Source organism: Aequorivita sp. CRS11 (assembly GCF_059693805.1).
The window spans coordinates 1-56,825 of sequence record NZ_JCATIG010000007.1 but is presented as its reverse complement, the minus strand read 5'-3'; the positions used below and the strand labels follow the sequence as shown (position 1 = coordinate 56,825).

Annotated in this window: 60 protein-coding genes, 1 tRNA gene and 1 pseudogene (1 of these 62 running past the window's edge); 10 read left to right on the top strand and 52 right to left on the bottom strand. The window is 38.1% G+C overall.

The genetic code is table 11. The features are described 5' to 3' along the window. The 14 genes from AC58DT_RS13160 to AC58DT_RS13095 all read right to left on the bottom strand — a co-directional run. Positions 1-47, bottom strand: the 5' end (the start) of a protein-coding gene (locus AC58DT_RS13160) for a purine-nucleoside phosphorylase (RefSeq protein ID WP_497217265.1). 772 nt of this gene lie to the left of the window's left edge; 47 of the gene's 819 nt are visible here — the first part of the coding sequence; it begins with the start codon at positions 45-47; its stop codon lies off the left edge, out of view. Positions 48-50: 3 nt separating this feature from the next. Beyond that, complete coding sequence (locus AC58DT_RS13155) at positions 51-746, bottom strand: TIGR04282 family arsenosugar biosynthesis glycosyltransferase (RefSeq protein WP_497217264.1); 696 nt, start codon at positions 744-746, stop codon at positions 51-53. Between the two features lie 24 nt (positions 747-770). Continuing rightward, positions 771-1,271: a rhodanese-like domain-containing protein gene (locus AC58DT_RS13150; RefSeq protein ID WP_497217263.1), complete on the bottom strand. Its 501-nt coding sequence runs from the start codon at positions 1,269-1,271 to the stop codon at positions 771-773. 29 nt (positions 1,272-1,300) lie between these two features. Beyond that, positions 1,301-2,377: an arsenosugar biosynthesis radical SAM (seleno)protein ArsS gene (gene arsS / locus AC58DT_RS13145; protein WP_497217262.1), complete on the bottom strand. Its 1,077-nt coding sequence runs from the start codon at positions 2,375-2,377 to the stop codon at positions 1,301-1,303. Positions 2,378-2,437: 60 nt separating this feature from the next. Beyond that, positions 2,438-2,776 (bottom strand): arsenosugar biosynthesis-associated peroxidase-like protein, encoded by a 339-nt coding sequence (locus tag AC58DT_RS13140; RefSeq protein WP_497217261.1) that lies wholly within the window; start codon positions 2,774-2,776, stop codon positions 2,438-2,440. A gap of 110 nt (positions 2,777-2,886) precedes the next feature. Then, positions 2,887-3,639, bottom strand: coding sequence for a DUF481 domain-containing protein (locus tag AC58DT_RS13135; protein WP_497217260.1), 753 nt, complete (start codon positions 3,637-3,639; stop codon positions 2,887-2,889). 62 nt (positions 3,640-3,701) lie between these two features. Beyond that, on the bottom strand, positions 3,702-4,049 hold the full coding sequence (locus tag AC58DT_RS13130; protein WP_497217258.1) for a DUF488 domain-containing protein: 348 nt from the start codon (positions 4,047-4,049) through the stop codon (positions 3,702-3,704). Positions 4,050-4,070: 21 nt separating this feature from the next. Next, positions 4,071-4,976: a tryptophan 2,3-dioxygenase family protein gene (locus tag AC58DT_RS13125; protein ID WP_497217257.1), complete on the bottom strand. Its 906-nt coding sequence runs from the start codon at positions 4,974-4,976 to the stop codon at positions 4,071-4,073. Positions 4,977-5,110: 134 nt separating this feature from the next. Further along, complete coding sequence (locus tag AC58DT_RS13120) at positions 5,111-7,222, bottom strand: peptidylprolyl isomerase (RefSeq protein ID WP_497217256.1); 2,112 nt, start codon at positions 7,220-7,222, stop codon at positions 5,111-5,113. Between the two features lie 192 nt (positions 7,223-7,414). Beyond that, positions 7,415-8,668 carry a hemolysin family protein gene (locus tag AC58DT_RS13115; protein WP_497217255.1) on the bottom strand — a complete coding sequence of 418 codons (1,254 nt, stop codon included), beginning with the start codon at positions 8,666-8,668 and terminating at the stop codon, positions 7,415-7,417. A gap of 239 nt (positions 8,669-8,907) precedes the next feature. Then, entirely contained in the window at positions 8,908-9,486 is a 579-nt protein-coding gene (gene lptC / locus AC58DT_RS13110; protein ID WP_497217254.1) for an LPS export ABC transporter periplasmic protein LptC, read from the bottom strand. Positions 9,487-9,488: 2 nt separating this feature from the next. Next, positions 9,489-10,853 carry a tetratricopeptide repeat protein gene (locus tag AC58DT_RS13105; protein ID WP_497217253.1) on the bottom strand — a complete coding sequence of 455 codons (1,365 nt, stop codon included), beginning with the start codon at positions 10,851-10,853 and terminating at the stop codon, positions 9,489-9,491. 19 nt (positions 10,854-10,872) lie between these two features. Then, positions 10,873-12,111 carry a BamG family beta-barrel-assembly machinery protein gene (bamG, locus tag AC58DT_RS13100; RefSeq protein ID WP_497217252.1) on the bottom strand — a complete coding sequence of 413 codons (1,239 nt, stop codon included), beginning with the start codon at positions 12,109-12,111 and terminating at the stop codon, positions 10,873-10,875. Next, positions 12,111-12,839, bottom strand: coding sequence for a type III pantothenate kinase (locus tag AC58DT_RS13095; protein WP_497217251.1), 729 nt, complete (start codon positions 12,837-12,839; stop codon positions 12,111-12,113). The genes bamG and AC58DT_RS13095 overlap by 1 nt, the downstream gene beginning before the upstream one ends. Before the next feature lie 145 nt (positions 12,840-12,984). Between AC58DT_RS13095 and AC58DT_RS13090 the strand changes: the two genes are divergently transcribed. Next, a tRNA-Phe gene (locus AC58DT_RS13090) sits at positions 12,985-13,057 on the top strand. 63 nt (positions 13,058-13,120) lie between these two features. Here AC58DT_RS13090 and AC58DT_RS13085 read toward each other — a convergent pair. From AC58DT_RS13085 to AC58DT_RS13035, 11 genes are all read right to left on the bottom strand, one after another. Next, entirely contained in the window at positions 13,121-14,032 is a 912-nt protein-coding gene (locus tag AC58DT_RS13085) for a GYDIA family GHMP kinase (RefSeq protein WP_497217250.1), read from the bottom strand. A 2-nt stretch (positions 14,033-14,034) separates the two neighbouring features. Further along, on the bottom strand, positions 14,035-15,348 hold the full coding sequence (locus tag AC58DT_RS13080; RefSeq protein WP_497217249.1) for a hydroxymethylglutaryl-CoA reductase, degradative: 1,314 nt from the start codon (positions 15,346-15,348) through the stop codon (positions 14,035-14,037). A gap of 171 nt (positions 15,349-15,519) precedes the next feature. Next, positions 15,520-15,651: a 30S ribosomal protein THX gene (locus AC58DT_RS13075; RefSeq protein WP_076692428.1), complete on the bottom strand. Its 132-nt coding sequence runs from the start codon at positions 15,649-15,651 to the stop codon at positions 15,520-15,522. Beyond that, entirely contained in the window at positions 15,651-15,779 is a 129-nt protein-coding gene (locus AC58DT_RS13070) for a hypothetical protein (RefSeq protein WP_262987129.1), read from the bottom strand. Before AC58DT_RS13070 ends, AC58DT_RS13075 begins: the two co-directional genes overlap by 1 nt. Before the next feature lie 86 nt (positions 15,780-15,865). Beyond that, complete coding sequence (gene trpA / locus AC58DT_RS13065; RefSeq protein WP_497217248.1) at positions 15,866-16,633, bottom strand: tryptophan synthase subunit alpha; 768 nt, start codon at positions 16,631-16,633, stop codon at positions 15,866-15,868. Positions 16,634-16,730: 97 nt separating this feature from the next. Further along, on the bottom strand, positions 16,731-17,945 hold the full coding sequence (trpB, locus tag AC58DT_RS13060) for a tryptophan synthase subunit beta (RefSeq protein ID WP_497217247.1): 1,215 nt from the start codon (positions 17,943-17,945) through the stop codon (positions 16,731-16,733). After that, positions 17,942-18,571 (bottom strand): phosphoribosylanthranilate isomerase, encoded by a 630-nt coding sequence (locus AC58DT_RS13055; RefSeq protein ID WP_497217246.1) that lies wholly within the window; start codon positions 18,569-18,571, stop codon positions 17,942-17,944. The genes trpB and AC58DT_RS13055 overlap by 4 nt, the downstream gene beginning before the upstream one ends. A gap of 62 nt (positions 18,572-18,633) precedes the next feature. Next, on the bottom strand, positions 18,634-19,416 hold the full coding sequence (gene trpC, locus AC58DT_RS13050; protein ID WP_497217245.1) for an indole-3-glycerol phosphate synthase TrpC: 783 nt from the start codon (positions 19,414-19,416) through the stop codon (positions 18,634-18,636). Positions 19,417-19,506: 90 nt separating this feature from the next. Beyond that, positions 19,507-20,496: an anthranilate phosphoribosyltransferase gene (trpD, locus tag AC58DT_RS13045; RefSeq protein ID WP_497217244.1), complete on the bottom strand. Its 990-nt coding sequence runs from the start codon at positions 20,494-20,496 to the stop codon at positions 19,507-19,509. Position 20,497: 1 nt separating this feature from the next. Continuing rightward, positions 20,498-21,133, bottom strand: a complete 636-nt coding sequence (locus AC58DT_RS13040) for an anthranilate synthase component II (protein ID WP_497217243.1) — start codon at positions 21,131-21,133, stop codon at positions 20,498-20,500. Positions 21,134-21,165: 32 nt separating this feature from the next. After that, positions 21,166-22,569 (bottom strand): anthranilate synthase component I family protein, encoded by a 1,404-nt coding sequence (locus AC58DT_RS13035; protein ID WP_497217242.1) that lies wholly within the window; start codon positions 22,567-22,569, stop codon positions 21,166-21,168. A 297-nt stretch (positions 22,570-22,866) separates the two neighbouring features. On the opposite strand from AC58DT_RS13035, the gene AC58DT_RS13030 reads away from it, so the two are divergent. The 5 genes from AC58DT_RS13030 to AC58DT_RS13010 all read left to right on the top strand — a co-directional run bounded on the left by AC58DT_RS13030 (position 22,867) and on the right by AC58DT_RS13010 (position 25,439). Beyond that, complete coding sequence (locus AC58DT_RS13030) at positions 22,867-23,409, top strand: TlpA disulfide reductase family protein (RefSeq protein WP_497217241.1); 543 nt, start codon at positions 22,867-22,869, stop codon at positions 23,407-23,409. 11 nt (positions 23,410-23,420) lie between these two features. Further along, positions 23,421-24,110 (top strand): thioredoxin family protein, encoded by a 690-nt coding sequence (locus AC58DT_RS13025; RefSeq protein ID WP_497217240.1) that lies wholly within the window; start codon positions 23,421-23,423, stop codon positions 24,108-24,110. 97 nt (positions 24,111-24,207) lie between these two features. Next, the gene (locus AC58DT_RS13020; RefSeq protein WP_497217239.1) at positions 24,208-24,519 is read left to right on the top strand and encodes a rhodanese-like domain-containing protein; all 312 of its coding nucleotides are present in this window, start codon (positions 24,208-24,210) and stop codon (positions 24,517-24,519) included. Positions 24,520-24,532: 13 nt separating this feature from the next. Next, positions 24,533-24,931, top strand: a complete 399-nt coding sequence (locus AC58DT_RS13015) for a rhodanese-like domain-containing protein (RefSeq protein WP_497217238.1) — start codon at positions 24,533-24,535, stop codon at positions 24,929-24,931. A gap of 130 nt (positions 24,932-25,061) precedes the next feature. Beyond that, positions 25,062-25,439: a hypothetical protein gene (locus tag AC58DT_RS13010; RefSeq protein WP_497217237.1), complete on the top strand. Its 378-nt coding sequence runs from the start codon at positions 25,062-25,064 to the stop codon at positions 25,437-25,439. Position 25,440: 1 nt separating this feature from the next. On the opposite strand, the gene AC58DT_RS13005 is transcribed toward AC58DT_RS13010, so the two are convergent. From AC58DT_RS13005 to AC58DT_RS12985, 5 genes are all read right to left on the bottom strand, one after another. Then, positions 25,441-26,676: a DUF3570 domain-containing protein gene (locus AC58DT_RS13005; protein WP_497217236.1), complete on the bottom strand. Its 1,236-nt coding sequence runs from the start codon at positions 26,674-26,676 to the stop codon at positions 25,441-25,443. A 6-nt stretch (positions 26,677-26,682) separates the two neighbouring features. Further along, entirely contained in the window at positions 26,683-26,895 is a 213-nt protein-coding gene (locus AC58DT_RS13000; RefSeq protein ID WP_497217302.1) for a DUF4266 domain-containing protein, read from the bottom strand. Between the two features lie 29 nt (positions 26,896-26,924). After that, a complete protein-coding gene (locus tag AC58DT_RS12995; protein ID WP_497217301.1) occupies positions 26,925-27,827 on the bottom strand; it encodes an FAD:protein FMN transferase in 903 nt (300 codons plus the stop codon). An 88-nt stretch (positions 27,828-27,915) separates the two neighbouring features. Continuing rightward, complete coding sequence (locus tag AC58DT_RS12990; RefSeq protein ID WP_497217235.1) at positions 27,916-28,353, bottom strand: thioredoxin family protein; 438 nt, start codon at positions 28,351-28,353, stop codon at positions 27,916-27,918. An 81-nt stretch (positions 28,354-28,434) separates the two neighbouring features. Then, positions 28,435-30,003, bottom strand: coding sequence for a T9SS type A sorting domain-containing protein (locus AC58DT_RS12985; protein ID WP_497217234.1), 1,569 nt, complete (start codon positions 30,001-30,003; stop codon positions 28,435-28,437). A 125-nt stretch (positions 30,004-30,128) separates the two neighbouring features. Here AC58DT_RS12985 and ctlX point away from each other — a divergent pair, with 125 nt between their 5' ends. Next, on the top strand, positions 30,129-31,031 hold the full coding sequence (gene ctlX, locus AC58DT_RS12980; protein ID WP_497217300.1) for a citrulline utilization hydrolase CtlX: 903 nt from the start codon (positions 30,129-30,131) through the stop codon (positions 31,029-31,031). Here the strand turns inward: ctlX and AC58DT_RS12975 are convergent, their stop codons facing one another. Further along, on the bottom strand, positions 31,032-32,465 hold the full coding sequence (locus tag AC58DT_RS12975; RefSeq protein ID WP_497217233.1) for an SDR family oxidoreductase: 1,434 nt from the start codon (positions 32,463-32,465) through the stop codon (positions 31,032-31,034). A 126-nt stretch (positions 32,466-32,591) separates the two neighbouring features. Between AC58DT_RS12975 and AC58DT_RS12970 the strand changes: the two genes are divergently transcribed. Further along, positions 32,592-32,798: a hypothetical protein gene (locus tag AC58DT_RS12970; protein WP_497217232.1), complete on the top strand. Its 207-nt coding sequence runs from the start codon at positions 32,592-32,594 to the stop codon at positions 32,796-32,798. A gap of 3 nt (positions 32,799-32,801) precedes the next feature. Here the strand turns inward: AC58DT_RS12970 and AC58DT_RS12965 are convergent, their stop codons facing one another. Continuing rightward, entirely contained in the window at positions 32,802-33,434 is a 633-nt protein-coding gene (locus tag AC58DT_RS12965; protein ID WP_497217231.1) for a MarC family NAAT transporter, read from the bottom strand. A 202-nt stretch (positions 33,435-33,636) separates the two neighbouring features. Here AC58DT_RS12965 and argS point away from each other — a divergent pair, with 202 nt between their 5' ends. Then, positions 33,637-35,415, top strand: a complete 1,779-nt coding sequence (gene argS / locus AC58DT_RS12960; RefSeq protein WP_497217230.1) for an arginine--tRNA ligase — start codon at positions 33,637-33,639, stop codon at positions 35,413-35,415. Between the two features lie 12 nt (positions 35,416-35,427). On the opposite strand, the gene AC58DT_RS12955 is transcribed toward argS, so the two are convergent. The 18 genes and pseudogenes from AC58DT_RS12955 to AC58DT_RS12870 form a co-directional block, all read right to left on the bottom strand. Continuing rightward, positions 35,428-36,054: a carbonic anhydrase gene (locus tag AC58DT_RS12955; protein WP_497217229.1), complete on the bottom strand. Its 627-nt coding sequence runs from the start codon at positions 36,052-36,054 to the stop codon at positions 35,428-35,430. A gap of 106 nt (positions 36,055-36,160) precedes the next feature. Continuing rightward, positions 36,161-37,681, bottom strand: coding sequence for a hypothetical protein (locus AC58DT_RS12950; protein WP_497217228.1), 1,521 nt, complete (start codon positions 37,679-37,681; stop codon positions 36,161-36,163). Between the two features lie 99 nt (positions 37,682-37,780). Then, positions 37,781-39,085 (bottom strand): APC family permease, encoded by a 1,305-nt coding sequence (locus AC58DT_RS12945; protein ID WP_497217227.1) that lies wholly within the window; start codon positions 39,083-39,085, stop codon positions 37,781-37,783. 8 nt (positions 39,086-39,093) lie between these two features. After that, positions 39,094-40,142 (bottom strand): annotated as a pseudogene (locus AC58DT_RS12940) (proline iminopeptidase-family hydrolase). Between the two features lie 40 nt (positions 40,143-40,182). Continuing rightward, positions 40,183-40,989: a DUF3472 domain-containing protein gene (locus AC58DT_RS12935; RefSeq protein WP_497217226.1), complete on the bottom strand. Its 807-nt coding sequence runs from the start codon at positions 40,987-40,989 to the stop codon at positions 40,183-40,185. 81 nt (positions 40,990-41,070) lie between these two features. Further along, positions 41,071-42,435 carry an MFS transporter gene (locus AC58DT_RS12930; protein ID WP_497217225.1) on the bottom strand — a complete coding sequence of 455 codons (1,365 nt, stop codon included), beginning with the start codon at positions 42,433-42,435 and terminating at the stop codon, positions 41,071-41,073. A gap of 98 nt (positions 42,436-42,533) precedes the next feature. Beyond that, a complete protein-coding gene (locus tag AC58DT_RS12925; protein ID WP_497217224.1) occupies positions 42,534-42,806 on the bottom strand; it encodes a hypothetical protein in 273 nt (90 codons plus the stop codon). A gap of 63 nt (positions 42,807-42,869) precedes the next feature. Continuing rightward, a complete protein-coding gene (locus AC58DT_RS12920) occupies positions 42,870-43,727 on the bottom strand; it encodes a nuclear transport factor 2 family protein (protein WP_497217223.1) in 858 nt (285 codons plus the stop codon). A gap of 11 nt (positions 43,728-43,738) precedes the next feature. Continuing rightward, positions 43,739-44,260 carry a RidA family protein gene (locus AC58DT_RS12915; RefSeq protein ID WP_497217222.1) on the bottom strand — a complete coding sequence of 174 codons (522 nt, stop codon included), beginning with the start codon at positions 44,258-44,260 and terminating at the stop codon, positions 43,739-43,741. Positions 44,261-44,297: 37 nt separating this feature from the next. Then, positions 44,298-45,293, bottom strand: coding sequence for an ester cyclase (locus AC58DT_RS12910; protein ID WP_497217221.1), 996 nt, complete (start codon positions 45,291-45,293; stop codon positions 44,298-44,300). A 97-nt stretch (positions 45,294-45,390) separates the two neighbouring features. Next, positions 45,391-46,161, bottom strand: a complete 771-nt coding sequence (locus tag AC58DT_RS12905; protein WP_497217220.1) for a hypothetical protein — start codon at positions 46,159-46,161, stop codon at positions 45,391-45,393. Between the two features lie 84 nt (positions 46,162-46,245). After that, complete coding sequence (locus tag AC58DT_RS12900) at positions 46,246-47,178, bottom strand: nuclear transport factor 2-like protein (protein WP_497217219.1); 933 nt, start codon at positions 47,176-47,178, stop codon at positions 46,246-46,248. A 34-nt stretch (positions 47,179-47,212) separates the two neighbouring features. After that, positions 47,213-48,151: an NAD-dependent epimerase/dehydratase family protein gene (locus tag AC58DT_RS12895; protein WP_497217218.1), complete on the bottom strand. Its 939-nt coding sequence runs from the start codon at positions 48,149-48,151 to the stop codon at positions 47,213-47,215. Positions 48,152-48,284: 133 nt separating this feature from the next. Continuing rightward, a complete protein-coding gene (gene ahr, locus AC58DT_RS12890; RefSeq protein ID WP_497217217.1) occupies positions 48,285-49,292 on the bottom strand; it encodes an NADPH-dependent aldehyde reductase Ahr in 1,008 nt (335 codons plus the stop codon). Between the two features lie 16 nt (positions 49,293-49,308). After that, entirely contained in the window at positions 49,309-49,833 is a 525-nt protein-coding gene (locus AC58DT_RS12885; protein ID WP_497217216.1) for a nuclear transport factor 2 family protein, read from the bottom strand. A 145-nt stretch (positions 49,834-49,978) separates the two neighbouring features. Next, the gene (locus AC58DT_RS12880; RefSeq protein ID WP_497217215.1) at positions 49,979-50,743 is read right to left on the bottom strand and encodes a LytR/AlgR family response regulator transcription factor; all 765 of its coding nucleotides are present in this window, start codon (positions 50,741-50,743) and stop codon (positions 49,979-49,981) included. Beyond that, entirely contained in the window at positions 50,743-52,620 is a 1,878-nt protein-coding gene (locus AC58DT_RS12875; protein ID WP_497217214.1) for a tetratricopeptide repeat-containing sensor histidine kinase, read from the bottom strand. Before AC58DT_RS12875 ends, AC58DT_RS12880 begins: the two co-directional genes overlap by 1 nt. 64 nt (positions 52,621-52,684) lie before the next feature. Beyond that, positions 52,685-53,491 carry a tetratricopeptide repeat protein gene (locus AC58DT_RS12870; protein WP_497217213.1) on the bottom strand — a complete coding sequence of 269 codons (807 nt, stop codon included), beginning with the start codon at positions 53,489-53,491 and terminating at the stop codon, positions 52,685-52,687. A 105-nt stretch (positions 53,492-53,596) separates the two neighbouring features. Between AC58DT_RS12870 and AC58DT_RS12865 the strand changes: the two genes are divergently transcribed. Beyond that, positions 53,597-54,877 carry a DEAD/DEAH box helicase gene (locus AC58DT_RS12865; protein WP_497217212.1) on the top strand — a complete coding sequence of 427 codons (1,281 nt, stop codon included), beginning with the start codon at positions 53,597-53,599 and terminating at the stop codon, positions 54,875-54,877. Between the two features lie 35 nt (positions 54,878-54,912). Here the strand turns inward: AC58DT_RS12865 and AC58DT_RS12860 are convergent, their stop codons facing one another. Beyond that, the gene (locus AC58DT_RS12860; protein WP_296199035.1) at positions 54,913-55,677 is read right to left on the bottom strand and encodes a DUF6090 family protein; all 765 of its coding nucleotides are present in this window, start codon (positions 55,675-55,677) and stop codon (positions 54,913-54,915) included. A 2-nt stretch (positions 55,678-55,679) separates the two neighbouring features. Beyond that, positions 55,680-56,309: a DUF4386 domain-containing protein gene (locus AC58DT_RS12855; protein ID WP_296199033.1), complete on the bottom strand. Its 630-nt coding sequence runs from the start codon at positions 56,307-56,309 to the stop codon at positions 55,680-55,682. Positions 56,310-56,825 lie beyond the last annotated feature (516 nt).

Here is a 56,825-nt window from a genome sequence, read left to right as displayed (position 1 = left end):
TGCTGAAGATAAGCTGCAGCTTCTTCAATGTATTTTAAAATACTCATATGCTATAAAAAGTTTTTGTCTAAATAAGGTGGTAAAAATTGCTGAAAAGCGTCAATTTCTTTGATGTCATCAAAATAATCCACATCATTGCGCGCTTCGAGAAAAATGTATTTTTCAGTTTTTAAATTTTCCAAAGTTGCTTCCAAAACGGTATTGCCGCCCCAGTTTTTATTTTGAAATATTTCAGAATTGGGCTCCTTCATTCCCAAAAGATAATAACCGCCATCGGTTGCGGGGCCAATTACAAATTGGTTGGTTTGCAATGCGTCAAAAGCGATTTCCAGATCGTTTTGGGATAAATCAAACATATCGCTGCCAATGATGATTGCTTTTTCATAACCCATCCCGAAAATTTCAGAAAATGCATTATTCATCCGTTCGCCCAAATCATTTCCTGTTTGTAATTTTTTTCTGAAATTACCCTCATTCCAAATATCGTCACGGTAAATGTTTTCTGAATAGAAAACAAATTTGTCAACGTTGAGATTTTCGGAAATTTCCACAGTATGCTTCAACAGAAATTTATAGATTTCCAAAGCACTGTCATTGCCAACAGTTTTTGCCAACCGGGTTTTTACTTTCCCAAGTTCAGGATTCCGCGTGAAAATGATCAGCGCTTTTTTTGATGAAGGAAAATGAAAATCGGAAGCTGTTTGATTATCGTCGTCATTTGTGTGTTTGGAGGAAAGTATGCCCATATTTTAGAAATAAGGTTTCGAGATTCAGTAAACAGGGTTGCCGGCAGTTAAATATTTGCTCCAATACTTGGAAAAAGCATGCACATTTTCGGTTTGTTTTCCTTTGGAATCAATAACCGGATAACCTTTGTTTTTCCATTCAAAGATACCGCCGTAAAGATTTTTTACGCTAACAAAACCAGCATTTTTTAATTTTTCGGCTATTTTTTCGGAACGAATTCCAACCGAGCAATAGACAATTACGGGAATGTTTTTATCTAGTTTTTGAAGTTGTTTTTCTTCTAATGTGAAGTCATTAAAACCCACGTTTATCGCACTTTTTATATGGCTTATTTTAAATTCCTCTGGTTCCCGCGCATCCAGAATTGTAACGGTATCATTCATCTGGAACATGCGCAATTCATCTACAGAAATATACGGGACACTGTGCCTGTTGTATTGTTCCAACAATGCATCGACCGGCTTTTGGGCCATCATTGCAATTGAAAAAAGCAAACAAACTAAGATTGATAAAAATATTTTCATGGAATTGGTTAAACCAAAATAGTCACAATTTATTTTGCCGTCGCGCCTTGACAGCTGCTACCAGCTCCGGCAGTACATCCATAACAATGTTGGCTGATTATTATTTTTCGGTCATTGAGGATATCTTCGTTGTATTCTGAAATGTGTTGGATTTTGCTCGCCACCTTCAATTCCAGCATTTGGTTGAAATCGCAATCGTATAAATACCCGTCCCAACTCACCGAGATGGTATTGCGACACATCACGTTTGCAACAGCTGCGGGGTTGTATGCATCCACTAAGGAATACATATAATCCTCGTAATTTTCCGAAGCAATCAAATAATCCAAAAACCGGGAAATTGGCAGGTTCGTAATAGCAAAAAGGTTGTGGAAATGTATCCCGAAATCCTCCAATAGTGCTTTTTTGAAATCTTTTTCCATACTGGCTTGATCGCCCGGTAAAAAAGCGCCGCTTGGGTTGTAGACCAAATCAAGACGCAGGTCGTTGTCCGGCATTCCGTAGCCTACAGCATTTAATTCCTGTAATGCTTTAATTGACTGATCAAAAACGCCTTCGCCTCTTTGTTTATCAGTTTTACCACGGGTCCAGTGGGGCATGCTGCTCACCACATGCACGTTGTGGTTTTTGAAGAACTCAGGTAAATTGTAATATTTTTTGTTGGCACGAATAATCGTCAGGTTGCTTCGCACAATAAAATCCTTAATGCCGGCTTTGCTTGCTTCATCAACAAACCAACGAAAATCTGGGTTCATTTCGGGAGCGCCGCCTGTAAGGTCTAATGTATGGGCGCCTGTGTTGCGAATCACTTCCAAACACTGCATCATCGTTTCGCGGGTCATAATTTCTTTTCGATCCGGCCCTGCATCTACGTGGCAATGTTCACAAACCTGGTTGCACATATAGCCGACGTTAATTTGAAGAATTTCAAGTTTATTGGGTCGAAGGGGAAATTGTTCTGTTTCCTTAATTTTTTCAGAAAAAAGGGGAAGTTCTCCACTGGCAAAAATACCGTTGGAAAGTTTTTCGAGTTGTTTGTTCGCCATCGCAAGCTCGCTGTGGCGTTTATGAAGGGATTGTTGTTGTTTCTTTTTTTCTTTTAGCATAGAAAATTTTTCTGAATTCTATTTTAATGATTTATTGGAAGTGCGCGATTAATGGTACGCCTACATTTCCAATTTATTCACCTTGTTCATCATCATCACCCCGTGTACCAAGCTGGCGCCGCTTTTGATAGCTGCGCCTACGTGAACGGCTTCCATCATTTCTTCTTTGGTAATGCCACGTTGCAAACCATCCTGTGAGTAGGCATCAATGCAATAGGGGCACATTTCGGTATGTGCCACTGCAAGAGCTATGAGTGATTTTTCACGGGCAGAGAGGGCGCCCTCTTCAAAGACTTTTCCGTAGTATTCAAAAAACTTTTCACCGAGCTCTTTGCTCCATTGTGTAATATTTCCAAATTTTTTTAAATCTGCAGGGTCATAATAATTCTGTGAGGCCATAGGAGTGCTTTATTTATAAGTACGAAATTTTAGGGATTTTGGTTTTCAATAAAGGTAAATATAGGCAAGTAGTCTTTGATAAAGGAGCATGCTTACGAAAGTTTAACAATTTAATCGAAAGAATAAACAAAGCCACTTTCCAGATTATACTGTGAGTTTGGGATACCAATTGCGGGGGTTTCATCATAAATAAATGTATAGGTAGTTTTAAACGCAAAATTCTTGAATAAATCAATAAGCAATGAACTTTGGTTTGATAAACGGTAATCACTAAAGTTTTTAAGTTTAGGTTGGTAGTAGGTAGTGCTTACAAGGCTTATGGTTTCTGTTGGGTATAAACTAAAGGAAAGATAGGAGGTGCTTCGAAAATCACGTTGAAGTGGAGTTACACCATCGCTGAGCTCCTCTTGTTCATACATTATATGGGTTCCCAAATAGAACTTATACTTTTCTGAAGTTGTCAATTTAAAGCGTGGTCCTATTCCAACCAGACCTCTAAAATCTATTTTTGAAACTTTGTTATACTGTGCTTGTGCAAAAACCTCCCAAGCTATTCGGGGATGAAATCTATAATTATATCGAAGATGGGTTATTCCCGCATTCTCAAATTTGTTGCCTTCAATGTTTTTTAACTCAATATCGTTCTTCAACAATACCAAATGTTTGTTCATTTTGTATTGTAGGTGTGTACTGCTGCTGAAGGCGAAATAATCATTTACGTCACGTTTCAACGAAAAACCAAGACTTACAGAACCTGAAAAACCAGAGGTGTCGGTTACTTTCCGAAGCGATTCGGCATTGAGTATTTGTGATTTTGCAGTAAATGAAAAGCATATGAAGAAAAGCGCAACTAAATATTTCATGCTAATTTTCAATAATTGGTTAGTAACCTTAAAAATAATCAAAAGGTTTAAATAAGATGAATTTACTGGTTTTCCAGATAGTTTTTTAGGACTATGGCTTGGTTATGTTTTTCATCTTTCGCTCCGTAGAGAAGTGTTAAACGTTTTTCTTTTGCTTTGTCCAACAGTTGTTGCACCAGTCCTGAATGGTCTTCCAGTTCTTTTTTATATTTTTTTGAGAAATCATCAAAACGTTCTTCTTTGTGGTCAAACCATTTTCGAAGTTCTGTAGAAGGGGCAATTTCCTTCATCCATTCGTCCAGTTTTGCGTCTTCCTTGCTTACGCCCCGTGGCCAAACGCGATCAACCAAAATCCTAGTACCATCACGGTTGGCTGGTTTTTCGTATATACGCTTTGTTTGTATGTCCATAATTTCACATATTCCAAATGGTTATTCGCCCCAATTGGCAATTTCTTCATCGGTCCAAAGAGTAGGGAAAAATTTACGTTGCTGGTATTTTGGGTGGAGGTATTTTTTCCATTCCGAACCGCCCGTAGCGGTTTTACTTTCCCCTTTGCTATTTAAATAATGCTGTGCGGTATCTAAATGTACCATCGGCCAAGCCACGTTGTAAAAATGGTCAAATTGTTGTAGTTTTTCTTTTAGTTCTTCGGAAGGGTTTTCCATTTGGCCCACTCGTTCTTCCAGGGTTTTTCCTTTTACATTTTCAGCCAGCGCTTTGAAATCTGCTTCATATTTTTCAATGAAAAGACTTAGTGTAAGCGTCATTTTACCAGTTTTTCTGTTTAATCCGGCGTCTTTCCAATAAATATGTTTAAAGTAATCATCAAGTGTGGGGTTTTGCGGCAATCTTTCTCTTCCTTCGGAATTGATTAAATTTTCAAGCCGGGTACTGTAAAGTTCCAATATTCTGAACTGTGCGCTCTGAAAACCGCTTGCAGGGGTCAGGGTGGAGCGGAAGGTATTGTAATCATCATAGCTCATTCCGTCTTTCATAATATCAAAAGAAGTGATGAGCATTCGGGTGTATCTTTTTAGTCTATCCAGTTTTATTAGCCAGATTTCCTCTGAAAGATTTTCACCCTCGGAAAGTTGTTTTATTTCGTGGATCATCATTTTTAAGGTAAGTTCCGTTACCTGATGGTACATCACGAATATTTCTTCATCCTTAAAATCAGTTCTTGTTTTTTGGAGTGAAAGCAAGGTGTCCACTTGAATATAATCCCAATAGGTTATGGGTTTTGCCTGTAAAAGCCCCTTGAGGTAGGTTTCGGGATTTTCGCCCAGATTTTTATACTTTTCCTCGAGTGCTTTTATAATTTCTGAATTGTCCATTTTGTGTGTTTCGTAAAAATCCCTTAAAAATAAAGGTTATTTTCGGTTTTTCTAAAGGATTGATGAATCTGTTTTAAAGAAAAAGCCCTGTCACAAAGTGTGCAACAGGGCTTGTTAACTATTTGTGCGTTCTATTAATAAAAAGTAGCACGATTGTCTTCAATATCGGCTTTCTTCTTAAGTGCATTATAAACTGCGCCTTGAGATGCTGGAGCAGCCTTAGAACTCAATTGATTTGCATAGTTTACATATGATTCCAACTTGGGCGCTGGGTTAAATGCAGTGGTTCTTATTTTATAAACTCCATTTTTACCATCAATCAAACCTGTAGACTCCCCTGGTTTTGTGCCAAAAGCCGTGCCCACAACTTTTGGTTCATTATTGGCGCCAACCATAGGATTAGCCATTGTAACACCCGTGCCATTCTGAACACTCACGCCTTGGTTTTTGGCAATATCTTCAATTGTGTTTCCAGTGATGGACTCACGTATTTTTTGAGCTTTTTTCTCGTTTATAAGTATAGGCTTTACAGTGGCAGTAGCTTGAGCAACGCTCATTAAGCCTTTTTCATTTTTACGGGTAAGTTGAGCAATTATATATCCTTCAGGAACACTGAAACGTTTTATGTCTCCAACTTTAGTGTCTTCATCAAACGCCCAGTTGACAATAGGACGATTGGCGCCAATACCAGGAATGTTAGAATCCATTTTTCCAAGATTGTTTACTGGCTTCACTTCAAGACTCTGTACTTGTGCCAATTCTGTAAAATCGCCATCTTTTAAAGCCACCTCAAACTTTGATGCTTTAAAAAACACATCGTCAGTTGTTTTTTTGGAAGGCTCAATGTTCTTTACAACAGTTGCAAGCTTAACAGCTTTTTTAGGTTCAGACTGTTTTCCTACTTCTACAATGTGAAAACCAAAATCAGTTTCTACCAAACCAATAGTTCCGGTTGAATTATTAAAAATAAATTTATCGAAGGGTGGTACCATTCTACCTGGTGTAGAGCTTCCAAGATCTCCCCCGTTTTGGCTAGAGCTGTCATCTGAAAATTCCGCTGCAAGCTCTGCAAACTTGGATTTGTCTTTTTTCACAACACTCAAAAGACTATCGGCCAATTTTTGCGCTTCTTCTTTTGTTCTAGTAATAGTTTCAGGTGCACGCATTGTGCCCACGTAGCGAATCAAAATATGTTTTGACTCTGCAGAATCAGGCATTTTCTTGGTTTCTAAAACTTTAGAAAGATAGAAAGAGTTGTCTACTTTATAAGGGCCATAAATGTCGCCATCATTCAGGTTGATGAGAGTGTCTGCAACAGTAGCCGGTAATTGACTTTTAAACATCCAACTGTCGTAATAAGGTACATCAGAATTTGCATTTACATATTCTTCGTAATCTTTTGTATTTCTAAAACCAGGAATTGTATCGTTGATTTTTGTGTCTTGGTTGAATTCTACATTGTTATTCAACAAGGCAGCTGTTTCAGTTTTAGCTTCTGCAATATCAGCTTCCGATGGTTCTTCAGAAAAGAAAACATACTGAATGTCTGCCTGTGCATCAACTTCATAATCGCTTGGGTGCGCGGCAACGTATTTTTTTATTTCATCGTCTGAAACATTTACATCCTCATCGGCAATTTTGCTGTATGGGATCATTACATAACTGAAATTCAAATTGTCATTCTGAAAATGGTATTCTTGCTCACCTTCAGCAACTGTGGTACGCAAGCCTCCTTTTATCATATTGAAATAAGTACGCTGAAGTACACCTTCTGCCGTGTTTTGTTCAAAATCTAACCACTGCTGGTACATTGCTGGTGATGAAGCTTTGATGCTTGCAATGTATTCCTGAATTTTACCATCATCAACCTGTCCAGCTTCGTTAAGAAAAGTGGGATTGTTTGCCAAAGAAGTTTTAAGAGCATCGTCTAATTGTGCCTTTTCAACAGAAAGACCTGCTTTTTCATACTGTTCTTCCAAAATAACACGGCGAAGTTCTCTGTCCCAAACCATATTCACAGCCTGCGAAGTGTTTGAGTTTGGGCCCATGTTGCGCTGGGTGGCATCTACCTCTTCCATAAAACTTTGCCTGGAAATGTCAGTGCCATTTATGGTGGCAATTGTATCCTGAACCTTTGTGCCGCCACCTTTGGTTAATACATCACTTAAAATAAAGGCGAAAAGCGCCAATGCAATAATAAGGATAAGAAATATCCCTCTTTTTCTAATACTGTTTAAGATTGCCATTTGATGTTCGTAATTTATATTGCTTCACTTTCGCATTTGCGTAGGAAGGGTTTGGTTGTGATTTTCTTCTAGTTCCTAATAAATAACAAGGTTCTTAAAGAATTGTTTTTTTAATTATTTAGTGGGCGAAAATACCATTTTCCTACCATTAATAAAAAAGTAAATTGAAAAAAGTGTGGAATAATTGAAAATCTAATCCTCGGAAAGGTTTTTTACTTCTACCAGTTCAATTTTGGTGCTCGAAACTTCAAGAATGGTGAATATATAATCTTCAATTTCAACAGTTTCGCCTTGTTCTGGTATTTCTTCGGTGAAGTTTACTATAAGGCCTCCCAAGGTTTCGTAGTTTTCACTTTCCTCCAAATTCAGCTTATAGGTTTCATTTAGGTAATCTACTTCCAAACGTGCCGAGAATTTGTAATGGCCATCGCCCAATTCTTCTTCAATAAGAGCAATGCTGTCGTGTTCGTCTTCAATATCGCCAAAAAGTTCTTCAATAATATCTTCTACGGTAATAATACCGCTGGTTCCGCCGTATTCGTCTATTACTACAGCAATGCTTTTTCTCTTTTTGCTAAGGATGCCCAATACGTCTTTAACCAGCATCGTTTCGGGAACAAAAACTACTGGCATCAATACCTTTTTAATACTGGCTGGTTTTTTAAAAAGCTCAAACGAATGCACATAGCCCAAAATATCATCAATATTTTCTTTGTAGACCAATATTTTTGAAAGCCCTGTTTCTGTGAAAATTTTAGCGAGTTCTTTAGGCGTAGTGTTGATATCTACGGCTACCACTTCCGTTCTCGGGATCATGGCCTCGCGCGATTTAACTTCGGAAAAGTCAAGCGCGTTTTGAAATATCTGTATTTCCGAATCCATTTCTTCTTTGGTTTCGGCAATCTCCATCTGTTCCGAAATATAATTTCCAAGTTCCAGTTTACTGAAGGTCAACTGCACAGTGTCTCCTTCAGATTTAAAAATTAATTTCAGTACCAAATCTGAAATCCAAATAATGAATTCTGAAATAAGTGAAAAAAGGAAGTAAAAGAAATATGCGGGTACTGCAAAAATTTTAACTAAGCTGTTTGCGTAAATTTGAAAGAAAACCTTTGGCAAAAATTCTGCGGTAAGCAAAATGATAATTGTGGAAATTATGGTCTGAATAAGTAATCCCGTGAACCCTGCAATAGGAATGTACTCCATTAAAAGATCACCCATAAAAAAACCGTAAATAACTAGGGCAATGTTGTTGCCCACAAGCATAGTTGCTATAAATTTTGAGGGGCGTTTGGTTATTTTTTTAAGAACACCTGCCAGAAATGTGTTTTGTTTCTTTTCAATTTCAATATGAATTTTATTTGAAGAAACATAAGCAATCTCCATACCCGAAAAGAAAGCGGATAGAAGTAGCATTGTTATTATAATTAGGATGCTGTAATCCATTTAAAATTTTAAATGTTCAATTGTTACCATCCAAGTGTGGTTGGAATCCTGAAAGCTATTTGTTTCTTTCCTCCATTTTTTTCCGAAAATTTCTTTTGAAAAAAAACATGAATATTGCAAGAACTACAAAGAATAAAAACAGGTAGGCGCGGTAGGGCTGGCTTTCCCAATTATTTATAGCTTCATAGGTAAAAAATGCTGCGATAATAAGATAGGCATATTCAAAAAAACGGTAAACTTTATTTAACATCTTCGGTTTTGGTTTTGTCCACTAATTGTACTCCTTGGTTTTTTCTGGATAGAAAGGTAGTGAAATCTTCACTGCTGTCAAACCCAACGGCACCATCATTATAGGAGCCGTCCTTAAATTTTATTTGATAGGGCTGGTCTGTGAAGACCCATTTATTTTTTTGGTCCCAATAAAGCTGGTTGGCTTTTAAAACTACACTGTCTGCGGTAATAACCACTACATTGCTTCGCAGGTCAACCAATCCGGTTCCGTCAAACTGTATGGCATAGTCTGCGGTTACAGTGTTTTTTTTGCCGTTTTCATCCCAAAATCGCACTTCAATTCCGTTAGGAAATTCTTTATAGGGAAATTCAAGGTTTGAGTAATCCAGTAATTTTTTGGCCAACAGGTTGGTCACCAATTTCCCTGAGTCTGTGTATTTAAAATTGATGTCTTTACCTTCGGCAATGGGAGCCCCATCAGAAAGCCCCATTTTTTTTACATTTTGGTAATTACTTTCACATGCAAAAAGCGTGATGGCCAATACCAGGACCATCACGCTTTTAAACATATTTATAGTGGTGTACATTCTTATAAGTTAGGAACTCTTACGCTTCCTCCAACCCAACAGTTAAATTTAACGGTTTTTCCAGCCATACCTTCAGAAAAAATATCACTTGCCTGAGGGGCACGAGCTCTATAAGAACTTGCAGCTGCTTTTGCATTACCAGCAATCGTTCCGTCTACACGGGCTGCTTTATCCATCATATCTGCCGCTAACCAGTACATTGCTCTTTTTTCAAATACCGTAGTTCCACAGTTGTTTGCGCTATCGGCATACATAGAGCCAATTTTATAATATGCCATACCAGCAGATGGTTTTACTTCAAGCATTTTGTTATAATAGTTTCTTGCAGTTCCATAGCTTCCTTTTTTGCGGTAGTTTTCTGCTATACTATAATAAATTGAAGCTTTTTTTCCTTTATCTGTCTGCAAGTCTGCTGCTTGATTAAAATAATCCAATGCAGTGCTAGCTTTGCCGTCTTTTTCTGCAAGTTTCCCAAGATAATAGGCAGATTCTGCTGAAGGCTCCAGCTTGTGCAATTCCTGAACCAATTTAAAGAACAACGGATCATCACAATCTTTAGCACTTAAACGGCCAGCTGCATTTTTAAGCCAGTTTACATCGGTTTTCTTATTTTCAAAATCTTTATTGTACAATGGAATTAGATTAGGGCAGTCTGCCAATTGGCCTAACTTTCCATTTACACTTCCTTCAACGGTTGCATATACTCCAAGATTGTTTTCATAAACATCTTTTGCGCGCTGCTCTTTATCGGTAAGTGCCGTTCCAGCTTCTTCTTTATCCATTAAAGGAGTAAGCTTAGACGCAAGACTGTTCTTTTCAGTATCAATTTTATCGATTACAACATCGTAAAGATTAAAAATATCCTGAAGATCTTTTTGACCCTCGTTATGTAAATCTACAGCCAATGAGAAATAAGCGTATAGGCTTTTTCCACTTGTGAAATTTTCTGGGTCTTTTTTAAATGCTTCGTCAAATGCCTTAAACTGCTCAGCTTTTGAGCCTATGTTATTGTCATACTTAATTTGAGCAATTGTTGAAAGTACATCACCTTCTTTGGTTTGATCAGGGAAGTTTTGCAACCTCAGTTCCCAAGCTTGGATAAGATCGTTCACTTTGCTTTTGTCGCCTTTTTCTTCAACAAAATATTCAAACATTTTTACTCCATACTGATAGATGGCAATATGGTATCCTGGGCATTCCTTAATTAGTTTTTCATAATGTGGAAGAGCGGCTTCATAATTTTTTATTTTAGCCGGTTCTGTAAAATAAGAAAGGGATATTGCACAATCATCGGGAGCTTGAGCAAAAGAACTTCCAGAGAAGGAAAGCAGAAGGATGGTAAATAGTAAAATAAATTTTGTTTTCATGGTATTAGAATTATTGGTATTAATCATATAATCTTTTTTCGAACCAACGGTCATTTAGTGAGAAACTCAAGAATGTATTAAAAAAGTTTTCCTGTATCAAACCAAAGTCGGTGGTTCCGCGTCTTCCGATTTCAAAACCTACATTTGCGTTTGAGAATAATCGGCCTACGGGCAAACCTAGTCCAAAAGATATGCCAAACTCGTTTATGTCTTGTCCATTCACGTTTAAGCCTGTTTGTTCATATCTAGCTCCTGCGCGGTAAACGACTCTTTTAAAGTAATTTCCGAAAGAATTATAATTTGGAATATAATATCCTCCTAATCGGAATTTAGAAGCATTTTCATAGGTTATGTTGTCAATGGTGAACGACCTATTTGTAAAGTTACTTGTTTTTTGATTAGTATATTCCGCACCTAATGCCCAATGTTTTGGCTCACCAATGGCAGCTCCGATTGTAAATTGGGAAGGAAAGGTAAAATCTGTATCTGAAACGGTGATTTCTCTTTCATCAACCGTAAAAATACCAGCAGGAACAATAGATACCGTACCAATTCTTCTGTAATTTTCTGAAGTAAAACTGGTTCCCGGTGTAAATGTTACAGAACCTGTAAATTCCAGTTTTTCGGTAACCATTCTCTTATACATTGCCCCAAAATTGAAGCTAAATCCCAGAATGTCCGATCTGTTATAGGTACGAGTGCCATATTGAAGACTATCCTTTTGGGTGATGGCCGTATTTTCTATTTTCCCAAAGTTGTAATTTGCATCTATACCTAAGCTCAATTGGGGTGTCACTTGATAGCCAAGTGAAAGATAAGCTCTGTTTAAGCCGCCGCTGCCTTCATATTGTGTAAGGCCATCAGGTAATTCGGAATAGAAATCATAGCCCACTGAAGTATAAGGAATAACTCCAAAACCCATTCCGAATTTTCCCATAGGAATGCCCATAGCGATATAATCTAGAGTGGTTGTGGAAACATTTTGGCTGTCTGTTTCATTTTTTTGTGTCGAAGCTTTATGGCTTCCACCTACAGAAAAGTTAACCAATCGCAAACTTGAATAGGAGGCTGGATTTTGAAGATTAAGGTGGATGCTGTCCGAGAAAACCCCCAGTCCTCCCATAGTCCTGTTTTCAACCGTTCCACGGAATTTTAAGGTACCAATACCATAATAGGAATATGGAGATGTGGTTCCTTCCTGGGCCACTGTTACACCTGCAATAAGTATAAATAAACCGACTATTATTTGTCTAAACATCAATGTTTGTTATATTCTAAAATATGGTTCAAGCCCTCCAATAAAAAATTTGAGTTGGCAAAGATGTCATTTTTTATGGTATCTCGCAAAAAATGTGCGTCTCCTCCTGTTAAAATAACTGTTAAATTCTCGTAATTATTTTTATAAGCTTCAATAAAGCCATCTATTTCGTACAAAACCCCGTTCACAACTCCAGCGTGTATAGATGTTGCGGTGCTGTTTCCGATTAATAATTTTGAATTATTTGCTTCCAATAACGGTAGTTTATCCGTAAATGTATGTAAAGATTTATATCGCAACGATATACCGGGTGAAATTGCACCACCTAAATATTCATTTTCTGAGTTTATAAAATCATAGGTTATACACGTTCCTGCATCGATTACCAATACATTTTTATTTATATATAAATGTACTGCTGCACTCGCTAATGCGATGCGATCGATACCCAAGGTTTTTGGGGTCCCATATTTATTAATGAATGGAACTGTGGTCGTGTGGTCCAACAGTAAAACATTACAAAGCTTTTCCAGTTTTGAAATTTGCTGTTCAGAAAAGTGGGCAACCGAGGAAACAATGCTATTATCTATAGAAGGGAAATTTTCAAAAAACTCTCCCAGCGTAGCCAAAAAGTCTGTTTTTACACAAGTTTTTTTATGTTTTAAAATTCCAGAATCAAACACGGCAAGCTTTACAAGTGTGTTCCCAACATCAATTACGAGGTTCATTTTTTTAAATAAGGCAATAAAAATACAACTACGTTAACGAAGTAATTGTTAAGGCTCTATTAAATTGAGCAAAGATTATCTGTTTATTTTTTTAATTATTGTTTTGCAAAAACGAAAATAGCTTTATATTTGCCGTCTCAATAATGGTGCCTTAGCTCAGTTGGTAGAGCAACGGACTGAAAATCCGTGTGTCCCTAGTTCGATTCTTGGAGGCACCACATAGAAAAATCGCAATCGTCTTATTATAAAGATATTGCGATTTTCTTGTTTTATAAAGGTGTTTAAAAGTGTGTCTTTTTAATCATTTCATCAAAAGGAACGATAGTCACAAACCCTCTTTTTCTGAAATATTCCATATCCGAAACATCTCCTGTAACCAAAACAAAATCCCCACCCCAAGCGCCCAAGCTCTTAATAGTATTAGGGTAATCGCTAAAAAGTTGCTCTTTTATAGTTGGAAGGTTGATGGTTTCTGAAATAATTGTTTCGTGTGCATTCATCAATTTTTCGAAATCTGAAAGCGTATAGCACAACAATAATTTATTGCTAATGGCTGAAATCCGTTGAAGGGTTTTTTTACTCACAGAAGCATTTTTATATCTCGAAATTCCTTCTTTACTATCCTGCTTTTCATTCAAATGCACAAAAAATAAGGAATCTGTAAAATCCCAGGAAAGGTGTGCTTTTCTAAATTCAGGAACTCCTTTTTTAATTTCATATAAAATAGGAGCATCATTCTGCGCTGCTGCAATATCGTACCCGCTTCCGCCAAAGCTGTTGGCGAGCAAAGCAAAACCATCTACTTCTGCCCATTGCGCAATGTTGTTTATTAAAGTGGAAGAAGAACCCAAACCCCAATTCCGCGGGAAATCCAGTGTCGTTTTAACTTGAATTCCTTCATATTTGGAAAGAAAATCGGGATTCAACTTTTGCGCTTCGCGAAGTATTTTTGATACAGTTTTTGAAATTTCACTTTTCTTATTTTGGCTTTCAAAATTCTTTAAATCGAAGAAATCCTCAAACCAAACCGTCCCTTTTTCATCAAAGCTTTTCCAATGAATTCCTCCTTTTTTTGAAGCAGAAACTTCCAAAGATTGCCTATATTTTGTGGGAATGGCTAAGGCAGTCGCACCACCAAGAACCACATATTCGCCGGTGAGTAATAATTTTCCGTTGCTATGGAATTTCTGCATAACTACATTCTAAAGTTTTCCAAAAAAGAAACAACTGCGCTATGTGAAACTGCATTCTCTTTAAAATAATTTAAAGCCTCATTTTTTTCTTCTTTTGTAGCATGCAACTGGTTCAAAATATTCATCAGGTGCATTTTCATATGTCCTTTTTGAATGCCCGTGGTAACCAAGGACCGGACGGCTGCAAAGTTTTGAGCAAGCCCGGCAACGGCCATAATCTTCATCAACTCCTTGGCATTTGGTTTCTGGAGGATTTCAAAAGCCAGTTTTGTCAATGGGTGGAGTGATGTCAATCCGCCAACAGTTCCAACGGCTAATGGCAATTCAATCCAAAAAGTGAAAACATCATCCTCAATTTTCGCGTGTGTCAAACTACCGTAATAGCTGTTTCGGGCGGCGTAAGCATGTACTCCGGCTTCCACGGCACGAAAATCATTTCCCGTTGCCAAAACAACTGCATCCACGCCGTTCATAATTCCTTTATTATGGGTTACGGCACGTCGCGATTCGGTTTTGGCAATTTCAATGGCGCGTACAAACTTTTCTGCAAATTGTTTTCCGTCGAAATGTTTTGTGGTGAGTTCTTCTACTTTGCAACTCACTTTGGCACGGACCAAACATTCGGGAACGTAATTGGAAAGAATGCTCATGACCACTTCCGGATAGGTATCATCTTTTTGGAAGGTTTCAAAGTTTTTGGCTTCTTCCTCAAAAGTATTTGCCATTTGCTCCAAACAACTATTGATGAAATTAGCGCCCATGGCATCCAAGGTTTCAAAAGTGGCATGAAGGTAATAATAGCCATTCAAAATATGCGATTTGTCAACCAGTGAAAGTTCCAAAATTCCACCGCCACGGGCTTTCATGTTTTTTTCGATAGCTTGGATACTTCCGAGAAGTTTCGGTTTTACCACTTCAAAAAATGCTTCAATGCTTTTTTCACTTCCGTAGAAATTGAAATGAATTTGCCCGTTTTTTTCCGTTGAAATCACTTCCGCTTTAAACCCGCCTCTTTCCAGCCAAAATTTTGCTGCATTACTTGCCGCGGCAACGACTGAACTTTCCTCAGTCACCATTGGCAGGGCAAATAATTTTCCGTTAATCAAAAAGTTTGGGGCAATACCGAAAGGCAAGTAATAATTGGAAAGTGTATTCTCAATAAAATCGTCGTGAAGCTGCTGTAGTTGCGCATCTTCATTCCAGTATTTTTTAAGAATTTGCACGGAATCAGGATTGTTTTGCAGGTAATTTTCTGCAAGCCAATTAATTTTTTCCTGCTTTGATTTTTTTGAAAATCCAGAAACGGGTTGATTCATTTAAATAAATATCATTTAGTTGCAAAGATAGTGAAGCCCCCTAGCCCCCGAAGGGGGAATTCCTAAAAAAATTGTTTTATTGACGATTATTGGCATTAAAAAAGGTTTTTAAGAACTAAAATCTGTTCTCAAAAACCTTTTTATTCAACTTAAAACGAAAATCAATCTATTTTAAGTTTCTTTAATTTGGGCGTCCTTGGTTGGTTTTGGGCGCACGTTAAACTTTTTTCGTTTAGGCCGTAATTTGCCGAAACTGCCAATGCTAATCTTGCCCCGTTTTGTTTTTTTGTCACCTTTGCCCATTACTTCTTGTTTTGTTGTTTTTTGATGGTTTTCTCATCTATGTCAAACTCATTGGTTTGCTTATTTGTCTTTCCCGTTGGGTTTGTGGGATGTTTTTGTTCTGTCTTTCTTTCAAATTTCTTCTCCATAATATTGTCTTTTTCTCGTTAATAATTGAATTCCTAAAATAGAAAATGCAAATCACAAATTCCCTTAAACCATTGCTAAAGAATGGTTAAACCTTCCGAATGGAACGTGAAAATGCAGAAATTCCGGCTATTCCTTTTTCCGAAAGCATTTTTATAAAGGCACTGCCAATAATTGCCCCTTTGGAATGTTTTGTTGCTTGCTGAAATGTTTCGGAATTGTTTATTCCGAACCCAATAATCTGTGGATTTTTAAGTGAAAGCGAAGCTATCCTTTTAAAATAATTTTCCTGTTCCAACCCAAACCCTGAAGAGCTTCCAGTAACACTCGCGCTGCTCACCATATAAATAAAGCCTTCGGAAGCTGCGTCAATCTGCCGGATACGTTCTTCGGAAGTCTGGGGCGTTATCAAAAAAATATTTATAAGGTTGTATTTTCTGAAAATTTCGGCATAATGTTCCTCATATTCCGCCAAGGGAAGATCGGGTAGAATCAGGCCATCAATACCCACTTCAGCACATTTTTTACAGAAATTTTCCACTCCAAATTGAAGCACAGGATTAAAATACCCCATAAGTAGCAACGGAATTGAAACCGTTTTTCGAATGTCTTTTAATTGCTGAAAAAGCAAATCGGTAGTCATTCCATTTTTTAAAGCCACTTGCGAACTCGCCTGAATAATGGGCCCATCGGCCAAAGGATCGCTAAATGGCAAACCGATTTCTACCATATCCACGCCGTTTTCTTCCAATTGCTGAATTATTTCAACTGTATCACCCAGTTTTGGATAACCTGCGGTGAAATAGATTGAAAGTAATTTTTTATTTTCAGAAAGTTTTTGATTGATTCGATTCATTTTAAATATTGTTTTATATCCGTTAGAACGCAGTCGAGAACTAAAACCCTCTTCTTCAAAGAGGTCGCGACTGCGCTCGTCCAAGACAACGATTTTACTAATTAAAATGTTTAATATATGTATCCAAATCCTTATCGCCCCGCCCGCTTAAATTCAAAACCACTATATCATTCTTTTTAAATTTCCGGGATTCAAAAATGGCGAGGGCGTGACTACTTTCAATGGCGGGAATTATTCCTTCCAGCTTACAAAGTTGCATTCCGGCATCCATAGCTTCCTCATCGGTTATCGAAATAAATTCGCCGCGACCACTCGCAAAAAGATTGGCGTGCATTGGCCCAACGCCGGGATAATCCAAGCCAGCCGAAATAGAGTAGGGTTCCGTAATTTGTCCGTCCGGTGTTTGCATCAATAGTGTTTTGCTGCCGTGGATAATCCCCACCTTCCCTAAAGCGGAAGTTGCGGCACTTTCGCCACTGTCAATTCCCTTTCCGGCGGCTTCCACAGCGATAATTCCCACTTCCATCTTGTCCAAATAATGATAAAAAGCACCCGCTGCATTGCTGCCGCCGCCCACACAAGCAATCACAAAATCTGGGTTTTCCCGACCTTCCTTTTCGTTAAGTTGCTTTTTTATTTCTTCCGAAATTACACTCTGAAATCGAGCTACCATATCGGGGTACGGATGTGGGCCCACCGCGCTGCCTATAATATAATGTGTGTCCAACGGATTATTGATCCAATCGCGAATGGCTTCATTTGTGGCATCTTTCAAGGTTTTACTGCCACTGGTTGCGGGAACCACTTTTGCGCCCAGCATTTTCATCCGGGCTACGTTGGGTGCTTGACGTTTTATATCAATTTCACCCATAAAAACAATACATTCCAAACCCATCAATGCACAAACGGTAGCGGTGGCAACGCCGTGTTGTCCAGCGCCAGTTTCGGCAATAATTCGGGTTTTGCCCAATCGTTTTGCCATTAAAATCTGGCCAATGGTGTTGTTCACTTTATGTGCTCCCGTATGGCAAAGATCTTCGCGTTTTAAATAGATTTTGGTGTTGTATTTTTCCGAAAGGCGTTTTGCAAAATACAGTGGTGTTGGCCGTCCTACATAGTCTTTCAGCAATTGGTGGAATTCTTTTTGAAAAGATTCCTCGGCCATTACTTTCAAATAATTCTGCCGCAGTTCCTCCACATTCGGGTAGAGCATTTCAGGGATATACGCGCCGCCAAACTCGCCGTAGTAGCCTTTTTCGTTTACGTTATAATTCGGAGGCGCAGCCGAAGGAATTTGTTTGTTTAATTTCATAAGATTCTATTTATACCTACAAGGTTCTGGAAACCTTGCAGGAGTTTAATATCCTTTCTCCCGGGTTCAGTTTCAAACCTACTATTCACATCAATTGCATAAATTGGAAGATCTGTTTTAAGTAACTTTTTTAATGCTTCAACTTCTTCCAGACCAATGCCTCCGCTTAAAATAAAGGGTTTTTTTGAAGGATATTTTTTTAGAATTTTCCAATTGAAAGTATAGCCGTTTCCACCCTTTTCCTTTCCTTTTGTGTCGAATAGGAATTTATCTACCACAATTTCAAAATGTCTTAAAATTTCAAAATCGAACTCCTCTTTGATTGAAAAAACTTTCCATATTTCAACTACTGCAGAATTGTCTGGTCGAGCGCAGTCGAGACCTTTATTTAAGCGAATACAAAAATCTGCCGTTTCTTCTCCGTGCAATTGAATTACATCAAGTTTGAATTGTTTTGTTTTTTCTAAAATTTCATCCAAGGAAGCATCCACAAAAACGCCAACTTTCTTTATTCCAAGCGGTAGCGAAGGAATCTCACCTTCAAAAAACCTCGGACTTTTTTCATAAAAAATAAAGCCCAAATAATCTGGTTGAAGTGTTACAACTTCGGCGATGTTAAGTTTCATTCCGCAGATTTTCAGCCCCACTCCAGTCCGCCACGGCGGAGAGGGAGTTTGTTCATTTTTTTTCATCTCAGTTTTTCAATAAATTGTTTTGCGGTTTGGCCGGGATTTTCGGTTTTCATAAAATTTTCGCCAATCAAAAATCCTTCAAAACCGTAGGTTCTCAAATCTTTTATGGTTTCAACGTCGCTGATTCCGCTTTCGGAAATTTTAACAAAATCCTTCGGAATTTCTTCGGAAAGTTTTTTACTGATGTCTATATCTACTTTGAAATTTTTCAAGTTTCTGTTGTTTACACCAATCATATCCACATTCGGTAAAAGAGATTTTTGAAGTTCTTCGAGATTGTGGACTTCCAATAAAACATCGAGTTTTAAGCTTTTCGCCAAAAATGAAAACTGTTTCAGTTCTTCTACTGAAAGACAAGCTGCGATCAATAAAATTGTATCGGCGCCGTATGCTTTCGATTCGTAAATTTGATAGGGGTCAATTATAAATTCCTTCCGAAGAATGGGAACTGAAACCGTCTTTTCGGCAACCAATAAATCGTCCAGCGATCCGCCGAAAAAATTGGAATCGGTTAATACTGAAATTCCCTTTGCACCTGCATTCTCATAACCGGAAACCACTTCAGGTAACAAAACCTTGTCATTTATCACCGATTTGCTGGGCGAACGGCGTTTGTGTTCTGCAATAATTCCCGTGGTTGAAATGCGCAAAGCTTCTGCCAACGATTTGGTTTCTTTGGCAAAAAGTGGAAACTTTTCAAGCAAACGGGTTGGGATAGCTTCTTTTTTTGCAGCAACTTCCTTGCGTTTGTAAGTGGTTATGGTATCTAAAATGTTCATTCTTCGTTAATCGTTAATCGTTAATCGTTAATCGTTAATTCGTTAGCTGGGGAATCAGTATTTTGAAAGGCTCGCGATAAATCGGTGCGCCTACGATATTTGTTGTAATTTCTTCAATGATTGCAACGCTTTGCCAGCTTGCAAAGATTCTTTCGCTTTTTCAAATCCTTCATTTATCGTGCAACTTTCAACTACTGAAATCGCCATTCCGGCATTGGCGCAGACCACGTTATTTTGGGCTTTGGTACCTTTTCCGTTGAGGATATTCAGAAAAATTTCAGCTGAATCTTTTACAGATTCACCTCCAAATATTTCAGATTCCGCAATCTGTTTCACTCCAAAATCCTCGGCAGTTAAAATATTCTCAGAATTTTTTGAAATCACTTTAATGGGACCTGTCAGTGAAATTTCATCATAACCATCCATCGCGTGAAGCACGGCGTAATTTTTCTCGCTTTTTTGATAGAGATAGCCGTACATTCGGGCCAATTCCAAATTAAAAACCCCAACCAATTGGTTCTTCGGAAATGCAGGATTTACCATAGGTCCGAGCATATTGAAAAATGTTTTCACGCCTAATTCCTGTCTAATCGGCGCCACATTTTTCATGGCAGGGTGGAAGAGGGGCGCGTGCAAAACACAGATTCCGGCTTCGTCCAAACAACGCGTTAAAAAATCTTTTTCATTGCTGAATTTTATACCCAAAGCTTCCATTACATTGCTGCTTCCGCTAACAGAAGAAACGCCATAATTGCCGTGTTTGGTAACATTTACTCCAGCACCCGCCGTTACAAATGATGCCAAGGTTGAAATATTAAACGTGTTTTTACCATCGCCGCCCGTGCCGCATAAATCTATGGTGTTGTATTCGCTGAAATCTACCGACAGGCACAGGTCTAACAGGGCATCGCGGAAGCCTTCCAATTCTTCCAAACTTACGTTTCGCATCATATAAACCGTTAAAAAAGCGGCGATCTGGCTTTGATTGTATTTACCTTCGGAAATATTTACCAAAACTGTTCGTGCTTCTTCTTTGTTGAGTTGCTCGTGGTTTATTAATCTGTTTAAAATCTGTTTCATTCTAACTCTCAATCCAATTTTTAATAATCTTTTTTCCCACTGGCGTTAGCACACTTTCAGGGTGAAATTGTACGCCACAAACGTCGTAAAATTTGTGACGGACGGACATAATCTGCCCATTTTCATCTACAGAGGTAATTTCCAAGACCTCCGGAAAATCTTCTTTTGAAATCACCCAACTATGGTAACGACCTATTTCGAACTCTTTATCGATTCCTTTAAAAAGCGGCTCGTTTTCTGAAATAACGGTTGCAGTTGTGGCAACGCCGTGAAAGACTTTGCTCAGGTTTTCCAATTTCCCGCCAAAAACTTCCCCAATTGCCTGCTGGCCCAAACACACGCCCAAAATTGGTTTTGAAGTTGCATATTTTTGAATTACTTCCTTAAGCAAACCCGCTTCATCGGGAATGCCCGGACCCGGTGAAAGTAGAACTTTATCGTAGTTTTCTACTTCTTCCAAATAAAATTTATCGTTTCGTTTTACGGTTACCTTGCAATCTAATTCCTCTAAATAGTGAACCAGATTGTACACAAAACTGTCGTAATTGTCTATTACTAAAATTCTAAGCCCCACTCCAACCCTTCCCGAAGGGGAGGGAGTATTTTTCGGGTTTTTATTTATTTTTTTGTTTTTCATTATAAATTGAGTTTAAATTCCCCCTTCGGGGGCTAGGGGGCCATTGTTTCAGCTAATTCCAACGCTTTTGTTAATGCGCCGAGTTTGTTATAAACTTCCTGTAATTCGTTTTCCTCATTGCTTTCCGAAACCACGCCAGCGCCAGCTTGATAGTGTAATGTGTGGTTTTTGCTTACAAAGGAACGGATGATTATGGCGTGATTAAAATTACCGCTGAAATCCATAAAACCAATGGCACCACCGTAAAATTCGCGACTTGTGTTTTCGTATTTTTCCAATAATTGCAAGGCTTTATGTTTTGGTGCGCCGCTCAAAGTCCCTGCAGGAAAAGTATCGGCAACAATCTGCATTGTTGACGTTTTTGCATTTTTGGTAGCAGTAACTTTACTCACCAAATGGATTACGTGCGAAAAAAATTGAACCTCGCGATACGTTTCCACTTTTACATTCGTGCCGTGGCGGCTTAAATCGTTTCGCGCCAAATCGACCAACATTACGTGTTCACTGTTTTCCTTTTTGTCCTCTGAAAGTTTTTTGGCGAGCTCGGCATCCTGCTCGTCGTTGCCGGTGCGTTTGAAGGTTCCCGCAATTGGGTGGATTTCTGCTGTATTTCCGTTTACGACCAACTGCGCTTCGGGCGAACTTCCAAATATTTTAAAGTTTCCGTAGTCGAAATAGAAAAGATAAGGTGAAGGATTCACGCTTCGCAAGGCCCTGTAAACATTAAATTCATCGCCTGTAAATTGTTGTGAAAAGCGTTTGCTCGGCACAATTTGGAACACGTCGCCGCGCTGGCAATGTTCCTTACATTTTCGCACCAACGCCTTAAAACCTTCATCATCCAAATTTGTACTGTAATTGCCCTTTCTTTCAAACGGGTATTCTGCAAAACTTTTCGACTTTAAAATCTGTTCAATCTGTGGAATATTATTTTCAGAATCAAAACAATGCGCAAAAATATAAGCTTCGTTATTGAAATGGTTTATCGCGATGATATTTTGATAAACTGCATAATATAGATCGGGCATTCCGAGGTTTTCTTCCTTTTTTGAAAGCTCAATATCTTCAAAATAACGCACCGCATCAAAAGCCATAAAGCCGAAAAGTCCGTTGTTAATGAATTTAAATTTACTTTCTTCCGAAGAAAAAGAGGAGGAAAATTCGTCTAAAATAGTTGGAACATTCGTGTTTTCAGAAATTTCAATTTTTGAACTTTTTCCATCGGGAAATTGCTGAAAAATGGTTTCATTTTCCACTTTTATGGAAGCGATTGGGTTGAAGCAGATATAGCTAAAACTGTTATTATTGGCGTGATAATCGCTACTTTCCAGCAACAGGCTGTTCGGGAATTTATCACGAAGTCGCAAATACACAGAAACCGGTGTGAGGGTGTCTGCCAATAGTTTTTTTGAATATGTTTTTAAATCGTATTTCATTTCGTTAAAATGTGTGAATAAAAAAAGGCTTGTCGTGATTGACAAGCCTTTTCGTATATTTTATACTATAGGTGTACTGCTCACGAGGTTTTTCGTAAGTTTTTCCACCACCAAGTATTTTGTGTAAATGTGTTCATTGTTTCAGGTTCAAATATAGAATTTTTTTTGAAGACTGTTTTCATTTATTGCAAAATTTCAAAATTCAAGTTTGAAATGAAACTTTTTGGTAAAGGTTGAGTCTATTAATCTTACGTTAATGAATTGTTCTAATTGATACACTTTCAATATTTTTAGAAAATGAAATTACTGCCAATATTACTTTTTTTTATATTGCTTCAAAGCTGTTCAGATAAAAAATCTGAATCAGTTGAAATTGCAATGAAGGAAGTTAATCGAACTGAAGAAAGATTTTTCAATTCAAAAAAAGTTGTTTCCCTCAATTTTGAAGAACTGGAACAACAATATCTTCAAAAGAAAAATGATTCAATTTATATTATAAACTTTTGGGCTACTTGGTGCAAGCCTTGTATCAAAGAGCTTCCATATTTTGAAAAATTAGCCTTTGACTATTCAGATAAAAAAGTAAAATTATTGTTGGTAAGCCTTGATTTTCCTGACAAAGTGGACAGCCAAGTAATACCTTTTATTGAAAGAAATAATATAGAGTCTGAAGTTGTTCTTTTGGACGATGCCGATGCCAACAGTTGGATTCCGAAGGTTTCACCACAATGGAGCGGTGCCATTCCCGCAACGGTGATATATAAAAATGCCAACCGAAAATTTTATGAACAATCATTTACTTTTGAAGAACTTGAATCTGAATTACAAACATTTCTATAAAAATTTAAATTATGAAAAAGATATTTACAAGCATATCATTTGCAGCTATTGCATTAATCGCTTTAAACAGCTGCAAAAACGAACCGACAGATAAAAGCTCAGATTTTGCCCTAAACGAAATCGTACAGCCTGAATTCACAGAGATTGTATCAGAAACTGAAACGAAAGGATATACTATTGGTGATGAAGCCACAGATTTTAAACTGAAGGACGTAAACGGAAAAATGGTTTCTCTTTCCGATTATAAAGATGCCAAAGGTTTTATTGTGATTTTCACCTGCAACACTTGCCCGTATGCAGTTGCGAGCGAAGAAAGAATGGTTGTTCTGGATCAGGAATTCAAATCAAAGGGGTATCCCGTAATCGCAATTAATCCAAATAATCCGGAGGTTCAGCCAGATGATACGTATGAACTAATGCAGAAAAAAGCCAAGGAAGCAGGTTTTACTTTCCCATATTTGTATGACGAAAGCCAAACAATCTATGCAAAATACGGCGCCACAAAAACGCCGCACGTTTATCTACTGCAAAAAGAAGATGGAAAAAATATCGTGAAATACATTGGTGCCATTGACGATAATGTTCGCAATGCAACCGAAGTAAAAGACAGATTTTTGGCCAACGCCGTAAATGAATTGCTTGCGGATAAAGAAATATCAGTGAAAGAAACCAAAGCGATTGGTTGTTCTGTGAAGCAGTAAAAAAAATAGAGAGAATTTTTAAAACCGAAGACATTTGTTTTCGGTTTTTTTATGAATAAACCCTTCTCATTTATTATTTTTACAAAAAATTTACATTATGGCAGACTTGACACAAGAACAGTGGAGCGAACAACTTAAAAACGATGATAATGCGGTAATAATTGATGTTCGTACCGATGCTGAATTTGAAGAAGGATATATTCCGGGAGCGGTGCAGATAGATATTTTTAACGGTGCCGAATTCCTTAAAAAAGCTAAGGAATTAGACCCCCAAAAAAGTTATTACGTTTACTGTCGCTCCGGAGGCAGAAGTGGTCAGGCCTGTATGTTGATGAACTCCGTTGGCGTGAAAAACGCTTACAATTTAAAAGGAGGGATTATGGAATGGGAAGGAGAAATAGTTGATTAAAAAATAGATTAATATGAAGAATTTGGCTTTGGTTTTTGGATTGGTTATGGCACTGTTTTTTATTTCCTGTAAAGAAAACACTACAGCGCAGGAAATAAAGGTAATATCTCCCGAGGAAGTTTATGACGCCGTACGTGATAATCAAAACTTGCAATTAGTAGATGTGCGAACCCAAGATGAGTATGGGGAAGATCATCTAAAAACTGCCCAAAATATTTGCGTGACAGATGATGATTTTAAGGAAAAAGTTGCTAAACTTGATAAAAACGAACCAATTTACCTTTACTGTCGAAGTGGAAAAAGAAGTGCCAAAGCAGCCCAAATATTGAAAGAAATGGGTTTTAAAGAAATTTACGATATGGAAGGTGGCTTTTTAAATTGGGAAAGCCAAGGTCTTCAGGAAAAAAATTAAAAATCTGTTAATTGCTTTCCTAATTTTTTAACTCATTATACAATTATGAGTTAAACTCACGCTAAAAAGGTTTTGTGTAAAAATTTTATATAGCTACTTTACGTATCTTAATTAATAGATATGTAAGGTTATGAAAGAAATAGAAAATAATGTACAACTGAAAATACGCAAGCTTGTGGAACATAGTTGCAACTTCGATATTCGTCCCACAAAAGAATTCCAACAACTGCATACATCTTTGCTTAAGTTCTATTTCAACGCTGTTGATGTAAATATTGATTATCAAGAAAAATTGATTTCTATTTGGAATACCAAGCCTTTAACCACAAATCCGTTACGGCTTTATGATTTAAATGAAGCTATTGCAGATTGGGTGGGTTATACAGATTTGCAAGAGACTCTTGATGGTTGCATTGAAGATGGTCATCTCCAAACCAATTTTTATAAAAAACTACTTTTGAAATATGGTGAATATCTTCCAAACGAAGACGATGCCATGAGCGCCTAATTTAATTTCCTGTAAATTTAAACCCTGCCGAAATTAGACTGTAATGCAAACCAGTGTTGCGCTTATAATAGTCATATTTTAAATCTACAGTTTTCAACCCAAAATTTGCCAATTTCAGCTTTGTAAAAATATCTGTATACCCAACTCCGAAACCGAACTGGTTTGCCGAAAATTCAGAAAGATCATAATCTGAAGTGTAAAACTCATAAGTTGATAAAGCTGTTTCATAAGGATAAAAATAGTCGGCTGCAGTTTGATTGTAAAAACGATAGTTCGGGTACAACGTGAATTTATCCGTGATTTTTATAGGAATTTCGATACTTGCTGTATGCGAGTTTATTCCCCAATCATCAAAATAGTAACGATAATAGGTTCTTAAAACGAACATTTCATTAATAAAATAATTCAACCTTCCGCCCACAGCAGTTTTAAAGCGAGTGTTCGGCAATCTTTCAATGTCATCAGCTAGTTGAAAATTTTCACGAAAACGATCTGGCATATCATTAAAATAAACCCTTTGGAATGGTGTGGATAGAAGACCTTGTTGCTGAACAATATCTAAAGAAAGCATCCCTTGAAGGTTTTGTGATAATATTTGTGAAAACCCAAATCCTAAGGAATAGGAATTTCTGTTTTTCTTATCCAGGCCAATAAAATTTGAAGACTCTCGTAGCTCTATGGGGTATAATAATTTCCAGGTATCTATATATACATTGGCGTGGACACTTAATTCGGTGTTCTTTTCATTAAAAAGTTTGGTATAACTTCCGCCAAAACCTAAGGAAAAATAATCATACTCTGATGAAACGGAAATCTTGGCGCTTACTATGTCGTTACGGTCATCGCTGCTATGTGAATAGCCAAAATTCCCACCTGCCCAAAGATCGCTTGCAGAAGCACCTGACGACGCTACAAAAGGGTCGGCAGGGCTATCGCTATCAAAAGGATCTACGTTGCTTGAGGATGCGGACGTATAGGCTGAAACACCAGCATCAATCGTTAAAACATCGTCATCATTCAATGGAATTGCGACAACAATAGTAGGGGTAAAGTCTGTAAGTTTTTCTGTTCCAAAACCACCACTTACTGCAGCGTTTTCTCCGTCTTGATTGTAGTAGCTTACAAGAAAATCAACTTCTGGAGCTTCTAGCACACGTTTTTTATATGTGGAAGTAGAATCTTGGGCAAAGATTGTTGCCGCAAATAGAAAGATAAATAAGCCATATAGATTCTTCATAAAATATTAATTACAGCCACAGCCGCCCCCTGTTTTACCTCCGTTAGCACCAGAAGCGGCTTCACGGTACGCCTGTGCATTAATTTCAAATCTATCAACAGGTTTGTCTCCCAAAACCATATCAGGATCGTTGAGGTTTATTTTTTCATATTCCTTTACAACCGTACAGGAGCCTAATAAACCCATCAGGCACAAAAGTATTACTATGTTTTTTATAATTTTCATGCTGTTATTGCAAACTGTATCGTTTACTTTTTAATGGTTTCAATTTCTATATTTTTTGAAGTGAAAACCTCACCTTTTTCATCAATAATAATACACTCTATTTTAGGTAGTTGGTTTGTAAAATCAATCCCGACTTCTCTTCCCATCACAAAAATGGAAGTGGCTAAAGCATCGGCAATTTCAGCTTTTGGAGCGAACACCGTTGCGCTTATAATTCCTGTTGCAGGATAGCCAGTTCGCGGATCAATTATATGTGTGTAACGAATTTCATTGAAAGTTACGTATTTTTCATAATTCCCTGAAGTTACAACAGCATTATTGTATAAAGGAAGCAGCGCAAAAGCTTTGTTTTTATCCATTGGATTGGTAATAGCCACTTTCCAAAATTCACCGTCAGGTTGGTTTCCCCAAGTGTTCATGTCGCCTGAAGCATTTATTATTCCTGCATCCACTCCTCTTTCCATCAACAATATTTTAGCCTTATCGGCCGCATAGCCTTTGCCTATGGCGCCAAAGCCTATTTTCATTCCCTCCAATTTCAGAAAAACGGTTAAATTTTCAGGATCTAGAATAATATTTTGATACCCAACATTTGCAACGGATTGTTTTATGGCTTTTTCGGAAGGCATTTCGGTCATACTGCCGTCAAATTTCCAGATTTTATCCATCGAAGCAAAACTGATATCGAAAGCGCCGTCGGTCAATTTTGAAATTTCAACGGATCGGCCAATCAAATTGTAGAGTTCTTCATCAACCTTTACGGGTTTGATCCCAGCATTTCTGTTTATTTCTGAAGTTTGTGAAGCTGGGTCCCAGGAGGAAATTAGTTTTTCGATACGGCTTATTTCGCCAACCGCCATATCTATATAATTGTTTGCTTCGGTTGAATTTTTGGCAATTACGGTAATCTCAAATCGACTGCCCATTAATTTTAGCGTACGCTTGAAAGTTTCCTGTGAGAACGTCAAATTCACACAAAGCAGCACAAAAACCAAGGATGTTGTTTTTTTCAAACTAATTTATAAACGATTCAAGTTTTTTAATGTATTCCGTGGGTGTTGTATTTTCATATCCTGCTTCTCCTAAAATTGCGCCTTCTTTATCAAGGACAACTACAAAGGGAAAATATCCTTGTTTGTTATATTTTTCAGCAAGTTGATTGTTCTTTTGTTGTAGTTCATCTGGCAATGCATTTTTCTTTTTCCGCGGAAAATCTGCCTGCAACATTACAAAATGGTCTTTAGCATAGGTTTTGAATTCCTCAGTGCTCCATATTTCCCGATCAAGTTTTATGCAGGGCGCGCACCAATCGCTTCCCTGAAAAACAAGGATTATTGGATGATTTTCTTCGGAAGAAATTTGTATTGCGGTTTCAAAATCGGTATGCCATTCTTGGGCGGAAAGCGTTATTGAAAATACAATTGCAACAATTAAGGGGATTATTTTCTTCATCAGGAAAGTTTAATATTTCCTAAAACGTTCGTAATTCAAATTTAGTGTTAAAGATTATGAACAAAGTATTTGCTAAAAACTTTAATTTTTTATTATTTTTTTTGAAATAGTGTGTTCATCTCCAGAAACAATCACAATTGTGTAAATTCCATTTTGGAATCTATTAAAATCATATTCTATTTCAACAGCATTATTGTTAAAAAGTTCAGTTGCTAAAAGCTGTCCCAAGGGATTATAGATTTCCAATTTTCGGATTGCGTCTTTGCTTTTTATTTTGAAATAACCATTTGTTGGATTGGGAAAAACTTGAATTTTATTTTCGGCCAATAAATCCTGTACACCTAAAAATTCATTGTCCAAACGACATACAATTGCGTTTCTATGTATATTGTTTGCATCTTCGGTGACGCCAAAGGCTAAAACTTTATTGTCTGCTTGCAATGCCAAATCAGTAACATAATTTGTGTCTGAACCGCCAAAGTTGGTTATAAAAGTTCCGCTATCTCCAAAATCTGAATAGATGCTACCATCATTATTTAATTTGATTACGAAAAAATCTGTTTGCTCGAAAGGAAAAGGCATCGAGGCACCGCCACCCAAAATAATTTTTCCGTCGCGCTGAACTGCAATACTTCTAAGCCGATCATTGGCTCCAAAATAAGTTTCCATAACTACTTTTCCATCTTGTCCAAAAGTTAGATCCAGTGTGCCGTCATTGTTAAATTTTGCAACTGCTGGTTTAATTCCGCCAAACCCTCCGGTGCCCCCGGAATACTGGTAGTTTCCTCCGAGAATTATTTTATTACCCAAAACAGCTATATCATCTACCTCTCCTAAGTTTGAATCTGGTCCGAACGTAGTAATTACAGTTCCGTTGTTTCCAAATGAAGTATCCAAGGTTCCGTTTTCATTAAACCGCGTTATAACAGGATGGTAATCATCCCCATTATTATAGGAAGGGCCTCCAGCAAGTATTTTGTCTTCCCAATCTATTTTAATAGCAAAGCAAAGATCAAAACGATAATTTGTAACGTCTGTAATTTTGGTGCCATTATCCCCGAATGTTGTATCTAAAGTTCCGTCTAGGTTTCGCCTTGAAAAACTGTACATATTGTTAAAGCCATCAAAGAACTGACTCTGGACAATTATTTTGCCAGTTGACTGTTGGTCAATTTTACTTCCTCCCAAAATAGATTGAATTCCTCCGTCTCCAAATGTTGGATCTAGATTGCCATTTTGGTCAATTCGTATTAATTTCGCTTCACTTTCAATGGAGCCACAAATCAATATTTTTCCGTCAGATTGTAAAAGCATGGAATTGAAATAGGAAGTGTTGGTTCCGTTGTTCGGAAAATATAATTGGCCATTTTGTCCAAATGAAGTGTCAATTTCCCCATTATTTGTTAACTTATAAATGTAAAACCCACGATTATAAGTAGCTCCATTTTGTCTCAATTCACTATTTACGCCTAAAATTATTGAATTGTTCTCCAAAAGAAGTAAGTCTATCGCCCTTGCGCCTTTATCCATATAGGCAAATCTCGTGGTCCCTTGGTCACCAAAACCTAAATCCAATACTCCTTCTTGTGAGAAAGAAAATTGAAAAAAAAGAAATGGCATTAAAGCTAATATTAATTTGAACTTTGCCATAAACCAGATTTAATTTTTTGCTAACCCAATTTACCAAATAAAATCATTTTTTCAATTCTAAATTCCCTTAAATTTGCAGCCTAAAATCCTTTCAATTGGCAAAACAGATCACAGATACCATCGTAATGATTCGTCCGGTTGCTTTCCGTATGAATGAGCAAACGGCAGTCAACAATTTTTTTCAGGAAGACCTCGCGCTTAAGAACGCTGAAATCAATGCCAAAGCGCAGGCAGAATTTGATGCTTTTGTACAAAAACTTCGTTCAGTGGGCGTTAACGTGATTGTTGAAAATGATGATTTAAGGATGGACACGCCAGATTCCATTTTTCCAAATAATTGGATTAGTTTTCACGAAAATGGCGATATCGGGCTTTACCCTATGTTTGCTGAAAACCGCCGTCGCGAAAGACGTGAGGAGGTTTTGATTCGTTTGGAGAATGAAGGTTTCATAATCAATAATATTTACGATTATACTCCTGCGGAAGACGAAGGATATTTTCTGGAGGGAACCGGAAGTCTTCTTTTAGACCGCGTAAACCACAAAGCATATTGCGCACTTTCAGCACGTGCCGATGAAGAATTGTTGATTGAATTCTGCGAGGATTTTGAATATTTACCTGTAATTTTTACCGCAAACCAAACCGTGGACGGCAAGCGCTTGCCCATCTATCACACAAATGTAATGATGTGTCTTGCAGAAAAATTCTGTGTGATTTGTTTAGACACCATTGACGATGCTTCTGAAAAGAAAAACGTGGTTCAGCATTTAAAAAAAGATGGGAAGGAAATCATAAAAATTACTGAAGCGCAAATGCACCATTTTGCGGGCAATATGCTTCAGCTTCAAGGCAAGGAAAAAAAATATTTGGTGATGAGCGCGGCTGCGCATGATAGTCTAAATAAAGAGCAAATTGTAGCGATTACAAAACACTGCGAAATCCTGAGTAGCGATCTTACCACCATCGAAACCTGTGGCGGCGGTAGCGCGCGCTGTATGATGGCTGAGGTTTTTCTGCCAAAGGCGTAATTAAGCCATGGTTTCTGTTTTCGCAATGTTCCGGATCATTCCCCCGAAAATAAAATAGTGAAAGGGAAGCATCAAGTACCAATATAAGCGCCCCCACAAACCTTTGGGTCTGAAAGTAGCGGTCTGTATCAATTCATTCTTATCATTTATGCAGAATTCCAACCAGGCCTCGCCGGGAAGCTTCATTTCGGCAAACAGCAGCAGTCTTTTACTTTCCCTGTCGGCGTAGAGCACACGCCAAAAATCCAACGCATCGCCAGTGTATATTTGGTCTGGGTGTGTTCGTCCGCGTCTTAGTCCAACGCCGCCCACAAGCCTGTCCATAAATCCGCGGATTTTCCAAAGTGAATTACCATAGTACCATCCGCGTTTCCCGCCAATTGCCCAAATATTGTTTAGCGCTCTTTCGGGATTGTCAACATTCAACACTTTTTTGTCTTTCAGGCAACCGTATTTAGGTACTTGAATGTACTCTTTCAAATTCGAAATTCTACCCGCAACCAGAGAATCTTTCCAGCTGGAAATCACAAGATTTTGTTCAATTTTCAGAAAAGCCTTTTTTATTGCTTCTTCGTAAGAAATGGGTTTGATATTTAAAATTTCCTGTAATTTATTATCCTTTGCCACAACCTCCATTTTCATACTGTCCACAAGGTTTACCGCCAATTTATAGGAAGTGGAGGTCACGAAATACAACCAATACGAAGAAAGTCGTGGCGACATAACCGGAACTGGAATTATCCAAAGTTTCAGTCCTCGGATCTTGGAATATTTCATCAGCATTTCCTTATAGGTCAATACATCGGGACCACCAACATCGAAAGACTTATCAAAACATTTTTCGTTGTCCAAAACGCCAGAAAGAAACGCAATCACATCGCGAATGGCAATGGGTTGAATTTTGGTCTTTAACCATTTTGGAGCGATCATTATTGGCAGTTTTTCACACAAATCCCGAATAATTTCAAAAGAAGAACTGCCGCTTCCCACTACGATTCCAGCACGTAGCACGGTAAGGTGATAGTTTCCTTTATATAAAATTTCCTCTACTTTTTTTCGGGAAGAAAGGTGTTTTGAAAGTTCTTCCTGATTTATAATTCCGCTTAAATAGATGACCTGTTTTACGGAAGTTGTAGCCATATATTTATTGAAGTTTTCTGCAGATCGGGCTTCAATTTCACCAAAATTTTTGGTTGAGCCACTCATTGAGTGAATCAAGTAATAAGCCGCATCAATATCTTTCGGAAAGGATGCTGTATTTACCTCTTCGGCAAAATCCACTTCAATAACGGTAACCTTTTTTGTGGTTTCTGGATCAAGTGGAAGTCTATTTTTATCGCGTACGGCGCAAATTATATCGTGTCCGTTTTCCAAAAGTTCGGGAAGCAAACGCATGCCAATATATCCGTTGGCTCCTGTGAGTAGAATTTTCAATTTAAAATATTTTGTTTAAAGATAGATTTTAATAACTAAACAAAAGTTAAAAACCCGTTAAGTTGTTGCAGTGCATCTTTTGCAATGCGGTATCTTTAAAACTTCAACCAAATAAATCTAAACATCATGAAAATTTTAAAAGTCGTATTGCTAATTGTAGGAGTGGTTTTGATATTTTTTGGACTTTATAATGCTTTTGTGCCGCAACAGGTTTTGGATATTGGCCCTTTGGAGGTAAATGCAAAGGAAGGATTGACCAACCAAACCTTGGGAATGATTGGCATTGGAGTTTTGGCGCTTATAGCCGGCGCCCTTCTTAAAAACCGCCGTTAATTTTTAAAGATTTATTGTTTGAAGAATTGAAATTACAGCTGCGCTTATATATTCTACACCGATTGAAATCACTATAAAACCTACAATTCGCGATATAGCATTGATGCCCGAAGCACCCAAAAATTTACTGATGTAGTGCGAACTCCTCAAAATGATAAATGTTGATAGTCCAACAGCTAAAACTGCAAGTATTACCCAAAAAATAGCTGCGGTGTTTTGATATTCCTGATTAAAAGTTATCAATAGTGAAATGGAGCCGGGGCCTGCAAGCATTGGGATTGCAAGCGGTGTAAGTGAAAATTTTTCACGCTTGTCCAAATCTTTTTGAACCCGCTTGTTCTTCATTCCTTTGTGTTTTGAAAAAGTTCCCGTCAAAAGCGCGAAGCCCGAGGTTACAATTATCATCCCGCCTGCAATACGCAAAGCATTCAAGCTTATCCCGAAAAAGGCCAAAAGATACGTTCCAGCAAAAAAGGATATGATCAAAATAACAATCACATTTACTGTAGTTAATAGCGAGGTTTTATTGCGTTCTTGAGTACTTTCATCACTCGTCAATCCTACAAATACGGGCACTGTTCCCAACGGGTTTATTACCGAAAAAAGTGCTGCAAATACATATAAAAAAATATCCATGGTTTTTTCGGCAAAGGACGCTTTGTTTTGGCTTTTGAAGTTTACCAAAAGTTTAAATGAAGGTTATCTGTGTCTGTTCGAGCACAGTCGAGAACCTTCAAAAACTATTAATTTAGGTTTCGACTGCGCTAAACCTGACATTCATCTATTTTTTTTAATCGCTCAATTCAAAAAAAGTATCTTTGCACTTTAAATTTTGAGTATGACACTTCAGCAAACATTGGAAACCCAAATTAAAACCGCAGTAGAAAAACTGTACGGTGCCAAACTTGAATCGGTAGAATTGCAGCCCACCCGCAAGGATTTTGAGGGCGATATTACTGCCGTTGTTTTCCCAATGTTGCGCGTGGTGAAAGGAAATCCCGCACAGATTGGCGAGGCCATTGGCAACTATTTGGTTGAAAATGTAAAAGAAGTTGAAAAATTCAATGTGGTGCAGGGTTTTCTGAATATTGTTTTGAGCGATTCGTATTATTTAAATTTCTTTAATTCAATTGAAGATTTTTCAAGTTTCGGAAAAGGGGAACAAAAAGGAGAAGCGATGATGGTGGAATATTCTTCACCAAACACGAACAAACCTTTGCATTTAGGTCACGTCAGGAATGTTTTGCTTGGTTATTCCGTCGCCGAGATTGAAAAGGCTGCTGGAAAAAAAGTGTACAAAACACAAATAATCAATGACCGCGGAATCCATATTTGCAAAAGTATGCTGGCCTGGGAAAAATTTGGAAACGGAGAAACTCCTGAAGTAACTGATTTAAAAGGCGATAAGCTCGTTGGGAATTATTACGTAAAATTTGATAAGGAATACAAAAAGCAAATTGAAGCTTTAAAAGAAGCTGGAAAAACCGAGGAAGAAGCCAAAGTCCAAGCTTCACTTATAAACGAAGCGCAAGAAATGCTTCGAAAATGGGAGGCTGGTGATGAGGAAACCGTCGCGCTTTGGAACAAAATGAACGGTTGGGTTTACAGTGGTTTCGAGGAAACTTATAAAGCCATTGGGGTAGACTTCGATTTTTATTATTACGAAAGTGATACTTATCTTTTAGGGAAAGATATTATAGAGGAAGGCTTAAAAAAAGACGTCTTTTTTATGAAGGACGATGGGTCTGTTTGGTGTGATTTAACCGAAGATGGCCTTGATGAAAAACTCGTTCTGCGAAGCGATGGTACTGCAGTTTATATGACTCAGGATATTGGCACTGCTGTACAGCGCGTAAAAGACCATCCCGATGTGGGCGGAATGATTTATACCGTAGGTAACGAGCAGGATTATCATTTTAAGGTGCTGTTTTTAATTCTAAAAAAATTGGGTTACAGTTGGGCCGAAAATCTATTTCATTTAAGTTACGGAATGGTGGATCTACCTTCTGGAAAAATGAAAAGCCGTGAGGGAACGGTAGTTGACGCAGACGATTTGATTGCGCAAATGACCGAGACTGCCCGAACTATTTCGGAAGAATTGGGCAAGATTGACGATTTTTCAAAAGAAGAAAAAGAAGCGCTTTACAGAATGATAGGTTTGGGTGCTTTGAAATATTATATTCTAAAAGTGGATCCCAAAAAACGAATTCTTTTCAATCCTGAAGAGAGTGTGGATTTTCAAGGGAACACGGGACCGTTTATTCAATACACCTATGCACGGATTCAGTCTATTTTACGAAAAGCGGAAGAAAAGGTTTCGACTGCGCTCAACCTGACATCCGTAGAAATGCATCCAAAGGAAAAGGAGCTCATAAAGATTATTCAACAATTCCCTGAAACCATCCAATTGGCGGCAGAAAATTATAGCCCGGCATTGATTGCAAATTATACGTATGATTTGGTGAAGGAATTCAATAGTTTTTACCAAAACGTGCCAATCCTCGCTACTGACAACGAAACTGAAAAAGCATTCCGTGTAAAACTTTCAAAAGCCGTGGGAGAGATTATAAAAAGCGCTTTTTCCCTTTTGGGAATTGACGTTCCGGAGCGGATGTAATTTTAGGTATCTTTAATCTAAATGGTAAATCTCCATAATGTCTTTGAGAACTTTATCAAAATCAATTTTTAAATCAATTAATTTTCCGGTTCCCATATCCATTACCCAGCCGTGCACCGTAAGGTTTCTACTTCGGTAGGCAATCTGAACATCGGCGGTTTTGATAACGTTTACACATTGTTCCTGCACATTTAGTTCAACCAGTCGGCGGTATTTTTCATCTTCGTCTTTAATAGCATTCAATTCTTGTTTGTGTAACCTGTAAACATCGCGGATATTTCGTAACCAAGGATTTAAAAGGCCGAGATCCTGACTTTGCATAGCAGCTTTTACACCGCCACAACCATAATGTCCACAAACAATTATATGGTTCACTTTTAAATGGCTCACGGCATAATTGATAACGCTCATTGCACTGAGGTCTAGATTGGAAACCATATTTGCAATGTTCCGTAATATAAAGGCTTCGCCGGGTTTGGCACCCATTATTTCTTCTGCAGTAACGCGGCTGTCGCTACAACCAATATAAAGTACTTCGGGGTTTTGCCCTTCGGAAAGGTTTTTAAAATAATTAGGGTCAAGCCCTAATTTTTCGTTTACCCAATCTTGATTGTTTTTGAAAATTTGATCGATATTCATAGTTCACCTGAAGTTTTATTTCAGAATTTAAAGATAGGGAAAAGCCATTGTGTCCACAATGTGAAAATTGAAACTTTTATGGTGAATGTTGCTAAAGCCTTTGAACTTACATTACTTGTTTTGCGTTTTCAATTCCTTTTAAAACACGTAATCTGCCGGGGCCATTTTTTTGAGCAAGTTCATACTGTTTTGCGGCTTCTTCATTTCTTTTTTGGGAGAGCAACCAATCGGCATACATTTCATGTGTGGGCTTTTGAATAGACGGTGGCCCATAACTATAGCTTATGCTGTTTTCAATCTCGATGGATTCCATAAAATGTTCTTCTGCCAGTTTCGTGTCATTATAGAGTTCAGCGCGAAGTGCCATTAATTGGTTTTGCCTTATTTCAGCTTCTTTTAAATCCATTTGGCTGGCTTCATCGCGGGTAACCCCTGCGCAGAGTTTGGAACTGCCTTCCGCAACAATAAAAGATTCCCGCTTGTGGTCTTGATCGATCGTATCTATAATACTATCCAGCTTTTTTGTGTTGCCGGCTTCATAGGCTTTCATTCCTTCCAGAAAGTGATATTTGGAACGCACGGAAATATTTAAATCGGTTATATTTACAGGAATATTAGCCACTTCATCTTCCCAGTTATCGGTTTCGGTTAAATACGTTCCTTTTAAAAATACCAGATATGCCCGTGCGTTTTTTGATGGAGTCTCGGTAGCATAACTTTTCATATCCAATACCATTTTTTTTGCCTCCTCAAAATTTCCTTTTTGAAGATAGCCGTACTGCAACCAATGGAAAGCATGATAACCGCGTGCATCATTATCTAGTTTTTTCTCTTCCATTCTATTAATGCTTGCTTGGTATGAGTCAATATTTGAAGAAATAACATTATCCCACATACCCATCGCAACATAAATATGCGAAGGCATGTGGAGCGCATGGCCTGCATCTGGAGCTACTTTGGAATAGGCATTGGCGGCATCCAAAGCAAGGGTAGCGTGATCGGGATCGTCATACGAATGTATTAAATAGTGCAATGCGCCGGGATGGTTTGGGTTTTCATTTAAAATACCTTTTGCAATTTTTGCACCTTTGCCGTAAATAACATCGTCTCTTCCTTCTTCAACAGAACCTAATAATGACAAAGCGTAAAATGCAGCTATTTCTTGATTATCAGGGTATTTTTTGTACAGCCCTTCCATAAATTGGGCATACTCTTGATCGCGCTTCTTTTTTTCTGTTTTTGGTTTGTAAAGTATATGAACAGATTCAATTAAATCCTTTTCAATTTCAGATGTATTATTTTCTAGATTAAGATTGTCGAGTTTTGCTAAAACACTTGTTGCCGCTTCATAATCCTGTTGCTGCCACAAGCTGTGATTGTAAGTCATGGATTCGCCCCAATAGGCCATGGGCATCTTTGGGTCTTCCTTTTGTGCTTCTATAAAAGCTTCGCGAGCGTCTTCATATTCAAAGGAATGCAATAACAACAATCCTTTTTCAAAATGTGGCTGGGCACTTTTCTTGCCAGTGATTGTAATATTCACTACACCAAGATTATTTTTTTTGGTTTCCTGTTCTTTACACGAAACTATAAGAAGCAATAAAAAAATAGAGGTTATAAGTCTCATAATTAATTATTCAGATAATAGTTTAAAGATAACCATTTTTGAAACGATAAGCACTTTTTGGCCAAATGCTTAAAACACTGATTCATACCTTCACTAAATTTATAATTCTGCTTTCTTTTTTAAATACTTAATAACGAAAAATATAAGCGTTAATATACCTATAAATAGTCCTGTGCCAATCAATTCATTTGCCGAAAGGCTCGATAAAAAGTATACGATTATTGCAATAGCCAAAATGGGTACAGCCCAACCTCCTGGGATTTTAAATCCGCCATCATATTCTTTTTTAGATTTTCGCAGCTTCATTACAGATAGTGCTACGCCTAAATAAAGAATTAGCATAGAACTACTAGCTATGACTGCTAATTGCTCAAAACTGCCAGAAACAGCCAGTATAAAACCGATAGTTGCATAAATAATAATAGCTATATAAGGCGTGGCAAATGATTTGTGTATTCTGGAAAGCGCTTTTATAGGGATTACATTATCCCTGGAAAGTGCGTAAACAATTCTTGGACTGTTAAGAATAGTGCCGCTCATATATCCAAACATAGAGATAACAGCACCTATAATTAAAAGCATATATCCGAAATTGCCAAAAACTACTCTGGCAGTTTCAGCTAGTGGAGCCGCTGTAAAATTTGGTAAAGTATCGCCTAAAACACCTTGTGAAACGGTTTGAATCAAGATATAAACAACCGCAACTGTTGTAATACTTATTAAAATAGCTCTCGGAATTGTTCGTTTTGGGTTAACAACTTCCCCACCAACAATAATTCCCGTTTCACAGCCCTGAAAAGCAAAAAATAAAATGAGCGACGCTTCACCTAATGTTTTAAGGCTTGGCATTTCTAGAAAATACAGATTGCTAGCCGATACATCTTTAAATCCTATAGCAATTAGTAAAAGCAATGGTATTAGCTTAACAATAGTATTGAATTTTACCAAACCAATGCCTTGTTTTAAACCAATTACATTGATATAAACCAAACCATAAAAAAGAATAAATAAAAAGAAGAAGCGAGGCCATCCGTTTTCAAGTACTGGGTATGCTGAAGCAATAACATTTACCAAAGCGTTAGAAACTGCGGCATCAGCAAACAAGTTGCTTCCAACGGCAAAAAATCCAGCTACAAAGCCAGCATAATCTCCAAAAGCGGTTTCAATATAGGTGTACGGCCCGCCGGTGTTTGTTACTTTACTTCCGGCTTCGGCAAAGCAAAGCATTACCATTGCCATTAACAATCCACAAAACAGATAAGCAATGATGCTGGACGCTCCCATATAGCTAGCCACAATTGCAGGCAGTACAAAAATTCCAGAGCCGATGATGATGTTTACAATATTAGCTGATAAGCCGAATACACCAACTCTTCTTTTTAATCCTTCGTCTTTTGAAATCATAATTTTATTTACTTGAAAGAACCATTATCCACATCTTTTATAAATTTTATCAATCCTGAAAAATAATTTACTGGGTCGTCGTATTGTGAAACGTGGCCAGCATTTACGGTAAGGCTTCTTCCGTTTTGAACCTCTGTGCTCATCCATTCCATATATTTTGGATCCATGGTGTCATACTTGCCGCCAATCATTAAGGTTGGTGTTTTAATTTCTTTTAATCTATCGGAAACACCCCAACCTTTCAAAGTTGCATTTCCCGTTACGCCAAATTCACTGTAACCTTGCATGTAGATGTAAATGTTTGGGTTGAGGTGTGAAAAGGCGCGATTGATGAATTCTGGCCATTCATCCAAAGGTTTGCGAAGAATGTGTTCCGTGTAATAATTGTTCATCACCAATTCGGCATATCTGGGATTTGAAAAATCTTCTTTCGCTTCCAATTCCTTAATTTCTTTATAGACTTCCGGAGGAAGTTGTGCTCCCAGAACTTCAGCATATTTTTCATACTCGGGAATGCTCGCCATCATGTTTGAAATGATCAAGCCTTTCAAATTATCTTGATATTTCAAAGCATATTCCATGGCCAAAATTCCGCCCCACGATTGGCCCAACAAGTAAAGATTGTCTTTATACAGATTTAACGCTTTACGAACCTGTTCTACTTCTTCCACAAAATGTTCGGTGGTCCAAAGCGTGGAATCGTTTGGTTTGTCGCTGTAATAACTGTCAAGCTGGTCGTAATAAATGTATTCAATACCTTCATTTGGAAGGTAGCCGTCAAAATTTTCAAAAAATTCGTGAGTCCCACCGGGACCGCCGTGAAGCAATAAGACCTTCATTTTTGGATTGTTGCCCATGCGTTTTGTCCAAACATTAAAAGTGCCTTTTGGGGTAGTGATGGGAATCATTTTATACCGCCTGTAATTTGATCCTCGTTGTTGGAATAATCAAAATAAGTTGATTTGCATTCGGTTTCAGCGTTTGCGGTTTCTTGTTTTTCGGCACAGCTTAAAAGTAATGTTGCGGAAATGATTAGAAAGTAAAGTTCGTTTTTCATAATATTGGTTTGTTAATGAATATTTCTTTCGTTTTGATGATTAATTACCCGCTTCAACTTGGTAGGTATTGGACCCAATTTGATTAATTTTTGTAAGTGTTGCACATTCATCATTCCTTTCATAAATTGTTTTAGTGGGCATAACGGTGCCGTTGCCCATTGTAGGAGAATCGTAAATGGTTTTGGAATAGCCAATACTACCGCAAGGATGCCTGTTGCCGTCTTGCGCGCCATAATATTCCGTAAAATTGAACGAAGTATAATTCAACCATTGCCAAGATTCTGGCACCAATATTTTTCCGATGAATTCTTCTTTTTCGGTTGTCATGTCCATAACCCAGGCTCCCCACCAGGTTCCACTTTCTGGTGCATCTGCAATGCCAAGTTCCCATACCCTAACACGGTATTTGCGTCCTTCGTGCCAGTTGTATTTTATCCTGCAAGAATACCCGCTGCCTTCGTGTCCGAAAGCTTCCGAATATCCATTGGGACTTTCTGCCTTTTTTGCATCCCAAATTGAAAAAATAGCAACTTTGGTATTTTGCTCGCCTTTATATGAAGCTGAAGTTTGAAGCCCCATATATCCTATTTTGCCATTTTTAAAAGCAAATTGGTGTGCCCAATAAAAAGTGGAAGCTTCATGCTCAATAGTTAAAAAAAAGTCTAGATTATTATACCCTTTGCTATTCTCATTTAAAGGCGGCCAATTAAAAATAGCAGATGCTATATAAGTTGGCGATTTAAAGGTTAATTCGTTGTGACTTCTATTATTTTGGGATATTAGGAAACTGTGTCCCGCAAAAAAGATTATGATGGTTAAAATGCATATTTGCTTGAATTTTTTCATAATGGGTGATTTTATATTTATTAGTTTCATTCGCTTTTAAAATTTGAAGTGGATTTCTTCCAAGGAATTTTCCATTTTTAATTAGTCTTTCAATACATGTGGCGCCACTGCTGTATGTTTCAAGATGACAAAACTATCTACGGTAACACGGTGTTTCTTAAAATTTATAAGTTGAATAAGAATTACCATAATAACGGGCATAAGGGCTATAATAAGAAAGACGATTTCCCAGTTAAAATTAGTTTTTAATACACCTAGCATTGCAGCTCCCGCCGCGCGACCCATGTTTGAAAGTGCCATATAAAGAGTAAATTGTGTAGCGGCAACCGTTTTCCAGCACAGGTGCATGGCCGATGCGAACACTGCAATACACAGAAAAGTGTATAGCGTATAATAGGATAGGATGAAAGCATAAATAATTATATTATTGCCCCATAAATTATTTAGGGAAGCAAATACTGCAATAAGAATTGTTAAGAAGCTCAAATACACCGAAAGCATTTTAATTTTCCCAAAATAATCTACCAAATAACCGCCAATAAACATGCCTAAAAAACCTCCAACTACCGTTGTGATTGAGAATACATTGGAAAAGAAGGAATTAGTCCATCCCAATTCCTGTATACTGAAAATAGGCAATAGTGTGTCTATAAGCCCGAACATTAAACCTACGACAAAAACCCCGATACCAAACACCAAGCTCGATTTTAATCTTACAACCTTGTAGAGGCTTTTAAAAATGTGCTTCCAACTTCTCAACTGTGTTTTTTTGGAATCTGGGGAGGCGCTACCCGCCGTCCAGGGCAATGTTTTTTCGCCCGTCCGTTCCTTAAAGTATATTGGGAAAAGCATAATGGTTGCCACCGCAATAGAGAGTGAAGAAATTGCAATGGAGAAACCAAAGTTGTTAATCAGCCAAGTGCCGATGATCAAAGAAGATGAAATGCCAATGGTTTTGGTTCCCCACATAAGGCCATTGGCTCTTGCCTGTTCGTTTTCGGGAATTACATCTACAGCCATCCCATCAGTTGCCACATCCTGAAACGCACCAAAAAAACTGATGAAAAATCCGGAAGTCATTAACCCGATAGTATTGTTTACAGGATCTGGAATCAATCCAATACAAATAAAACTTAATATTAAACCTAGTTGCCCAAAAATAACCCATGGCCTTTTTCTACCCATGGCCAAGAAAGTCCATCGATCCATCAACGGTGCAATCAAAATTTTAAAGCTCCACGGAACTCCAATTACACCAACATAGGCGGCAATTTCCATAGCTGATTTACCATTCATAGCGAGCCAAGCTGGTATTGCAAAGAAAGTAATACCCTCAGGAATTCCTTGTGCTATATAAAGTGCCGAAAACGTAATGTATCTTGTTAGGGCATTGTCGGTCAAGGTTCTGCCCAACCTTTTTTTTCTGTTTCTTGTTCCTTTTTCCATGGCTTTTGTGTTAAATAAGAGGTTTAAAATTCTTCTCTTTTATTTGTGACATGGGGAAACTGTTTTTTCTGCTCGAAACCTGTATCTATTTTCAGGCGCTATACCTTTTTTAATATTGATACTGACGGAGCACTTACAACCCCAGCCTTATTCATATCGGTTTGCCCTTGCCGGTCGCTCATTACTTTGTTAAATAGTCCCAATTCATCCGGTATCTCAAAATTCATGGTAACGTCATTTGCGCTTGTATCTGATTTGTAAAGGCCCTTGAGTTGAACTCCAATTTTTGCAAGATTGGGCAGGTGTGCATCAAAAATTTTTTTCCTTTCGGTGAAGTTTTTCACTTCGTGTTGAACAATTGCTGTTTTCATGGTATTGTGATTTATATTATTGCCTGCTTTTTGCGTTTTTCGCTGCCCCGTTTGCTGGAACAATTACTTCTCCATTGCTTCGGCAACTTTTTTGGTATCCAAAAACTGCTGAAACGCACTAACTTTTCCTTCTTTTAAAGTCCAAAGATGCGCCACTTGGGCATTGTAGGTTTTTCCGGTTTCCTTTACTTTGGCATTATAACGAAGCGTTGCCAATACTCGATTGTTGTCCATGCCATGCAGCTTTATGTCTTCAAGTTTAAAATATTCATGTTCTGCACCAAGCCTTGCAAATACGCCATTTAAAACAGCATCAGGCCCTACATACGGATTGCCATCGGCTAGTGAATTACTTTCGGCTTCGTTCCAAACAATGTTGGCTTCCATTGCGCCAAGTACTGTTGGAATATCGCCAACCGCAAAAGCTTTGTAGAGCCCATCAACAATGGCAATATTTTGGTTTGCATGTGCTTCTTTCATTTCAACCCGAATGAGACGAATAGGTTTCGTTTCACTTAAATTCACAACGGAATGTGGTGCTTCCGGATCTTTGTACATTGTATATGGCATTGGCAAGGGCTCTGGAATTTGCCGTGAATCAAAAATTACATTTCCATCACCATCATAATCTACAAAATCGTCAGCTTCCTGAATGTATAAAACACTGGGCCAACGGTGGTGATGCAAGGCTTCTTTTTCACCTGGGGCCATGGTAACTTCGAGAACCCGAACCTTGTCATTTTCCAAAAGTATTTTATGGTTTTTTGGAGCGGCGATAACGGCATCAAGTTCAAGAGGCCATTCTGTTGGGTTTCCGGTTTTGTAAAGTAAATTCTGATTGGTTTTATTTTCTTGGGAAAATACGCTAACTGTTATTGCCGAAAGGGCCAGTAATAAAAGATGCTTTTTAAATGTTTTCATATTCTTAAAATTTATTTTGATTTATGTACTTCTAATTCAATTTCTATCATAAATTCTGGAATGGCCAATTCCTTTACGCCAATCCATGATCCTGTTGGGAAATGTTTTTTATAGATTTCGGCTCTGTAAGCCGCTACTTCCAAAAACCTGGACATATCTGTGGTAAAAACATTTTCTACAATAACATCGTCAAAGGTGCAACCGTAATGTTTTAGGATTTTGTCTATATCTGCATAGCAATTTTTCATTTGTTGTTCAAGATCGCCTACTGCTTTGGGATTGCCTTCATCGTCCATACTTACAGCGCCAGAGATTTTTATATCGTTGCCAATTTTTACGGCATGCGAATAACCATAGGCTTTTTCAACTTCTGGGCGTAACAGAAAATAGTCTGGTGTTTCATCGGCAACATTAGTTTCAATGGGTTCTGACCTTTCTGCGGTATTTTCTGTTTTAGTATTTTTGTTGCAATTTGATAATGAGATTGCTGCTATCAAAGCGATTGCAATTATTTTAAGTTTTGTTGCTTTCATTTTTGAATGGTTTTTATAGTTGATTTTATTTATATTTTTAATCATTCACGCCGTATTTAATCTGCTGCCTATATTCTTCAGCATCAAAACTGCCTTTAGATTCTTTTATCAAACCGTTTTCGTCTATCTGCCAAAGTTCAAAACCACTGATGTTCACTTTTTTACCTGTTCCATTATTGCCTGTGTTGGTTCCAGTTAACGTCCAATGAAATTCGATGCCATTTTGGGTTTTTTCTATCTTGTCAAAAGCGACCATCATATCATCAGGAAAAGCATCCATAAAGGCTTTGACGGATTGGGAGATAGCATTTCTTCCAACTGATGGAGTGCCATTGTTTATAGTTAATGAACCATTTTCGGCATAAAACAAAGCCACGAAATCTGGATTTTGACTGCACCAAGCTTGCGCATAACTTTTGGCGAAGACAATTGGGTCGTAAACTCTTTCAGCTGCTGGAATTCGGGTTGAGGTGAACGAAATATTGATAAACTTCCAAACTTCTTTTTCCTTTATCAAAGTGAAATAATCTATGTTGTGTAAAAGTGGAACTCCAAAAGCGTATAAAACAGCATCGGCTTTTACGAACGCCAAATGTCCATCACTTACATGGATGGTGTATTCTTTAACGGGTTCAAAATAAGGACGGTTTGTTCTTTTTTTTGCCATTTCAAAATACTCAGTAAAAAGCATAGTTTCGGTAGTCCATTTGCCATCCCTTAATCTTGCGATTGCGAGACTTGCTTTGTCTGATATCATCTTTGCCATGGCGTCCAGATTGTAATTACCTGCCACAATTAGAAATTGTTCAATGGTTGCTTTTACAGCTGCTTCGTCTTTATCCCAGGTTTTTTCATAGGTCGCTGTTTTCCGATAGTTGCCAATTTTCTCTATATTTTTATCATTTTTAATTTCTGAAGAAATTATTCCTGTGATTGCAGATTCTGCACTTCCGTGCGGATCATTATTTTGTGCATGAAGAGAATATGCGCCTATAAAAAGAAAGGTTAGGAGTTTAAGTAATTTTGTTTTCATCTCTTTGCATTTTAGTGTGAAGAATGATTTGAAAATTTATAAAGAACAAAGTGTAAGGCAGTGCATAGCCGAACCTTACACTTGTTCAAGATTGTTTTTATTTCCTTTCTGCAACTATTACATCACCGCTAATACCGCTCAAATCGGGGCGATAAATCCAAATTTCCGTTTCACCGCCGTTGGTTACTTCCATCCAATCCTTTAAAAATTGGGTCCAACTTCCGGTGCCGTACACTTCGTCATATTTTTTATCAATACCGTGGTCCTGACCCAACCAGGCTGATTTGTCGAAAAAGGAGATGACGGCCAAATCTCGACCTTCTTTTGTGCTCATAAACTCATTTGTGTAAATACCATAAATATCATCAGGAGATTTTTCGGCATAGACTTTATGGATTTTTTTTACAAGATTCATAGCTTCTTCATATTTACCTCTCTTTATGTCCCAATAATCCACAGCCATATTTTTTATAGTAAAATCCTTTGGAAATCGAGAGAGTTCCGCTTGGCTGCGCCAGTAACTTTGTGCTCCACTATTGGCCGCCATATATGGAGCCACATTATTGTTCCAATCTGTGTCATGACCATCCTTTTGTTCTGGTCTATTGTCCAATGAGCTCCATGGGAATGGCCCCATGCTCCAGTGGTAACTGCCTGTATTTGGTCCATTGGCAACCCAATAAACTCTTACTCCGTAAGGTCCCTCGCCATGGTATTTCTTGTTGTGTGCCGCCAATCCTTTTTCAAATTGACTTACTTGAGCGGGATTGGGCATTAAATTTGCCGTTTCAAATACGCCGTATTCGGTAGTTTCTTGTCCCATTGCCAAAAGTGGCAATAAGAGCATTGTAAAGATTAATTTTCTCATGATTCTTAATTTATGCCCGCCAAAAGCGGACTGGTTTATAATGATTAATATTTTTAATTAATTGGGGAGGTTGCTATTTATATATTAATCCAGAAGTTTTGGATTGTAATAAGCGGTTTCTGAAGTTATTTTACCTTTATCATTAAAATACATTTGGTAGTGTATAGGCACAACAATTGCTTTTTTGTCAGCTTTGCGCTTTAAGTGAATGTTCCACCATGATTGTACCACATGGGCATCGCCCATTTCATAATGCAGATAGTCTGGATAACCTACCATTTCTACGTTTTCAATATCGTATTTCTCAAATAATTGTTTGTCAATTTCCTTTTGTTCGGCCAATGGTCTGCTTTCAAAAGTGGGTGAACTGGAATTTACAAATTCAGCCTTATCGTCATAAAAACTGTAGGCTTTCTCAAAATCTTTTTTCTCAAAGGCATACATCATTTTGCGGACGGTATTTATATAATCGTGGTGGTTGTAGATGGTGCCATTCTTCCTATCCGTAAAACTGGCACGTATTTCATCTATAACACTTCCGTTGTTATAAAAAATAATGTTCTTGATTTTGTTGTTTTTTGTAAGTGTATATAGACGGTGGGAGGCAGCATCAATTTTAACGCCTGTATTTTTGTGGACGCCTTTCAGCAAATCCCAAGTTTGCACCCAAACCTCGCCATCTGGATTATCTTTTTTATACTCAATGGCGTCTGGGTAGGATCCCGGAAAGGGAGTTACGGAATAATAATCCAGTTGGTTAAAATAGACCATTTGATTATTAAGGAACTCCTCCTTATTCATCCCTTTATCGCTCATATTATTCGTTGAGCCATTAAAAGCTCTAAAATCGTCCGTTAAATAGGTTGCCATTTTAGACTTATCGCCTGCTACGCCTGCATCTACAAATTGTTGTACTACATCTATCGCAGGATGCTCTATGTAGACAGTTCCGTTCTTTTTTTGCGCTGTGGAAATGAATGCTATGAGCATCATTACCGAGAGAATTTTTGTTTTCATTTTTATATATTTATTTGGTTAATATTCTTGATTTTTACTTTGAATAGTTATTTAAAGTTTCTTGAACAGGTCTGAATTTCATTCCCAAATCGTTCATTGCAAGAGTGTTTTGATAAACTACATTTGCGTTGTTTTTTGGGGCTTGGTGGTTTAGCATAAGGCTCATATCGCTAACTGGATAGCTTTCGCTGCTCAACAAATAGTTTTTGCCGTGGAGCCCAGTAGTTGTTGAAGCTTTAAAAACTGCTTCCGCAACATCGTTAACATCTACTACTGCCATTTCTGCGTTTGTGTCATACAGCATTTGTACAAATGGATTGGGAGCAATTTTGTTTTTAAATAAAAACTGCAAGCTGGTTGAGGTGGAATCTTCCCTATTTGACAGCGATTTGCCCATAACCCCAACAGGCGAAACCGAAGTAATTTCAAAGGAAAGTTTTGGATTTTCCTGTATAAATTTTTCCACCGTTTGATTAGCGATAAACTTGGCCTGTGCATACGGGTGACTTTCCTCACTCATAAAAGGTGTATCTTTTTCGCTAAAAGTGTCATTCGGTTTTTTACCTTCTGCGGGCAATGGAAAATTGGTGTTATAAGCCGCAACGGAAGCTATAAAAACGACCTTCTCAATCATTGGTACTTGTTGGATGGCTTCCAGAAAATTTTCGGTCCCTTTTATGGTTGGGTCAAAAAGGTCTTTTTGTGGATCTTTTACATCTAGCTGAAAAGGCGTTCCTCCGTGTATTACAATTTCACAATCACTGATGAAGTCTTTTAAAGTTTCGAGATCTTCTACTTTCAGTGCGCTGATATTTAGATTGTCCGAATTTTCTAAACTGAAAAGATGTTGATACTTTTCACTTTTTTTGATATCGGTAACAGATACTTTCACATTGTATCCTTCTTCCAGAAATTTTTTGGTCGTATAGCTTCCGATAAAGCCTGAACCGCCTATTATACCTACAGTTTTCATATTTTCGAATTTTAAAATTAAATTGAGGCTAAATGGTTTTATAAGAGTCCAAACAGGTTGAAAATTTCCTTACTTACACTGCCTGTGGAGCCATGGAGACATTACTTCGGTGTTACTGTTTCTTCAACAACAACTATGAATTTTTCAACACTACCCTAAATCGAGCTTTACCATTTTCTAAGTGTTCAATTGCTTCATTTACCCTTGCCATCGGAAACTCCTCAACATCTGGATAAATATTGTGTCTTACACAAAAATCAAGCATGGTCTTGGTTAGTGCAGGACTGCCTATGGGACTTCCACCCACAGTTTTTTCTCCCATAATTATGCTGAATGCAGGTATTTCCATAGGTTCCAAAACAGCTCCGACAGTATGGAATCTTCCTTTCGGAGCCAATGCGGTTAAATATGAATTCCAATCCAATGTTACATTGGTGGTATTCAAAATAAAATTTAGTTTGCCCGCAATGCTTTCTAATTCCTCAGGTACTGTTGAATTGATTACTTGACTGGCTCCCATCTGCAGAATTTCTTTCTTTTTATTCGGATTTGAACTAAATGCGATAACCTCACATCCCCAGTGTTTTAAGAATTTTATGGCCATGTGTCCCAATCCTCCAATACCTATTACGCCAACCTTATCGGTAGGTTTTACTCCTGCTAAAATTATTGGACTGAAAGCCGTAATCCCTCCACACAATAGGGGCCCAGCTTTACTCATCTCAATAGCATCCGGAAGCGGGATGGTCCAAGACCAATGTCCGCGAACATAGTCGGCAAATCCACCGTTTCTACCTACAATAGTAGCCTCGCCTTGTGAGCAGAGATGATGATGCCCGTCCATACATTGATCACAGCTCATGCACGACCCAGACTGCCAGCCCAGTCCTACCTTATCTCCAACTTTCACGTTTTTAACCGCATTGCCTGTTGCGATTACTTCTCCAATTATTTCGTGACCAGGGACAATGGGATATTGTGTCATTCCCCAATCATTATTTATCATACTCAAGTCGGAATGGCAAATGCCGCAATATGAAACTTTAATATCTACCTGTTCCGGACCTATCGCTCCCAACTCATAGGAATAGGGGGTTAGTTTTTCTTTTGGCTCCATGGCCGCGTATCCATTTACTTTCATGTCTTCATTCTTTTTATTAATTGATTGTATCTTTCATTGTAGATAATTCTGCCTGTTCCATTGTTTGAATATCCATCATGATTTTTGAAACGTCCCAATAGCCAAACTCCTTCACTACTTTGCCATCTACAAACTGGGCAGTGATGTGTGTAGGAAGTGTATATGTTTTGTTATTGGCAGCAAGAGTACCTTTCCAAATGCCCCAGAAATTTACCCAGGTTTGGCCTTTATCGGTCACAACCATTTCATATTCAGATTCACCGTCCACATAATCCCAACTGGAAAATAGCGCAGCATCCTCTTTGCCAATAGCTACCTCTTCGGCTATGGTCTTGCCTTCTTTCTCAATTACATTGTTCATGATTTTGGCGGTATCGGCATAGTGGCTCATAAGGGCTTCCCAGTCCTGTTTTTCATAAGCATCGATCACTTTTTTGTAAGTGTCAATTTCAACTGATTTTTGGGTATAACGCTTTTCTGTTTTTTGGCAAGCGGTAAGGGAAAGGACTATTGCAAGTCCTAAAAAGAATAATCTTTTCATAATTTATTTGGTTTTAAGGGTTAGTTGAAATAAATGCCGTGGGGAGTGCATCTAAATAACTGACAATCAAACAAATTTGAAAATGATTAAGGACGAACACACTTAATTTGTGTCCGAAGGGAAAGTTTGTTTTACCGAAGGGTAATTAAATAGTCTGCAGTCGTTTAAGAAGTTCTGTGCGCATTGCTTTACTCATAGGGATGGCTTTTTTGGCAATAACTACATGTGTGCCCGCTACTTCGTCTATTTGGGAAATATTGATGATATAAGAGCGGTGTATTCTGAGAAAATGATTCTGCGGAAGTTTTTCGTCAATATCCTTTAGGGTCATAACCAAAAGATATTCCCGGCCTTGCGAAAAAATGCGGCAATAATTGCGATCGGCTTCAATATAGTAGATGTCTTTGATGTCTATTTTCAGCATCTTTTCGTTATGGCGAACGAAAATACGGTCGTTTAGTATAAAATCTGTTGCACTGCCATTATTGGTTAAATCGTTCCCGTTTCCAATACCATTTTCTGAATCGTTTTCTATTGAAATTCTATCAACCGTCAATTCTATGGCACGTTGCAGATCCAACTTTTTAAAGGGTTTTGAAATAAAAGCATACGGATGCGTTTCCTTGGCGCGGTTAAAATGTGCATCATCGGCATTTGCCGTTAAATAGATAATGGGGATGTTGTAAATTTTTTGAATTTCATGAGCAGTCTCTATACCGTCCATTTCACCCTTTAGCCGAATGTCCAAAAGCACTATGTCTGGCTTGTCTATTTGGATATGGGCAATGGCCTCTTCGCCACGTGGCAGAATTCCCGTTACTTCATACCCAAGCTCACTTAATTGCAAAGAAATATTAGCAGCAATAACCATTTCATCCTCAACGATCAAAATTTTTACAACTTTATCCATTAAGCGGTTTTAAAGTTTTTAAAATTGAAAAGTACTGCAGTGCCGTTATTGTAATCTTCGGAAACGGTGCCGTTTAATTGTTGTGTCAATAACTGAATTAATTGGGTGCCAAAGCCTGTTCCTTTGGGTTTGGAGCCTTCAGTTTTACCAATGCCGTTGTCCGTAACTTTCAGCAAAAGATCATCATCCTCTTTAATGAGGCTAATGTTGATTTGTCCTTTTGCCCCTTCGGGAAAGGCATATTTCAGGGCATTTGTTAAAAGTTCGTTTACAATTAGCCCGATTGGTACGGCGGTATCCACATCCAGATTCAAATCGTCCATTGCGCATTCTATCTTTACTTTTTCTTCTGCATTGAAAGTGTCCAATACACCTTCGCCTAAATTGATGAAATAATCCTTCATTTCAATACTGCCCAAGTTTTCACCTTGATACAATTTTTGGTGAATAATACCCATACTCTGCACGCGGTTTTGGCTGGCGAGCATAGCTTCTTTGCTGGCGCCGTCTTCTAATTTTGCTGATTGCAGCGCGATGAGACTTTTCACCATTTCCAGATTGTTTTTTACGCGGTGGTGTATTTCTTTAAGTAGCAGCTCATTTTGTCTATTTTTTGCGTCAAGCTCACTATTCAAAACAACCAGTGCCTTTCTTTTCTTGCGGATATTTTTCAGTGTAAAATACATTCCGAAGAGAATAACAGCCAACAATCCCGCAATGCCAATGTAGAGCCATTGGGTTTTTCGTTGTTGGGCAATTTTTGCTTCCTTGTCCAAAATTGCCAAATCCTTTTGAGCAGTTTCGTATTTTACCTGTAGTTCGCTGTCCTTGCGAGCAATTATAGTGTTTAGATATTCTGAATGGCCCTGTTCATAAAGTTCGTGGTATTCCAGCGCGTTTTTATAATCGCCAAGTTCACTATAAATATTTGAAACGTGCATATAGTTTTCCCACAGGTTTTTTGAGTTGCCTATGCGTTTCATAATCTCTATTGCCCTTAAATTGTAGGGTAGGGCCTCGGCATATTTTCCCTGTAATAAATACACGTGCCCAATATTTGCCGTTGGGGGCATCATATAGCGTTCCAGCCCAATTGCTTTTGCGCCTTCGTAACAACGATTGTAATCTTCAATGGCTTCCTCATAACGTTCCATATATTTATAGATGTTTCCGCGGCCGTTATAGCAGGCTAAAATTGGTGGACCCGTTTCGCCAATTTTTTTATAAAGATTGATGGCTTGGTTCATGTTTGCCAAGCTTTCATCCAGATCGCCCAAAAATAATTGGTTTTCCGCAAGCCGCCGATAAGAGAGGGCTAAGTCTTCCTCATAACCATTTTTTTCTTGGATGGCGATGGCCTTTTTGCAGTATTCGGCTCCTTCGGCATAACTGTCTGAATAATAAAGCAGGTCGCATATTTTTGTATAGCACTGTGCGACGCCCTGCTGATCGCCTAATTTTTCATAAAGTGCCAAGGCTTTAAAAACAGTTTCTGATCCTTTGTCATATTCAGCGGTGCCGCTGTAGTTTGTTACCAATAAAAGGTAGGTTTCGGCCAACTCTTTTGTCATTTCCTGTTTTTCATAAAGCGAAATGGCCTTTTTCAAATAAATGATGGAAGAATCCAGCACGGTGTGGTCCTCGTGCCATTGCGCCAAACCAATATAGGCTTCGCCCAGGGTTTTAAACTCCTTGTTCTTTTTGGAAAGTTGAATAGTTTTTTTGAAATTTCCGTATTGCTGAAGGGTATCTTCAGCTATTGGAATTATTTCCGAAGCGGAAGTTTTAAGCGTGTCTTCTTGTGTCTGGGAAGAAGTTTGGGGAAGACTGCTCCACGAAACGCAAGCTAGTACTGCTAAGAGTAATAGTCGTTTCATTTTTATGATGATTGGTTGTTAGTTGATTATAAAGATAGGGAGATTAATGCAATAATCAAATCTATTACTCTCCCCAATGCACAAAAATGGCTTTTACGTCCTGAATATTTTTATTGTCGGGAAACTCCTTTTCCAGTTTTAAAATAAGTTGCATTCCCTTATCGCAATTCTCAAAATCGTACTGGCACTGGTAACTGTAACCCAATGCCAATCTGTAATTGGCTTCAAAATCTGAAGGATAAAGAGCTACAGCCTTTTTATATTGAAATACTGCGTTGTAGTAATTTCTTTTTTGTAACCATTTGTCGCCATCTTCCAAATAGAAATAATATTTTTCCTCATCATCATTTTCAAGGGAGATTTCTTGGGTGGTTTTTACATTGGGAAAGCCAAACCGGAAATTATGGAAAGTAAAATAGAGCCCCAAAACAATCAGCGGAATACCAATGCCTAAAAGAAGAATAGATCTGCGGGCTTCATTTTTACGCTTTTTGATAATCTCCTTTCGTATTGCAAGTAGCTGTTTTGGAGTTGCCTTTTTTATATTGAAAGCATCGCCCACGGTATTGAAGTACTCGTTCTTTATAGTGCTGTAATCTCTGTTCTTAAATAAAGAGCGCTTTGCGGGAAGCAAGTTTTTGTTGTTACGAACTGTAACAATCATATGGTTTATACTTCCAAAGCCACCGAACATAGATATAATTTGAACTTCAATAATACTATTTTTATAGCAAAACTTCTCAATTTGATTATAAAATCCCCCACGCAGAAAATTAGCCGTACCTTCGCCACTTATTAAAACCGTCTTCTTAGTTTTAATGGTTTTTAAAAAAGACCGAATTCTAAAAGCGCCGCGATATACTATCTCCAAGCGCAGCGGTCACAAATAATCAAATTATATAATATTCATTTTTTTGGTCACTTGTCTTAAGTCATTTAGTCTTAAGTCTTATGTCTAAAATCTAATATCTAAAAAATGTCATTTAAATCACTTGGGCTATCCAATGCCCTGCTGAAAGCTATCAGCAAAAAAGGATATGAAACGCCTTCGGCAATTCAACAAAAAGCAATCCCTTTAATTTTAGAACGAAAAGATGTACTGGCTTCAGCACAAACCGGAAGTGGAAAAACCGCTGGTTTTGCATTGCCAATGCTACAGATTTTAAATAATGAGCCAGCTTTCAGAAAACGTCCCGTTCGCGCATTGATATTAACCCCAACCCGCGAACTCGCCGCACAAGTGCAGGATGAATTTAAGGAATACAGTGAGTTTACAGACCTTCGTTCCACCGTGATTTTTGGTGGCGTGGGTGCCAATCCACAAATTCGCGCGTTGCGAAACGGAGTGGATATTTTGGTAGCTACCCCTGGACGTTTGTTGGATTTGGTAGATCAACGAGCCCTTACACTATCAAAAGTAGAAATACTTGTTTTAGATGAAGCAGACAGAATGCTCGACATGGGCTTTCTGCGCGATATTAAAAAGATACTTGCCTTGCTTCCGATTAAAAGACAAAATCTTTTGTTTTCTGCTACTTTTTCAAAGGAAATAAAAAAACTTGCCAACGAGTTTTTGCACCACCCCGTTTTGGTGGAGGCCACCCCTGAAAATACAACGGTGGAAAAAATTGAACAGACGGTTTACAGGGTTGATAAAGCCCAAAAAACGGATCTCATTATAAAACTTATTTCAGAAGGAAACTGGCAACAGGTTTTGGTTTTTACAAGAACAAAGCACGGTGCCAACCGTTTAAGTGAAAAACTGGAAAAAGCAAAAATCACTTCAGCAGCCATCCACGGAAATAAGAGCCAGGGGGCGCGTACAAGAGCGCTTTCAGGATTTAAAGAAGGGAAAGTGCGCGTTTTGGTTGCAACTGATATCGCAGCGCGTGGCTTGGATATTCCTTTGTTGCCGCACGTTATCAATTTTGAACTCCCAAATGTATCTGAAGACTATGTTCACCGTATTGGAAGAACCGGCAGGGCGGGAGCCAGTGGCGAAGCCCTTTCTTTGGTAAGCCTCGATGAAGTTGGCTATTTAAAGGATATTGAAAAATTGATAGGGGAGCGTCTTCAACCCAAAACCCTTCCAAACTTTCAACCTACCGAAACCTTGGCCGATGTTAAAGAAGCCGAGGAAGAAAAGAAACGCCAAAAGGCGCAGCGTCACAGCAGGGGACGAAATTCTGGGACAAAAGTGAATAATCACGCTAGAAGCCAAAATAACAAATCGAGTAAGGGTAGAGGAAGAAGATAGCTCTCAGTATTTCTAAAGTAATATAAAATAGTCAATTAGCACTCTATTTCTTTTTCCAACAAGCTTAGAATATCATTCAGATGCTTCATCAATGGGTCATAGTGGGCTTTTTCGGTTGCATAGCTGGTGATGATAAACATTAGAATGTTATTTTCAAAGGCAGTGGATTGCAATAAGCGCAGGTTGCTTGTTTCATTTTCGGTTTTCGGCAAACCCAATTCATTGTAAACGCCTGCGTGCTTAAAAATGGTGCCCAAACTGTGTGCATCGTTTTTGAACATATCCAAAACTTTTTCGCGCTGCACTCCCAGCTCTGCCTCCTGTCGCGAAATGTCTTCCATTCGTGAAATCCAATTGGTGAGTTGCCTGCGCAACTCGGCATTGGAGATGTTTTTTAAATTGCCCGAATTCACCATTTCATAAAGAAGGGAATTATTGGGATTAAAATCTATTGCTCCAGAAAAAGTGGTGTACAATAAGCTGGAAAATTGTAGTTCGGTGGGACTTTGGGTTGGGTTGGCGATATATCCTAACAATGTTTTGGCTCCAAGGTAATTCTGCTGGTTTACGTTTATCAACTCCTGCAATTTTAGCTTGCTTGTCTGAAATTCGTCCCGAAGACCCACTAAATAGGTCTGCTCCACAGCGGCAAGTTTTCGTTGTTCATTGGTATTGTTGATGCCCAATGCAATTAAAATACCTATTACTACCAAAACAATTTCCCCCAGCGCATAGACCAAATATTTGGTAAACTTGTTTTCAGTGAGTAGGTTTTGTCTAACTTTTCTAAAGAATTTCATTTCTAGTCAGCACTTAAAGTTTCATTTTTTCCACCTTTAGCCAAAAGCCAAATCGCAAAAGCCATTTCCCCAAAAATACTCGGAACGGCTACCAAAGTCAACATAATGGTAGCGTACGAGGCGTAATCTTCAAGTAGAAAATGGGCAAGCGTATCGATCATATACATGGCGCCGGCAATCATCAGAAAAAGTGAAATAATTAGAGGTCTTTTTATGATTTTGCTCAGAAGGATTAAATGCATTCCGAAAAAGAAAAGGCCGATAAGCCAAATGGTATTGAATATTTCTGCTTGATAAAGAATCTCTTCAGCTGTGTTTTTGCTTAAGGCCAAGGGAAGTGCAAATATGGCTACTCCCATAATGGCAGCGTGCATCAATCTAAAATAGGTGCTCAAACGCGTTAAGGGATGGTTTTTGAAGAGCTCAAAAAGAGCCCAGGCAATTACTACATCAAAAAGCACGGTTACCAAAAAGGCCACGATGCCAAAACGGACGGTAAGGGAATTTTGCTGAATGGTCTCCACGGGGGCCTGAAGTATGGATTCCAGGACAAAGAAATTGGCAAAGATAGCGGCAAAGAAAATGATTAGATAGCTCACCCCAGCGAGCAGCGATATATTTCTGGACTTCATAATTTTTTAATTAGTTGGTTGGTTTTCAGGTCTAAATTACTTAAAACTAATTAAAATACCATAATGGGCAATTGCTATGGGAGGGGTGCGGATGTGAATTTGCAAATGGGAGATTTTCTTGGCTACCTAGTCCTAGCCTCCTCTAGGGTATGGTGGGGATATACTAGGAGTATCTAGGGAGTATCTATGAAGTGTGGTCGGATGGAGTCGGCTTATGGTCGGCATGCAATCGGCTTACAGTCGGCATAGAATTGGCTTGAATGCTTTTATATTATAGTTAATACCCGAATTAATCAAATAAGATTTGATTTTCTCTATGTTGTTGGTTTGATTCATAGTGTTATCAACTGTTTAGCTATGCTGCGTAACCCGTAGGGTATGCAGTATAGTTGTTGTGCCTGTTGCACAACCACCTCTTCAAATATAGCAAAAGGCTTGTATAAAATTGAGAAGTTTCTTAATTTCATGCCTATGCAAGGCAAGAAAAACTATCAGGAAAAACTCTTCACAAGCTTT

Excerpts from the sequence above, each read along its gene's own strand:
- AC58DT_RS13155 (WP_497217264.1), bottom strand. The coding sequence starts at position 746 with ATGGGCATACTTTCCTCCAAACACACAAATGACGACGATAATCAAACA.
- AC58DT_RS13150 (WP_497217263.1), bottom strand. The coding sequence starts at position 1,271 with ATGAAAATATTTTTATCAATCTTAGTTTGTTTGCTTTTTTCAATTGCA.
- arsS (WP_497217262.1), bottom strand. The coding sequence starts at position 2,377 with ATGCTAAAAGAAAAAAAGAAACAACAACAATCCCTTCATAAACGCCAC.
- AC58DT_RS13140 (WP_497217261.1), bottom strand. The coding sequence starts at position 2,776 with ATGGCCTCACAGAATTATTATGACCCTGCAGATTTAAAAAAATTTGGA.
- AC58DT_RS13135 (WP_497217260.1), bottom strand. The coding sequence starts at position 3,639 with ATGAAATATTTAGTTGCGCTTTTCTTCATATGCTTTTCATTTACTGCA.
- AC58DT_RS13130 (WP_497217258.1), bottom strand. The coding sequence starts at position 4,049 with ATGGACATACAAACAAAGCGTATATACGAAAAACCAGCCAACCGTGAT.
- AC58DT_RS13125 (WP_497217257.1), bottom strand. The coding sequence starts at position 4,976 with ATGGACAATTCAGAAATTATAAAAGCACTCGAGGAAAAGTATAAAAAT.
- AC58DT_RS13120 (WP_497217256.1), bottom strand. The coding sequence starts at position 7,222 with ATGGCAATCTTAAACAGTATTAGAAAAAGAGGGATATTTCTTATCCTT.
- AC58DT_RS13115 (WP_497217255.1), bottom strand. The coding sequence starts at position 8,668 with ATGGATTACAGCATCCTAATTATAATAACAATGCTACTTCTATCCGCT.
- lptC (WP_497217254.1), bottom strand. The coding sequence starts at position 9,486 with ATGTACACCACTATAAATATGTTTAAAAGCGTGATGGTCCTGGTATTG.
- AC58DT_RS13105 (WP_497217253.1), bottom strand. The coding sequence starts at position 10,853 with ATGAAAACAAAATTTATTTTACTATTTACCATCCTTCTGCTTTCCTTC.
- bamG (WP_497217252.1), bottom strand. The coding sequence starts at position 12,111 with ATGTTTAGACAAATAATAGTCGGTTTATTTATACTTATTGCAGGTGTA.
- AC58DT_RS13095 (WP_497217251.1), bottom strand. The coding sequence starts at position 12,839 with ATGAACCTCGTAATTGATGTTGGGAACACACTTGTAAAGCTTGCCGTG.
- AC58DT_RS13085 (WP_497217250.1), bottom strand. The coding sequence starts at position 14,032 with ATGCAGAAATTCCATAGCAACGGAAAATTATTACTCACCGGCGAATAT.
- AC58DT_RS13080 (WP_497217249.1), bottom strand. The coding sequence starts at position 15,348 with ATGAATCAACCCGTTTCTGGATTTTCAAAAAAATCAAAGCAGGAAAAA.
- AC58DT_RS13075 (WP_076692428.1), bottom strand. The coding sequence starts at position 15,651 with ATGGGCAAAGGTGACAAAAAAACAAAACGGGGCAAGATTAGCATTGGC.
- AC58DT_RS13070 (WP_262987129.1), bottom strand. The coding sequence starts at position 15,779 with ATGGAGAAGAAATTTGAAAGAAAGACAGAACAAAAACATCCCACAAAC.
- trpA (WP_497217248.1), bottom strand. The coding sequence starts at position 16,633 with ATGAATCGAATCAATCAAAAACTTTCTGAAAATAAAAAATTACTTTCA.
- trpB (WP_497217247.1), bottom strand. The coding sequence starts at position 17,945 with ATGAAATTAAACAAACAAATTCCTTCGGCTGCGCCTCCGAATTATAAC.
- AC58DT_RS13055 (WP_497217246.1), bottom strand. The coding sequence starts at position 18,571 with ATGAAACTTAACATCGCCGAAGTTGTAACACTTCAACCAGATTATTTG.
- trpC (WP_497217245.1), bottom strand. The coding sequence starts at position 19,416 with ATGAACATTTTAGATACCATAACCACTTACAAACGCAAGGAAGTTGCT.
- trpD (WP_497217244.1), bottom strand. The coding sequence starts at position 20,496 with ATGAAACAGATTTTAAACAGATTAATAAACCACGAGCAACTCAACAAA.
- AC58DT_RS13040 (WP_497217243.1), bottom strand. The coding sequence starts at position 21,133 with ATGAAAAACAAAAAAATAAATAAAAACCCGAAAAATACTCCCTCCCCT.
- AC58DT_RS13035 (WP_497217242.1), bottom strand. The coding sequence starts at position 22,569 with ATGAAATACGATTTAAAAACATATTCAAAAAAACTATTGGCAGACACC.
- AC58DT_RS13030 (WP_497217241.1), top strand. The coding sequence starts at position 22,867 with ATGAAATTACTGCCAATATTACTTTTTTTTATATTGCTTCAAAGCTGT.
- AC58DT_RS13025 (WP_497217240.1), top strand. The coding sequence starts at position 23,421 with ATGAAAAAGATATTTACAAGCATATCATTTGCAGCTATTGCATTAATC.
- AC58DT_RS13020 (WP_497217239.1), top strand. The coding sequence starts at position 24,208 with ATGGCAGACTTGACACAAGAACAGTGGAGCGAACAACTTAAAAACGAT.
- AC58DT_RS13015 (WP_497217238.1), top strand. The coding sequence starts at position 24,533 with ATGAAGAATTTGGCTTTGGTTTTTGGATTGGTTATGGCACTGTTTTTT.
- AC58DT_RS13010 (WP_497217237.1), top strand. The coding sequence starts at position 25,062 with ATGAAAGAAATAGAAAATAATGTACAACTGAAAATACGCAAGCTTGTG.
- AC58DT_RS13005 (WP_497217236.1), bottom strand. The coding sequence starts at position 26,676 with ATGAAGAATCTATATGGCTTATTTATCTTTCTATTTGCGGCAACAATC.
- AC58DT_RS12995 (WP_497217301.1), bottom strand. The coding sequence starts at position 27,827 with ATGGGCAGTCGATTTGAGATTACCGTAATTGCCAAAAATTCAACCGAA.
- AC58DT_RS12990 (WP_497217235.1), bottom strand. The coding sequence starts at position 28,353 with ATGAAGAAAATAATCCCCTTAATTGTTGCAATTGTATTTTCAATAACG.
- AC58DT_RS12985 (WP_497217234.1), bottom strand. The coding sequence starts at position 30,003 with ATGGCAAAGTTCAAATTAATATTAGCTTTAATGCCATTTCTTTTTTTT.
- ctlX (WP_497217300.1), top strand. The coding sequence starts at position 30,129 with ATGATTCGTCCGGTTGCTTTCCGTATGAATGAGCAAACGGCAGTCAAC.
- AC58DT_RS12970 (WP_497217232.1), top strand. The coding sequence starts at position 32,592 with ATGAAAATTTTAAAAGTCGTATTGCTAATTGTAGGAGTGGTTTTGATA.
- AC58DT_RS12965 (WP_497217231.1), bottom strand. The coding sequence starts at position 33,434 with ATGGATATTTTTTTATATGTATTTGCAGCACTTTTTTCGGTAATAAAC.
- argS (WP_497217230.1), top strand. The coding sequence starts at position 33,637 with ATGACACTTCAGCAAACATTGGAAACCCAAATTAAAACCGCAGTAGAA.
- AC58DT_RS12955 (WP_497217229.1), bottom strand. The coding sequence starts at position 36,054 with ATGAATATCGATCAAATTTTCAAAAACAATCAAGATTGGGTAAACGAA.
- AC58DT_RS12950 (WP_497217228.1), bottom strand. The coding sequence starts at position 37,681 with ATGAGACTTATAACCTCTATTTTTTTATTGCTTCTTATAGTTTCGTGT.
- AC58DT_RS12945 (WP_497217227.1), bottom strand. The coding sequence starts at position 39,085 with ATGATTTCAAAAGACGAAGGATTAAAAAGAAGAGTTGGTGTATTCGGC.
- AC58DT_RS12935 (WP_497217226.1), bottom strand. The coding sequence starts at position 40,989 with ATGAAAAAATTCAAGCAAATATGCATTTTAACCATCATAATCTTTTTT.
- AC58DT_RS12930 (WP_497217225.1), bottom strand. The coding sequence starts at position 42,435 with ATGGAAAAAGGAACAAGAAACAGAAAAAAAAGGTTGGGCAGAACCTTG.
- AC58DT_RS12925 (WP_497217224.1), bottom strand. The coding sequence starts at position 42,806 with ATGAAAACAGCAATTGTTCAACACGAAGTGAAAAACTTCACCGAAAGG.
- AC58DT_RS12920 (WP_497217223.1), bottom strand. The coding sequence starts at position 43,727 with ATGAAAACATTTAAAAAGCATCTTTTATTACTGGCCCTTTCGGCAATA.
- AC58DT_RS12915 (WP_497217222.1), bottom strand. The coding sequence starts at position 44,260 with ATGAAAGCAACAAAACTTAAAATAATTGCAATCGCTTTGATAGCAGCA.
- AC58DT_RS12910 (WP_497217221.1), bottom strand. The coding sequence starts at position 45,293 with ATGAAAACAAAATTACTTAAACTCCTAACCTTTCTTTTTATAGGCGCA.
- AC58DT_RS12905 (WP_497217220.1), bottom strand. The coding sequence starts at position 46,161 with ATGAGAAAATTAATCTTTACAATGCTCTTATTGCCACTTTTGGCAATG.
- AC58DT_RS12900 (WP_497217219.1), bottom strand. The coding sequence starts at position 47,178 with ATGAAAACAAAAATTCTCTCGGTAATGATGCTCATAGCATTCATTTCC.
- AC58DT_RS12895 (WP_497217218.1), bottom strand. The coding sequence starts at position 48,151 with ATGAAAACTGTAGGTATAATAGGCGGTTCAGGCTTTATCGGAAGCTAT.
- ahr (WP_497217217.1), bottom strand. The coding sequence starts at position 49,292 with ATGAAAGTAAATGGATACGCGGCCATGGAGCCAAAAGAAAAACTAACC.
- AC58DT_RS12885 (WP_497217216.1), bottom strand. The coding sequence starts at position 49,833 with ATGAAAAGATTATTCTTTTTAGGACTTGCAATAGTCCTTTCCCTTACC.
- AC58DT_RS12880 (WP_497217215.1), bottom strand. The coding sequence starts at position 50,743 with ATGGATAAAGTTGTAAAAATTTTGATCGTTGAGGATGAAATGGTTATT.
- AC58DT_RS12875 (WP_497217214.1), bottom strand. The coding sequence starts at position 52,620 with ATGAAACGACTATTACTCTTAGCAGTACTAGCTTGCGTTTCGTGGAGC.
- AC58DT_RS12865 (WP_497217212.1), top strand. The coding sequence starts at position 53,597 with ATGTCATTTAAATCACTTGGGCTATCCAATGCCCTGCTGAAAGCTATC.
- AC58DT_RS12860 (WP_296199035.1), bottom strand. The coding sequence starts at position 55,677 with ATGAAATTCTTTAGAAAAGTTAGACAAAACCTACTCACTGAAAACAAG.
- AC58DT_RS12855 (WP_296199033.1), bottom strand. The coding sequence starts at position 56,309 with ATGAAGTCCAGAAATATATCGCTGCTCGCTGGGGTGAGCTATCTAATC.